Genomic DNA, 55,890 nt, shown 5'->3' with positions numbered 1-55,890 from the left:
CCACTCCCAGGCGGCGCAGGCCGCGCCCAGCGCCAGCAAGGCGACGAACCACCACGGGTTGGCCAGCGCCAGCGTCAGGGCCAGGACGGCAAGCAATACGGCGGCGGTGATGATGCGCTGGCCCAGCATGAATACGTCTCCTTGGGGGTCAGCGCTTGGCGCCGCCGCGCAATTGCGCGCTGGTGCGGCCGAAGCGCCGCTCGCGCGTGCGATACCACTCGAAGGCGGCATCGAGCTCGTCGGCGCCGAAATCGGGCCAGAATTGTTCGGTGAAATAGAATTCAGCGTAGGCCAGTTGCCAGACCAGGAAGTTCGAAATGCGCTGTTCGCCGCCGGTGCGGATGAACAGGTCCGGTTCCGGCGCCCAGGCCATCGAAAGATGTTCGGCCAGCCGCGCCTCGTCGATGCGGTCGGGATCCTGGGCCAGGCCCGGATCGGCGCGCAGCATGGCGCGCGTGGCCTGCAGGATGTCCCAGCGGCCGCCGTAATTGGCCGCCACCGTCAGGTGCAGCCGGTCGTTGTGCTCGGTGCGTTCCTGCGCCTGGGCGATCAGTTCCTGCAGCTTGGGCTCGAACGCGCTCAGGTCTCCCACCACGTGCAGGCGCACGCCCTGGTCCTGCAATTTGTCGACTTCGCGCTCGAGCGCCTGCACGAACAGCCGCATCAACAGCGACACCTCGTCGGCCGGACGGCGCCAGTTCTCGGAACTGAATGCGAACAGAGTCAGGTAGCGCACGCCGCGCCGGCCGCAGGCCTCGACCACGCGGCGCACCGCGTGCACGCCCTTGGCGTGCCCTGCCGTGCGCGGCAGGTGGCGGCGCGTCGCCCAGCGGCCGTTGCCATCCATGATGATGGCTACGTGCCTGGGGATGTCCCCCGTTTCCGGAATCGCCTGAGTCGAACTGAGTGCCATGGCTGGAGCTTGGCGCAAGGCGGCAAGCAAAAAGGTATTGCAAAAGCCTGCGCCGTCGCGCCTGCGCCAAATCCGACAGGACCAGCGCGGCCGGGACGGCGCGTACGGAACAGATTCCGATATCGACACCGGAGCCGTCGATACGGCCCCGATACCTCAACCGGAATTATACGGTCATGATTTCCGCTTCTTTCTGGACGATCATCTTGTCGATGTCGCCGACGGCACGGTCAGTCAGTTTCTGGACATCATCCTGGGCGCGACGCTCGTCATCCTCGGAGATTTCCTTGTCCTTGACCAGCTTCTTGAGCGCCTCGTTGGCTTCGCGGCGCAGGTTGCGCACCGCCACCTTGGCGTCCTCGCCTTCGCTCTTGACCACTTTGGTCAGGTCGCGGCGGCGCTCCTCGGTCAGGGCCGGCATCGGCACGCGGATGGTTTCGCCCATCGAGACCGGATTCAGTCCCAGGTCCGACTCGCGAATCGCCTTTTCGATCGGGCCCGCCATGCTCTTCTCGTACGGCTGCACGCTGATGGTGCGGGCATCGACGAGATTCACGTTGGCGACCTGGCTGATCGGCACCGGCGAGCCGTAGTACTCGACCTGCACGTGATCCAGGATGCCGGTATGGGCGCGGCCCGTGCGGATCTTGGCCAGGCTCGCCTTGAGCGTTTCAAGCGATTTGGCCATCCTGGTTTCAGCGGACTTACGAATATCTGCGACGCTCATGGAATTTCCTTTTCTTAAACGTGTACCAGCGTGCCTTCGTCTTCGCCGCTGACGGCCCGCTTGAGGGCGCCGGACTTGTTGATCGAAAACACTTTGATGGGCAGCTTTTGGTCACGGCACAACGCGAACGCCGTGGCGTCCATGACCTCGAGCCGGCGCACGATGGCTTCGTCGAAGCTGATGCGCGCGTAGCGGGTCGCGGTCGGATCCTTGTTGGGATCGGCGCTGTAGATGCCGTCGACCTTGGTTGCCTTGAGCACGATTTCGGCGCCGATCTCCGCACCGCGCAGCGCGGCCGCGGTATCGGTGGTGAAGAACGGGTTGCCGGTGCCGGCCGCGAAGATCACGACCTTGCCCTCTTCGAGGTAGCGCAGGGCCTTGGGCCGGATGTAGGGCTCGACCACCTGGTCGATGTTCAGCGCCGACTGCACCCGCGTGTCGACGCCCTTGTGCTTGAGCGCGTCCTGCAGCGCCAGCGCGTTCATGATGGTTGCCATCATGCCCATGTAGTCGGCGGTCGCGCGGTCCATGCCCTGCGCGCCCGGGGCGACGCCACGGAAAATATTGCCTCCGCCGATGACGATGGCCAGTTCGACGCCCAGTGCGGCGACTTCGGCGATCTCATCGGTCATGCGGACGATGGTGGAGCGATTGATGCCAAAGGCATCTTCGCCCATCAGCGCCTCGCCGGAAAGTTTGAGAAGAACCCGTTTATATGATCTGCTGCTCATAGGTGATATCCCGAGAAACGATCCGACGAAAGTGTAAGACAAGAAATAGGCCGGCAGTTCGGGAAGCCCCGCCCTGGCCGGCCCCTACGATGACGCGTCAGGCGCGGCCAGCGGCGGCGGCGGCGACCTCGGAAGCGAAATCGGCGGTCTTCTTCTCGATCCCTTCACCAACGACGAACAGAACGAACTTGGTGATCGAAGCGCCCTTTTCCTTGAGCATCTGTTCGATCGTTTGCTTGTCGTTCTTGACGAAGGGTTGCGACAGCAGAGTAACTTCCTTCAGGAATTTCTGCACGGAACCTTCGACCATCTTGGCGACGATTTCGGCGGGCTTGCCCGATTCGGCGGCCTTCTGTTCGGCTACCGAGCGCTCGGCGGCGATGTCTTCGGCGTTGACGCCGTCGGCATTGAGGGCCTTGGGCTTGGTCGCGGCGATGTGCATGGCCAGGTCCTTGCCCACTTCCTCGGCGCCCGAGAACTCGACCAGTACGCCGATCTTGCCGCCGTGCACGTAGCTGGCCAGCGAGTTCGGGGTCTGGATGCGCTCGAAGCGGCGCACCGAGATGTTTTCGCCGATCTTGCCCACCAGCGCGGTGCGGGTGGTCTCGACCGTGCCTTCGCCGAACGGCAGCGCCGACAGCGCGGCCACGTCGGCCGGATTCTGCGTGGCGACCAGCTCGGCCAGCTTGTTGATGAAATCGATGAAATCGGTGTTCTTGGCGACGAAGTCGGTCTCGCAGTTGACTTCGATGACGGCGCCCTGCTTGCCGTCGGCGGCGATGTACAGGCCGATCAGGCCTTCGGCGGTCACGCGGGCGGCGGCCTTGCTGGCCTTGTTGCCCAGCTTGACGCGCAGGATTTCCTCGGCGCGGGCCAGATCACCTTCGGCTTCGGTCAGAGCCTTCTTGCACTCCATCATGGGCGCATCGGTCTTCTCGCGCAGTTCCTTGACCAGGGCGGCGGTAATTTCAGCCATGTTTGCTCCAAATTCGCTAAGACATGGCCCGGCAAGCATGAACCGGGACATATGGTTGATTCGATATGGCACCCGCCTGGGCGGGTCGTGAGGCGGGAGCCCACCTCGGCGCCGGCATCCGGGCGGCAGCCCGGGCGCCCAGCGCCCGAGGCTTGCCGGCCCGGCCGGCGCGGCAACCGGCTATCAGGCCTGGTTGTCCTGCACTTCGACGAACTCTTCCTGGCCTTCGCCGATTTCCTCGACCAGGCCATTGATGTTCTGCTCGCGGCCTTCCAGCACGGCGTCGGCCATGCCCTTGGCGTACAGCGCGATGGCGCGGGCCGAGTCGTCGTTGCCGGGAATGACATGGTCGATGCCGTCGGGCGAGTGGTTGGTATCAACCACGGCCACGACCGGGATGCCCAGCACCTTGGCTTCGGCGACCGCGATCTTGTGGTAGCCGACGTCGATGACGAACAGCGCGTCGGGCAGGCCGTTCATGTCCTTGATGCCGCCGATCGACTTGTTCAGCTTGTCCAGTTCGCGCTGGAACAGCAGGCCTTCCTTCTTGGTCATGCGCTCGAAGCCGCCGTCGGCGACCATGGCTTCCATGTCCTTCAGGCGCTTGATCGAGCTCTTGACCGTCTTGAAGTTGGTCAGCATGCCGCCGAGCCAGCGGGCGTCGACGTAGGGCATGCCGCAGCGGGCGGCTTCGGTTGCCACCAGTTCGCGCGCGGCGCGCTTGGTGCCGACGAACAGGATGTTGCCGCCACGGGCGACCAGTTGCTTGACGAACTTCGAGGCTTCCTGGTACTTGGCGACCGTCTGCTCGAGGTTGATGATGTGAATCTTGTTACGGTGACCGAAGATGTACGGGGCCATCTTGGGGTTCCAGTAACGGGTCTGGTGGCCAAAGTGGACGCCAGCTTCCAGCATTTCACGCATGAGGGACATAACTATCTCCGAGGGTTAAGTCTTGCGCTACACCTGCATCGGATAAAACCGACACCCTGGGTGGCATAACGCGCGATTTCCTGACAAACAGGATGAAATAAAAAAAACAAACCGAGCCGACCGATCGCCGCGCCCCAAACCAGGGACGCAGCTATGAACCCAGACGGTCGCGGGCGCACGCGGCCGGCGCCACCTGTCTCGATCCGCGCTGGCGGCCGACATTGTCGCCCCCAGCTGGCTGCCTTGTTGGCAGCGGAATCGGGCCGCTGGAATCAGGATCCCGGGGCAGTTCTTCAGGCAGCCCGCCAGCGCGAGCCGCCAAGAACTTAAGCCGGGCGCCCACACCGCGCCTGCACCGCTGCTCTAAAGCGTCGATCGAGAAAATGGTGCCACATCAACCCGCGATACCGCGCAACGCGCCAACCGCAGGCCAAAGCCAGTCTACCCTTTCCCAGCCATCCGGCCCATCCGGCCCGCCTCGCCCCGCACAAATCGCCCAAAACACCGGGCAAGACTCCGTGCGAACGCAAGACAAACCGTATAGCCTTACACTTACTGCTTTGCTACTTGCCTGCCTGCCCTGCTCTTTCAACCGGCCTGTCCTCGTGCCCATCGTCGCACAAGCACAAGACAAATCACGTTCGACAATCACGTTCGACAATCACATTCGACATCACATTCCGGGCCAAGACAGGGCGTGCTTTTCCAGGCAAGCCTATAATTCTACTATTTTTCGACCGCGCCACTCAAGCTGATACATGGGCATCGTTACCGATCCGGCCGATCTGGCCAAAATGCGCGCCGCCTGCCAAGACGCCGCCAAAATCCTCGACTTCATTACGCCGTACGTCAAACCAGGCGTCACGACGGGCGAGCTGGACAAGCTGTGCCTGGCCTACCTGACCGACGAACTGAAGGTCAAGTCGGCCACCATAGGCTACGCCCCACCCGGCTACCCGCCCTTCACCGGCGCCATCTGCACCTCGGTCAACCACCAGGTCTGTCATGGCATACCGGGCGACAAGGTGCTCAAGAACGGCGATTCGCTCAACATCGACGTCACCATCATCAAGGATGGCTGGTTCGGCGATACCAGCCGCATGTATCACGTGGGCGAGCCCTCGATCCTGTCGCGCCGCCTGACCGACATCACCTACGACTGCATGTGGAAAGGCATCGAACAGGTGCGCAATGGCGCCACGCTGGGCGATATCGGCCATGCCATCCAGAAGTACGCCGAGGCGCAGGGTTTCTCGGTGGTGCGCGAATTCTGCGGCCACGGCATCGGCCAGCGCTTCCATGAAGACCCGCAGGTGCTGCACTACGGCAAGCCCGGCACCGGCGTCAAGCTGGTGACCGGCATGCTGTTCACGGTCGAGCCCATGATCAACGCCGGCCGGCGCGAAATCCGCCAGCTGGCCGACGGCTGGACGGTGGTGACGCGCGACCACAGCCTGTCGGCCCAGTGGGAGCACACGGTGCTGGTCACCGATACCGGCTACGAAGTGCTGACGGTCTCGCCCGGCATGCCCGCCCCGCCGGCCTTCGTGACACGGCCGGTCGAAATCCCGGCTCTCTGACCCCCGCCGCCGCGCGGCAAGGCTGCCCCATGCCCCACGTCGATCTGAATCCGCTGAAGCAGCGCATGCAGGCCGCCCGGGCGGCAGCCGTCGCGCAGTTTCGCCAGCATCCCCGGCCGGACATGCTGCTGACCGAATTGCGGCGCATCGTCGACCAGGCGCTGCGCGAGCTGGTCAAGCTGTGTCCGCTGCCGGCCGGCGCCACCCTGGCGGCGGTCGGCGGCTATGGCCGCGGCGAACTGTATCCGCATTCCGACGTCGACCTGCTGATCCTGCTGCCGCAGCCCCCGTCGGCGGCCGATGCGCGCGCGGTCGAGGCATTGGTGGCCGCCCTGTGGGACCTGGGCCTGGAACCCGGCCATAGCGTGCGCACGCTGGAAGACTGCGAGCGCGAGGCGCGCGGCGACATCACCGTCGAGACGGCGCTGCTGGAATCGCGCTGGCTGGCCGGCAGCCGCACGCTCATGAAGCGCCTGGACAGCGCCATGCGGGCACGGCTGGACGCGGCGGTGTTCTTCCAGGCCAAGCGGGTGGAGATGCAGCAGCGCCACGCCCGCTACCAGGACACGCCCTACGCGCTGGAACCCAATTGCAAGGAGTCGCCTGGCGGCCTGCGCGACCTGCAGGTCATCCTGTGGATGGCCCGCGCCGCCGGCTTCGGCCACAGCTGGCGCGAGGTGGCCCAGGCCGGCTTGCTCACCTCGTCCGAAGCGCGCGACCTGCGGCGCGCCGAACAGGCCTTCAAGCGCCTGCGCATCGAGCTGCACCTGCTGACGGGCCGGCGCGAAGACCGCGTCCTGTTCGACCTGCAACCGGGCCTGGCCGCGGTCTATGGCATTGCGTCGACGGCGACGCGGCGCGCCAGCGAACTGCTGATGCAGCGTTATTACTGGGCCGCGCGCCTGGTGACCCAGCTCAATGTCATCCTGGTACAGAACATCGAGGAACGGCTGTTCCCGCGCCCGGACAGCGACGCGCGCCTGATCGACGACGATTTCCGCAACCTGCGCGAGCGGCTGGACATCGTGCGCGAGGATGGCTTCGAGCGCAATCCGACGCTGCTGCTGCGCGCCTTCCTGGTGATGCAGCAGCATCCGGAACTGATCGGCATGTCGGCCCGCACGCTGCGCGCCATCTGGCATTCGCGCCACCGCATCGACGCGCAGTTCCGCCGCAATCCGGTCAACCGCAAGCTGTTCCTGCAGATCCTGCAGCAGCCGCGCGGCATCGTCCACGAGTTGCGCCGCATGACCATGCTCAACATCCTGCCGCGCTACCTGCCGGTGTTCCGGCGCATCGTCGGCCAGATGCAGCACGACCTGTTCCATGTCTATACGGTCGACCAGCACACCCTGGCGGTCGTGCGCAACCTGCGCCGCTTCACCATGCCCGAGCACGCCCAGGAATACCCGCTGGCCAGCCAGCTGATCGCCGGCCTGGACCGCCACTGGCTGCTGTATGTCGCGGCGCTGTTCCACGATATCGCCAAGGGCCGCGGCGGCGATCATTCCGAACTGGGCGCGCGCGAGGTGCGCCGCTTCGCGCAGGACCACGGCCTGGATCCGGCCGATGCCGAGCTGGTCGAGTTCCTGGTGCGCCATCACCTGCTGATGTCGGCGGTCGCCCAGAAGCGCGACCTGTCCGACCCGCAGGTGGTGCGCGACTTCGCCGCCCAGGTGGGCGACGAACGCCGCCTGGCCGCCCTCTACCTGCTGACCGTGGCCGACATCCGCGGCACCAGCCCGCGCGTCTGGAACGCCTGGAAGGGCAAGCTGCTGGAAGACCTTTTCCGCCTGACCCTGGCGGCGCTGGGCGGCGCGCACGCCGACGCGCACACCGTGCTGACCGAGCGCAAGGACGAGGCGGCCCGCCTGACCCGCCTGGCGGGCCTGCGCGACGACGCCCGCGAAGCCTTCTGGAACCAGCTGGACATCGCCTACTTCCTGCGCCACGACGCCTCCGAGATCGCCTGGCACACGCGCCACCTCTATTACCAGGTGGCGCCCGACGAGCCGGTGGTGCGGGTCCGCCCCACCGAGCACGGCGAGGGGCTGCAGGTCATGGTCTACACGCGCGACGCGCCGGATCTGTTCGTGACGACCTGCGGCTACTTCGACGCCAAGTCGCTCAGCGTGCAGGATGCGCGCGTGCACACCACCCGCCACGGCTGGGCGCTGGACAGCTTCATCGTGCTGGCGCCCGAGGGCTTCGCCGACCTGCGCGCCCAGGCCACCCTGGTGGAGCACGAGCTGGCCGAACGCCTGCGCGATCCGCACGCCGCCGGGCACGCACATGCGCCACGGCGCCTGCCGCACAGCCACGCCCGGCGCTCGCGGGTGTTTCCGGTCATGCCGCAGGCCGAGCTCTCGCCCGACGAACGCAGCCAGTCCTGGCGCCTGTCGGTCACCGCGACCGACCGGCCCGGCCTGCTGTACGCGCTGGCGCGCGTATTCGCCGAACACGGCGTGGACCTGATCATGGCCAAGATCATGACGCTGGGCGAACGCGTCGAGGACGTGTTCATCGTGTCGGGCTCGGCGCTGGAGCGCCCGCGCAGCCAGATGCAGTTCGAACGCGCCATCCTGGACGCGCTGGCCGGCGACGAGCCGCGCCAGCAGGCCGCCTGAACGGCCGCGGCCTTCACCCCGCCACCGCCCCCGCCGCCATGCCATACAACGAGTACCTGCTGGTTTTCGGACGCAGCTTCTTCTTTGCCCTGGCCACGCTGCTGCCGTTTCTCAACCCGCCGGCCATCACGCCGATCTTCTGGACGCTGACCGAGGGCGCGTCCAAGCAGACCCGCGCCCAGCTGTCCAAGCGCGTGGCCATCAACGTGGCGTTGATGATGATCGGCGCCATGATCGCCGGCAACGTGGTGCTCAGTTTCTTCGGGATTTCGCTGGCCATCGTACGCGTGGGCGGCGGCATGCTGGTCATCTACAGCGCCTGGCGGCTGGTCAACTCGCCCGATGCCGATACGTCGCGGCACGCCCAGATGGCCGAATCGTTCACGCCCGAGATGGCGCAGGCGCGCGCCTTCTACCCGCTCACCTTTCCGATCAGCTGCGGCCCCGGCACCATCGCCGCCTGCATCACGGTAGGCGCGTCGCTGCGCGACGAAAACCACATGCTCAGCCTGGCGCGCCTGGCCGGCTCGCTGCCCGGCGTGGCGCTGGTGGCCTTCACCCTGTTCATCTGCCTGCGCTTTGCCGCGCAGATGCTGCACCGGCTGGGCGACAACGGCACCGCCGTGTTCATGCGGCTGTCGGCGTTCATCATGCTGTGCCTGGGCGTGCAGATCTTCTGGAGCGGCGCGAGCGAACTGCTGCTGGACGTCATGCGGCAGATCATGCAACCTATTGCGGCGCCGCCGGCCTAACCCTGGCGCGGCCATCCGCCCGCCCCTTTCCGTTTCCCGTCCCTGCCCCCATGACCCGATACCGCGAACGCCTGCTTTTCCTGATCGCCATCCTGTGCTTTGGCGCCGTGGGCCTGGCCCTGCTGTCGCAGCATGTCTTCGATATGCCGCCGTGCGCCTGGTGCGTGCTGCAGCGGCTGATCTACCTGTGCATCGGCGTGGTGGCCCTGGCCGGCGCGCTGGCCGGCGCCATCGCGGCGCGCCTGGCCGCCATGCTGGCGGCGCTGCTGGCCATCTGCGGCATCGTCGCCGCCTGGTACCAGTACAGCGTGGCGGCCAAGATGCTGTCGTGCGACCAGACCTTCGCCGATCGTTTCATGAGCGCCACGGGACTGGACGGCGCCCTGCCCTGGCTGTTCGGCATCTATGCCACCTGCATGGACGCCACGGTGGCGGTGCTGGGCATCGAGTATGCGATATGGAGCCTGGCGCTGTTCGTGATCGTGCTGGCGCTGGCCCTGCCGGCGGCGTTGCGGCGCAACGCCTGACGGCCGCGCGGCCGGCTTGCGCAAGCCGGCCGCGCCGCGCCGGTCAGGCGTCGTTGGCCGCGTAGCCCATGTTGAACTGCAGGCCGCCGGCCTCTTCGTCGCCGGCGCTGCTGTCGCGCGACTGGCCCAGGCGGGCCAGGTATTCGGCGGTGATGTCGCCGGTCACGTACTCGCCGTCGAAACACGATGCCTCGAAGCGGCTCAGGCGCGGATTGATGTCGCGCACCGCCTGCTGCATGTCCTGCAGGTCCTGGTAGATCAGCGCGTCGGCGCCGATGGTGCGGGCGATTTCGTCATCGGTGCGGCCGGTGGCGATCAGTTCCTTCTGGGTCGGCATGTCGATGCCGTACACGTTGGGGAATCGCACCGGAGGCGCCGCGGAGGCGAAATACACCTTGTTGGCGCCGGCCGCGCGCGCCATGTCGACGATCTCGCGGCTGGTGGTGCCGCGCACGATGGAATCGTCGACCAGCAGCACGTTCTTGCCCTTGAATTCCATGCCGATGGCGTTCAGTTTCTGGCGCACCGATTTGCGGCGCACCGCCTGGCCCGGCATGATGAACGTACGGCCCACGTAGCGGTTCTTGATCAGGCCTTCGCGATAGTCCAGCCCCAGCCGGTGCGCCAGCTGCATGGCGGCCGGGCGCGACGAGTCGGGAATCGGCATCACCACGTCGATATCGCCCAGGCGCATGCTGCGCGCGACCTTGTCGGCCAGGTATTCGCCCATGCGCAGGCGCGCGTCGTACACCGAGACGCCGTCGATCAGCGAATCGGGGCGGGCAAAGTACACGTACTCGAAGATACACGGCACCAGTTGCGCATTGTCGGCGCACTGGCGGCTGGTCATGCGGCCGTCGAGGTCGACGAATATCGCCTCGCCGGGCTCGACGTCGCGCACGAAGGCAAAACCGCTGCCTTCCAGCGCCACGGATTCCGAGGCGGCCATCCATTCCACGCCTTCCTCGGTCTCCTGGCGGCCGATGCACAGCGGCCGGATGCCGTGGGGATCGCGAAACGCCAGCATGCCGTAGCCCGAGATCTGCGCCACCACGGCGTAGGCGCCCTTGACGCGCTGGTGCACCGCGGAGACGGCGCGAAAGATCGTGTCATCGTCGAGCGACACGCCGCTGGCGGCCGATTGCAGCTCGTGCGCCAGCACATTGAGCAGCACTTCGGAATCGGAATTGGTATTGATGTGGCGGCGGTCGACGCGGTAGAGCGACTCGCGCAGCTCGCGCCAGTTGGTCAGGTTGCCGTTGTGGGCGAACATGATGCCGAACGGCGCATTGACGTAGAACGGCTGCGCCTCTTCCTCGCTGGCGCTGGATCCGGCGGTGGGATAGCGCACCTGGCCCACGCCGCTGGTGCCCGGCAGCGCGCGCATGTTGCGGGTACGGAACACATCGCGCACCAGGCCGTGCGCCTTGTACATGTTGAAGTGGTTGCCCTGCAGCGTGGCGATGCCCGCCGCGTCCTGCCCCCGGTGTTGCAGCAGCAGCAAGCTGTCATAGAGCAGCTGGTTGACCGGCCCGCGCCCAATGACCCCGACGATTCCACACATGGTGAGTTCCTAGTAGATAAAGCGTAAAGCGAAAAGCGAATTCAGTAAGGCAGCCACGTCGCCAGCGAGGGCGGCAGCCAGGACTTGACCTGCCGGACGGCCTCGGTGGCCGAGTGCGAGAACATGGCGTCGCGCCACCAGTCTTCCTGCGGCAAGGGCGTGAAACCCGCCAGCGCCACCAGCACCAGCACCAGCACCAGGCCGCGCGCCAGGCCGAACATCGCGCCCAGGCCATGGTCGGCCGGCGTCAGGCCGGTGGTGCGGATCAGGGCGGCGAGCGTCATGTTGACCAGGCCGACGGCCAGCAGCACGATGATGAACACCACGGCATAGGCGATGCCCATGCGCAGCAGCGCGGTTTCGATATACGGTTCAAGCCAGACATAGACCGTGGGCCCCCACCAGATCGCCGCGACGAACGCCAGCAGATAGGCAAGCAGCGACAGAATTTCCTTGAGCAGTCCACGCACCAGCCCCAGCACGGCCGACACGGCCAGGATCGTCAGGACGACGAAATCGAAGCCGGTCACTGTGCGGCGATGAAACCGTTGTCATAGCCCAGCGTGCGCAGGCGCGCCTGCGCCGCCTGGGCCGCCTCGCGCGAGGGGAACGGCCCCACGCGCAGTCGATACTGTTGCTTGCCGTTGATCGAGGCCTGCTCGACGAATGCATTGGTGACGCCGGCCTGGTGCAGCTTGCCGCGGCGCGCCTGCGCATCGGCCTGCGTGGTATAGGAAGCCACCTGCAGCACGAAATTGCCGTTGGCGGCCGGCTTGGGCTGCGCCGGCGGCGGCGAACGCCCCTCCAGCAGCGCTATCGCGCGCGCGCCGTCGTCCGAGCGCGCCGGCGCCGCCGGCTTGGCGGGCTTGGGTTCCGGCTTGGCCTCGGGCTTGGGCGCGGCCGGCGGCGTGGCGGCCTGCTGCGGCGGCGTGGCCGGCGGCTGGGCCGCGGGCGGCGTCTGGGGCTGGGCCGGCGTCTGGCCCGGAGGCGGCGTCTGCGGCGGCGCGGACGCCAGCGCGGGCGGCTGCGGCGCGCCCGCCTCGGGCGTGCCGGCCGGCGCCTGCGGCGCGGGCTGTTCCGGCTGCGGCGCGGCGGCCTGCGGATCGTTGACCGTGGGCTGGAAGGCCGAATTGCGGTCCGGGACGCGGATGGGGATGTCGCTGTCGACCGGCACGGGCTCGGAGTCGAGGATCATGGGCAGGACGATGACCGCGGCGAGCACCAATGCGACGGCGCCTGCCAGGCGGCGCCTGGCCCGGGCCCGCAGCTCGGCGGCCTGCGCCTCGCTGGATACGGATGGACGCGGTCGCGAGGACTGCGTCTCGGAGGCCGAATCTTTGCTAGTGAACAATCCCATGGAGCAGAATTCCTTGCGGGCGGGGCCGGTGCGCGCCGCCCTTGCGCTGGCGCGATCCGCTTAGATTTTGCGGCCCAGCGCCTGCAGGACGGAGGCCACCGTGAGAAATGACCCGAACACGATGATTCTATCACCCTCGCCCGCCTTTTCCCGCGCCGCCGCATAGGCCGCGGCGGGGTCGGCGCAGGCCTGCACGGTAGGCGTTTCGGCGGCGCCTTCCGCCTCGGGCAGCACCTGGCGCACATGACCGGCCAGGGCCTGCCCATCCAGCCCGCGCGGGCCCGGCAGGCCGGCGCAGTACCAGTGGTCGACCCGGCTGCCCAGCCTGGCGATGACGCCATCGACGTTCTTGTCGGCCAGCATGCCGAATACGGCGTGCGTATAGGGATGGAACCCCATGTTGTCGAGGTTCTGGGCCAGGACCGCGGCGGCATGGGGATTGTGCGCCACGTCCAGGATGACGGTCGGCTGCCCGGGCAGGATCTGGAAGCGGCCCGGCAGCGACGCCTGCAGCAGCCCCACCCGCACCGCCTGCTGCGGCACCGGCAGGCGGTCGCGCACGGCTTCGAGCGCGGCCAGCGCGGCGGCCGCGTTGAGCAGCTGGTTGGCGCCGCGCAATGCGGGATAGGCGAGCGCGTTGCGCCGCTGCGCCCGCCCGCCGTAGGCCCATTGCTGGCGGTCCCCGGAATAGTTGTAGTCGCGGCCGAGCAGCCACAGGTCGGCGCCGATCGCCTGCACGTGGTCCAGCAGCGATTGCGGCGGCACCGGATCGGCGCATATGGCGGGACGCCCCGCGCGGTAGATGTGCGCCTTCTCGAAGCCGATCTTCTCGCGGGTATCGCCCAGCCAGTCGGTATGGTCCAGGTCGATGCTGGTGATGATGGAACAGTCGGCGTCGACGATATTGACGGCGTCCAGCCGGCCGCCCAGGCCGACTTCCAGCACCACGGCGTCCAGGCGCGATTGCGCGAACAGGCGCAGGATGGCCAGCGTGGTGAACTCGAAATAGGTCAGCGAGATATCGCCGCGGGCGGCCTCGACCGCCTCGAACTGCTGCACCAGCGCCGCGTCGCTGGCGATTTCGCCGTTGATGCGGGCGCGTTCGTTGAAATCGATGAGATGGGGCGAGGTGTACAGGCCCACCCGGTAGCCCGCGGCCAGCAGGATGGATTCGAGCATGGCGCAGGTGGACCCCTTGCCGTTGGTGCCGCCCACCATGAACTTGACCCCGTCCAGGCTCAGGTCGAGCCGGCCGGCCACCTGCCGCACCCGGTCCAGCCCCAGGTCTATGGCCTTGGCGTGGATGGATTCCAGGTACTGCAGCCAGGCAGGCAGGTCTGCGCTGGCGTCGGGGCGGGAGGTGGACATGGCGATGAAGGCAAATCGAAACAGGGCGCAGTTTAGCAGCGTGGCCTTGGTGTTTTCCCCAAGCGCCCTCGGCGCGCGGGGTCTTTCGGACGGAAACGCGGAGCCGGACTCGAAATCCCGACCCGCCCGGCGCCGCGGCGGCCCGGCAGGGACCGATACCTTCTTGGCCCTCAAGCGTCGATGGCGTGCGGCAGGGTGTGCCTGTCCCCGCCGGGACAGGCACACTGGTCTACGCCATGAGCGCTTGACCACCAAGACGGTACCTGTCTGCGCCGGGACAGGCGCACCGCACGGGCAGGCACCTGGGAAGCCAGCGGGTGCCGGTCCCCGTTCGGGGACACCCGCGCAGCGGGATGGAAAAGGATCCGGCCCCAAAAAAAGCGCCCCGGGTCTAAAGTTCGGCGCAAGCGTGTCGTTATGGTAGCTGAAGGTTCCCTCGAAAACCCATCGCGTCCCTTTCGACGCCCGTTATCGCTTGTTGGAGTGATCATGGCCGTAAGCCCTATCAACGCCGCGGCGCCCGCGCTGGTTTCCGCCGCGCCCGCCCCTGTCCCCGCACAGCCGGCGGCCGCCGTGGCGCCTGCCGCCGCGGCCGCCAACGGCGGCGGCGCCCAATCCGCCACGCAGGACCAGTACGGCGCGCCCAAGCTGCCGATGGACCGGGCGCTGGAGGAAATCAATGCGCAGTTGAAGGCCTGGTCCACGCAGCTGCAGTTCGAGATCGACCCGGACGTGCACCAAGTGGTGGTCTCGATCGTGGACGCCGAAACGGGGGATGTGCTGCGCACCATTCCGTCCGAGGCGGTGATACGCATCGCCAAGATGATCGTCAAGATGCAGGGCAATGCCGTCGAGACCACGGCCTGAGGCAGCATATCGCGCTGCGCGCGTGCACCAGAATGGGGCAAAAGCGGCGTAAGCAAGGAAATAGCCCGACCTTATGCCTTTACCCGGCCAATAGGCGGCGCCAATTTTTGACAGAATCGCATAGCTAGAAGGAGCACCACATGGCCACCATTTCCTCTCTCGGGTCCTCCGGCCTGGAGCTTGAGGGCATCCTGGAAAAGCTGCAGGCAGCCGAAGAGAAGAAACTGACGCTGATCACCGCGCGCCAGGCGAGCTACGAGACGCGCATTTCGGCCTACAGCAAGATCCAGGCCGCGGTCGAGGCCGTCCAGAAGGCCGCCGCCACGCTCGGCAGCATCGACACGCTCAGCGCCGTGAAGGCCGTGGTCTCCGGCGACGGGCTGTCGGTGAAGACCGCGGCCGGCGCCGTGCCGGGTCAATACACCGTCAACATCGACAAGCTGGCCACCGCGCAGAACCTGCAGTCGGGCGAGCTGGACAGCCGCACGGACAAGCACGGCACGGGCGGCTCGATCGAGATCGTCCAGAAGGACGGCACGACCACGACCGTCACGCTGGGCGAGGACACGTCGCTGAACGGCATCGTCAAGGCCATCAACGGCACCGACGGCCTGGACGTGCGCGCCACCGTCATCAGCGACGGCAATGGCAAGCACTACCTGATGCTGAACAACAAGACCGAAGGCACCGAAGCCGCGGTCACCCGGATCACAGTGAGCGGCAACCAGGAAGTCGCGGACATTCTCGACTTCGACGCGGCCAACGCCGGCGCCTCCAATCTGACGGTGCAGCTGGCCGCCCAGAAGGCCGAGCTGACCATCAACGGCATCCCCGTGGTCAGCGACACCAATACGGTCGAGACCGCCATCGACGGGCTGACGCTGACCCTGACCAAGCAGACCGCGGCGCCGCTGACCGTGACCGTCTCCAGCGACCCGAGCGTGGCCGCCACGGCCGTCAACGATTTCGTCAAGGCCTACAACGGCCTGCAGACCACCATCGCGGACCTGACGGCATTCGACGTCAAGGCGGAGAAACAGAGCGCCCTGACCGGCGACGGCACCACCCGCAACATCCAGTCGGCCATCGCCGCGGCGCTGCGCGTGGCCACCGGCGAGGGCACCCTGCGCACGCTGAGCCAGCTTGGCATCACCACCGATCCCAAGACCGGCTCGCTCAAGACCGATACCGAAAAGCTGGAAGCCGCCCTGCGCGACAACCCGGCCGACGTGGCGCGCATTTTCTCGGGTCCGTTCGGCCTGGGCGAAAAGGTGAAGCTGGCGACCGAGCAGATCCTCGGCGACGAGGGCTCGATCAAGATCCGCCAGGAAGGCCTGGAGGAAACGCTCGAGTCGCTGCAGAACCAGTACGACCGCCAGAAACTGAGCATCGCCGCGACCATCGAGGCCTACCGCAAGCAGTTCGTGCAGCTCGATGTCTTCGTCACGCAGATGAACAACACCAGCAACTACCTGTCCCAACAGTTCGCCGCCCTGTCCGGCACCAAGAAGTAAGCCAGCCATGACGTACGCCGCGCGCCGCCCCACCGGCTCCTACTCTGTCAAGTCATACAGCGATATCGGCCTGGAAACCCAGGTCATGAGCGCCACCCCCGAGCGCCTGATCACCTTGCTGTATGCCGGGGCGCGCGCCGCCATCGCCCAGGCCCGCCTGCATCTCGAGGCCGGCCGCATCGTCGAGCGCGGACAGGCCATCGGCAAGGCCATCCGCATCGTCGACGAGGGATTGAAGCTGGGGCTGAACCAGGATGCCGGCGGCGAGGTGGCGGCCAACCTGGCGCGCCTGTATGACTACATTACCCGTACGCTGCTGACCGCCAACCTGAAGGCCGACAAGGAACAGCTCGACATCGCGGACCGCTTGCTGGCGGATCTGTCCGAAGCATGGCAGGCCTCGGTCGACCACCCAGCGCCTGCCGTTCCGGCCTGAAACCAGGAAGGCACTTTTTGTCCAGCCGCCCCCAGCGCGAGAAATCTATGACGGCGTTAACGCAGCATGCCCCGGTCCTGGAGATTTACCAGGACATTGCCAACCTGACCAGCAGGATGCTGGCGGCGGCCAATGCCAGCAATTGGGACCTGGTCCTGAACCACGGCCAGGAGTATGTCTGCCTGGTGGAGCGGCTGCGCGAGCTGGAACCGGGCGAGCCGCTGGACGAAGCCGCCCGCGGCATGAAGTTCGACCTGCTGGTGCGCATCCTCGAAAACGACGCGGCGGTGCGCGACCTCGCCCTGCCGCAGCTGGCCCGCCTGAGCGACCTGCTGGGACGCATGAAACGCCAGCAGTCGCTGCTGGCCACCTATAGCGGCAAGGCCAACGGCACATGAGTGTCGGCCCGCCCGCCCTGGGCAGCATTCTGGTGCAGCGGCTCGACGCCGTACTGGGCACCACGATGTCGGCGCAATCCAACCTGGTATCCGGCGCACGCCCCGACGCGGTCGCCCAACCCGGCGAGGCCGCCCGCCCCGGCGCATCCCAGACAGCCACGCGCGATCCGCGCCAGGCGGTACAGGCCGGCGGCGAGCGCGGCGCGCGCCAGGGCGCCGCGGGGGTGGACGCCAAGACCGCGGCCGCGCTGGCGCTGGCCGCCCGCGGCCTGCAGACCAGCACCGGCACGACGGCCTCCGCACCGACCACGCTGGGCCAGACCGCGCGCACCATTCTCGCCCTGCTGGCGCAGTATCCCGGCCAGGCGCCGGCGGTAAGCGCCCGCGCGCCGCTGTGGACGCCGCCGGCCCAGGATGGCGCCAGCCCGCCCGCCGGCGGCCAGCCTGCCGCGGCCGCCCCCAACGCGCCTGCCCAGGCCAGCGCCGCGGCCGGCGGCGCCGCGAGTACGCCCTCCCGCCCGGAAGCGGCGCAGGCCGGCGCGGCGAGCGCCAGGACGCCCGCGCAGACGCCGCCCGCCACGCTCGCCGCCCTGGCGGGCCGGGCCGTGCTGCCGGCCGCGCCGGCACTGGCCCAGGCATTGCGCCAGACGCTGCAGGCCAGCGGCCTGTTCTATGAATCCCACCTGAGCGACCTGGCCTTCGGCAAGCGCAGCGTGCAGCAGTTGCAGGCCGAACCGCAGGCGCGGCTGCCCGCCGCCGGCGCCGAGCCGGCCGCCACGCCACGCGCGCCCGAAAACGCGACGCCGGCGCGCGCCCTGCCCGCGGCCGAAGCCGCGCCGCCAGGCCAGCCCGCCACGCATACGCCCGGCGCGCCGGTGCCCGGCATTCACCAGGACGCCACGCTGCTGGTGCGCCAACAGCTGGATGTGCTGGCCAATCAGATGCTCGCATGGCAGGGGCAGGCCTGGCCCGGCACACCCATGGAATGGGAGGTCGCGCGCGAGCATGGCGATGACGCGGCCGGCCAGCCCGGCACCCACTGGGCCACCCGCCTGAAACTCAACCTGCCGCGCCTGGGCACGGTCGAGGCGCGCCTGAACCTGGCGGCCAACCAGCTGGTGCTGCACGTCGTGGCCCCGGACAGCGCCGCCGAGATCGGCGCCGCCGCCGACGCGCTGCGCCAGCAACTGTCGGCCGCCGGCCTGACGCTTACCAATCTGTCGGTCGACGCGATTGGCGCGCCCGGCTTTGATCTGCCCGAAGCATGAATACGCCCGCCCCGCCCGCCGCCGACGACGCCAGCCGCCCGGTCGCCGTGGCGCTGTCCTATGACGGCGGCGAAGCGGCCCCGCGTGTGGTCGCCAAGGGCTACGGCCAGCTGGCCGACACCATCGTGCGCACCGCCCGCGAACACGGCCTGCATGTACATGAATCGCGCGAACTGGTCGGCCTGCTGATGCAGGTGGACCTGGACGCCCATATACCGCCGCAACTCTACACGGCGGTGGCCGAGCTGCTGGCCTGGCTATATCGGCTCGAAGCGCGCGAGCTGCCCGAAGTGCTGGCGCCGCAGGCCTGAGGACGGCGCATGACGGCCCAGGACCAGATCGTCGTTCTGACCCAGTCCGATCAGATACGCAGCACGCTGCAGGAACTGCGCCACCCCGATTGCCAGATCGTGATTTCCGGCATCGACCAGCGCCCCTGGCCGGTGCGCATCCTGGGGCCGGATGCCAAGGACGGGTATTTTTTCTGGCGCCCGCTCGACCTGGCCTGCCCCGACCCCGTCATGCTGGCGCGTATGGCCGACGAGGACGAACCGCCGCTGGCCTTTCACGCCCAGACGGCCGACGGGGCGCGCATCCATTTCTGCGTGGACAGTCCGGTCACGCTGCGCTTTGGCGACGGCAGCATCGCCGTGCTTTCGCTGTTTCCCAGCGCGGTGCGCCACACCTGCGCCCGCCCGCCCCAGGCGCCGGCCTGAGGCGGCGCCGGCGTCACACCGCCATCGAGGAGATTTCCTTGTAGGCGGCGACCAGGCGGTTGCGCACCTGCACCGAAGTCTGGAAGCCCAGGCTGGCCTTTTGCAGGTCGATCATCACGTCATTGAGCGAAATGCCGGGCGCGCCCAGCTCGAACGCCTTGGCCTGGTCGCTGGCGGCATTCTGCGCCTGCGACACGCGCCGGATGGAGCGTTGCAGCTCGGCGGCGAAGCCGGACGGCCCAGGCGCCAGTTCGGCCTCGGTGGCGCCGCCGCTTTGCGCGGCGCGCACCACGGCGCGCATTTGCGACAGCATGCTCTCGATGCCGGACAGTCCTGATACAGCCATTGCGATACCTCTGCGGAATAAGCGGATCCTGGGTTGCAAGACTATCGCGCGCAGGGCTTGCGCATAGGGCGCAAAAGGCGCCAAAAAAGCCGCCACTTCCCGGCTTGGATGGCGCCCGGCGGCCGCGTGCCGCGCACGCAGGAACGATACGGATCAAATAGCGCCGAAAAGACGGTTGTTTTCGGGCATTGGGATTGCGCGCGGCCCATCCATAATCCACGCTCCCACACCCAAAGCACGTTGCATGCGTAACCTGCCCCGAGCATCCATGTCGTACGTTTATCCCCACCGCGAAGCCAGCGGGAGCCGCCGATGAACCAGCAGGCAACCCTGAGCGCGTCGCTGCTGGCGAGGTTTCCCGTGCTGGAGAAACTGCGCGCCCTGCCCAAACCTGTCCTGCTTGGGGCGGCGGCGGCGCTGATCGCCGTGGTGGCGGCGGTGGCGATGTGGAGCCGCGAGCCCGATTACAAGGTGCTGTTCTCCAATCTGGACGACCGCGATGGCGGCGCCATCGTCTCGGCGCTGGGCCAGATGAACGTGCCCTATCGCTTCAGCGACAACGGCAGCGCGCTGCTGGTGCCCGCCGAGCGGGTCTACGACACGCGCATGCAGCTGGCCAGCCAGGGCCTGCCGCGCGGCGGTTCGGTGGGTTTCGAACTGCTGGACAACACCCGCTTCGGCGCCAGCCAGTTCGCCGAGCAGATCAACTACCAGCGCGGCCTGGAAGGCGAGCTGGCGCGCTCGATCGAGGCCATGCATACCGTGCAGCACGCCCGCGTGCACCTGGCCATGCCGCGCCAGTCGCTGTTCGTGCGCGACCGCCAGGCCCCGACCGCCTCGGTGCTGCTCAACCTGTATCCGGGCCGCAGCCTGAGCGACGCCCAGGTGTCGGCGGTGGCCTGGCTGGTGGCCTCCAGCGTGCCCGAGCTGACCGCCGAGAATGTCTCCATCGTCGACCAGAACGGCCGGCTCCTGTCGGCGCCGCTGGGCGAAGGCCGCGGCATGGACGCCGACCAGTTGCGCTTCGTGCGTGAAATGGAGCAGCGCACGGTCGAGCGCATCCTGACCATCCTCAACCCGCTGGTCGGCCCCGGCAACGTGCATGCCCAGGCCAGCGCCGAGATCGACTTCGCCCGCCGCGAAGAGACTTCCGAGGTCTATCGGCCCAACCAGGAACCCGGCCAGGCCGCCGTGCGCAGCCAGCAGACCAGCGATTCGCGCCAGACCGGGCCGAACGCGGCGCAGGGCGTGCCCGGCGCGCTGAGCAACCAGCCGCCGGCCAACGCGCAGGCGCCCATCGTCAATCCGCCCGCCGTCGCCGGCACCCCGCAGCAGCAACAGCAGCAGCGCGCCCAGCAACAGGCCGCCGGCGCCACCACCCCCCAGACGCAGCCAGGCGCCGCGGCGCCGAGCAACGACCGCCACGACGCCACCATCAATTACGAAGTCGACCGCACCATCAGCCACGTCAAGCAGCCGGTGGGCATGCTCAAGCGGCTGTCGGTGGCGGTGGTGGTGAACTACCTGCCCAACAAGGAAGGCGAATCCGAGGCGCTGCCGCCCGAGGAGCTGAACAAGCTGACCAACCTGGTGCGCGAGGCCATGGGCTATTCGGAAGCGCGCGGCGACTCGCTGAACCTGGTCAACAGCCAGTTCAACGATACGCCTGTCGCCGTGCCGCTGTGGCGCGACCCGGAACTGATCGCCATGATCAAGACGGCGCTGGGCTGGATGTTCGGCCTGATCCTGGCCTTCTGGCTGTACCGCAAGATCCGCCCGGTGGTCACCGACTACTTCTACCCGCAGGTCGATCCCGAAGTGGCCGCCGCGCAGCGCCAGGAAGCCGAGCGCGAAGCGCAGGCCGCCGCGCGCACCCGCGAAGTCAACCGCTACGAAGACAACCTGCAGCTCGCCCGCGACATGGCGGGCAAGGATCCGCGCGCTGTCGCCATGGTCCTGCGTTCGTGGATGAGCAAAGATGAAAAATGACGGAAAGCCGCTGGACGGCATGACACGCAGCGCGGTCCTGATGATGTCGCTGGGCGAGGACGCCGCCGCCGAGGTCTTCAAGTACCTGAGCGCGCGCGAAGTCCAGCAGGTGGGCGCGGCGATGGCCAGCCTCAAGCAGGTCACGCGCGGCGACGTGGCGGTGGTGCTGGAGGAATTCCGCCAGGAGGCCGACCAGTTCATGGCCGTGACGCTGGGCTCGGACGACTACATCCGCACGGTGCTGACCAAGGCGCTGGGCAGCGACCGGGCCGCCGGCCTGATCGAGGACATCCTGGAGGCCGGCGAAGGCGGCAGCGGCATCGACGCGCTGAACTGGCTGGACCCGCATACGGTGGCCGAGCTGATCGGCGACGAGCATCCGCAGATCATCGCCACCATCCTGGTGCACCTGGAGCGCGACCGCGCCGCCAGCGTGCTGGCCATGCTCAGCGAGCGCATGCGCAACGACGTGATGCTGCGCATCGCCACCTTCGGCGGCGTGCAGCCGGCCGCCCTCTCGGAGCTGACCGACGTGCTGAACTCGGTGCTGGCCGGCCAGGGCGCCAAGCGCAGCAAGATGGGCGGCGTGCGCACCGCCGCCGAGATCCTGAACATGATGAACTCGTCGCAGGAAGAGGCCGTGGTCGAAAGCCTGCGCGAGCGCGACTCCGACCTGGCCCAGAAGATCATCGACGAGATGTTCGTCTTCGACAACCTGCTCGACGTCGAGGACCGCGCCGTCCAGCTCATCCTCAAGGAAATCGACAACGATACCCTCATGGTCGCCCTCAAGGGCGCCGGCGACGAACTGCGCAACAAGTTCCTGCGCAACATGTCCAGCCGCGCGGCCGAGATGCTGCGCGAAGACCTGGAGGCGCAAGGGCCGATCCGCATGTCCAAGGTGGAAGGCGAGCAGAAGAAGATCCTGCAGATTGCCCGCCGCCTGGCCGAAAGCGGCCAGATCGTGCTGGGCACGCAAGGGGACGACGCCTATGTCTGAGGCCCTCGCGCGCGAGCCGGCCGCCCTGCCCCGCAGCGCCGCCTGGCGCCGCTGGCAGATGCTGTCGTTCGACGAGCCGGCCGAGGCCGAGACGCCCGAACCCGCGGCGCTCGAACCCGAGCCCGAGCCCGCGCCGGACCCCGAGGAGCTGCTGCGCGAATGGCGCGCCACCGCCGAGCGGGCCGGCCATGCCGCCGGCCACCAGGCCGGCCAGGAGCAAGGCCAGCGCGAGGGTTACGCGGCCGGCCATGCGCAAGGACTGGCGGCAGGCCGCGCCGAAGGCCATGCCGAGGGGCTGGCGCAGGGCCGCGAAGAGGCCCGCCAGCAGGCCGAACGCCTGCACGCGCTGGCGCAGGCCTGCGCCGCCTCGGTCGCGCGCCTGGAAGACAACATGGGCCAGAGCCTGCTGACGCTGGCCCTGGATATCGCCGGGCAGGTGCTGCGCACCACCCTGGCGGAGCACCCCGAGACGATGGTGGCGGCGGTGCGCGAAGTCCTGCACATCAATCCGGCCACCGGCGCGGCCATGCGCCTGTGGGTCCATCCCGACGACCTGGAACTGGTGCGCACGCATCTGGCCGACGAACTGAACGAAGCCAACTGGCGGCTGCAGGCCGACGAATCGATCACGCGCGGCGGTTGCCGCACCGAGACTGCCTACGGCGATGTGGACGCCACCCTGCAGACGCGCTGGCGCCGCGTGGCGGCCTCGCTGGGCCGCAGCGCCGCCTGGGAGGAAACCGCGTGAACCCGCCCGCCCTGCCGCTGCCGGCCGATACGGCCGCCGTGCCGGTGGCCGACCGCTGGCAGACACAACTGCAGATCGGTTCGATCCGCGCCGCCTCGACCGAGCCCTGGCTGGTCAGCGGCCGCATCACGCGCGCTGCCGGACTGGTGCTGCACGCCACCGGCCTGCGCCTGCCGGTGGGCGCCGCCTGCCGCATCGAGCTGGCGCGCGGCCATGACCACTGGGCCGACGCCGAGGTGGTGGGGTTCGACGGCCACACGCTTTACCTGATGCCGCAAAGCGACATCTCGGGCCTGCCACCCGGCGCCCGCGTGGTGCCGGCCGAGCCCGCCGTGCAGCGGCCCGTGCCGCTGCCGCGCAAGGCCGAACTCAACGGCAACGCCAAGCCGCAGGTGGGCCGCCACCTGCCGGTGGGCAACGCCATGCTGGGCCGCGTCGTCGACGGCGCGGGCCGGCCGCTCGACGGCCTGGGCCCGCTGGCCGGCGCCGAACAGGCGCCCCTGACCGCCCTGCCCATCAACCCCTTGTCGCGCGCGCCCATCGACAGCGTGCTCGACGTGGGCGTGCGCGCCATCAACGGCCTGCTGACCGTCGGCCGGGGCCAGCGCATGGGCCTGTTCGCCGGGTCGGGGGTGGGCAAGAGCGTGCTGCTGGGCATGATGGCGCGCTACACCCGCGCCGACATCATCGTGGTGGGCCTGATCGGCGAACGGGGCCGCGAAGTCAAGGAATTCATCGAGCACAACCTCGGCCCCGAAGGCCTGGCCCGCTCGGTGGTGGTCGCCGCGCCGGCCGACGTCTCGCCACTGCTGCGCCTGCAAGGCGCGTCCTATGCCACGCGCCTGGCCGAACATTTCCGCGACCAGGGCCTGGACGTGCTGCTCATCATGGACTCGCTCACGCGCTTTGCCATGGCGCAACGCGAAATCGCCCTGGCGATTGGCGAACCGCCGGCCACCAAGGGCTACCCGCCCTCGGTGTTCGCCAAGCTGCCGGCGCTGGTCGAACGCACCGGCATGGGCGCGCCGGGCCCCAACGGCAAGGCCGGGTCGATCACCGCCTTCTATACGGTGCTGGCCGAAGGCGACGACCAGCAGGATCCGATCGCCGATTCGGCGCGCGCCATCCTGGACGGACACGTTGTGCTGTCGCGCCACCTGGCCGAGGCCGGCCACTACCCGGCCATCGATATCGAAGCCTCGATCTCGCGCGCCATGACCTCGCTGATCACGACCGAGCAATTCCAGCAGGTGCGCCGCTTCAAGCAGATCCTGTCGCGCTACCAGCGCAACCGCGACCTGATCTCGGTCGGCGCATACGTGGCCGGCGCCGATCCGCAGCTCGACGACGCGATTGCGCGCTATCCGCGCCTGGAAGCGTACCTGCAGCAGAACATCGGCGACAGCGTGGACTATGGCACGGCCATCGATCAACTGCAGCGCAGCCTGGAAACGAGGGAGGCCTATGCCTAGCCAATTGCCACTGGACATGCTGATCGGCCTGGCCAAGGACAGCACCGACGAGGCCGCCCGCGAACTGGGCCGCCTGAGCGCCGAGCGCAACAACGCCGAGCAGCAGCTCAACATGCTGCAGGACTATCGCCAGGACTACCTGCAACGCATGCAGACCGCCATGCAGTCGGGCATGTCGGCCGCCGACTGCCATAACTACCAGCGCTTCATCGCCACGCTGGACGATGCCATCGGCCAGCAACGCCATGTCCTGCACCGGGCCGAGGCGCACCTGAACGACGGGCGCCTCAACTGGCAGCAGCAAAAGCGCAAGCTGAATTCGTTCGACACCCTGGCGCAGCGCGAATCGCGCACCCAGGCTCTGCTCGAGGCGCGGCGCGAGCAACGCGTCAACGATGAATACTCCGCCCGACTGGTACGCCGCCAGGCGGGTTTCTGATATCCATGAGCCGTAACAGGACAGCCGCTATGACGACCGCTACCCTGCCCATTCCCGCCCTGACGCCTGCGCCGGGTCCGGCCGCGCAAGGCGGCCCGGCCGCCGCCGGCAAGGGTCCCAGCTTCTCGCAAGTGCTGGCCCGCCAGCAAGGCGGCAAACCCGGCGAAGCCGGCACGCCTGCCGCGCCCGGCGCCCAGGCCGGCGCGCCGGCCCAAGGCCCCGCGACCCAGAACCCGGCCGGCGCCGGCAAACCCGGCAAGCCCGGCGACACCGCGGCCTTGCCGGTGGACGGCCAGCAGGAGCCCGCTGCCGAGACGGCCGCCGACGCCGCCACGCTGGCCGCGCTGGCGGCGCAAACCGCGCCGGCTCCCGCGCTGCCGCTGCAGGCCCTGGAGATCGCCGCCGAAGCCGCCGCCGTCAACGCCCAGGTTGCGGCCGCCACCCAGGCGGCAGGCGCCGCCGCCCGGCAACCCGCCCACGCGGCGCTGCTGGCCGGCCAGCCTGCCACGCCCGCCGCGCCGGCCGCCGCCGGCGCCCCGCCCGCCGATACCGCGCCGGCCATGCCGCCAGCCCTGCCGCAAGCCGCGCAACCGGCCGTTGCGGCCCAGGCCGCCGTGGCCGCCAGCGCGCCCAACGCGCCGGCCGCCGAAACCGCCGCAACGCCGCCCGCCGCGCCCAGCCTGCCGCACCCGCTGCCGTCGACCGGCGGCACGCCGCAAGACGGCGGCGAGGCGGCCGAGCCCCCTGCCACCGCGCCGGCCCAGCCGCAACCGCTGGCCGCGGCCGAACACGGCGCGGCCCTGCACGCGGCGGCCCAGGCGCACATTGCGGCGCGCCAGGCCGTCGGCAACCCGGCCCCCGCAAGCCTGCCCGCCGCCGCGCAGCCGCTGGGGCTGGAGGTCGCCTCGCCGGTGGGATCCAGCCAATGGGGCCAGGAGCTGGGCCGCCAGCTCGTCACCATCAGCCACGATGCTCGCCAGGGCCACCATACGGCCGAACTGCGCCTGGATCCGCCCGACCTGGGCCCCTTGCGGGTCAGCATCAACCTGCACGAAGGCGTGGCCAGCGCCGCGTTCGTCTCCGTCCACGCGGCGGTGCGCCAGGCGGTCGAGGCCGCCTTGCCGCAACTGCAGCAGGCGCTGGCCCAGGCCGGCATCTCGCTGGGCCAGACCAGTGTCGGCGACCAGTCCGCGCAGCAGGGCTTTGCCGAGCAGCAAGGCCGCGGCGCTGGCGCGTCGGGCGGCAGCGCAGCGGGCGCAGACAGCGAGACCGTCGTCGTGGCCGCCACGCCGGCGCGCAACGCCGATGCCTTGGTCGACACCTTCGCATGAGGGCCGCGCGCAGCGCAGCAATAGCTTGAGATACCCGGCTTTCGCCCTGTTTTTCGCCTGCCAGCGCGGGCGTGAATTGCGGCAGAATGCCTTAATTCCATCAAAGTCCGTTTCATAGCGGCACTACGCATCGACATCGAGATGGCAACGACCAAAACTTCCACCATGCCGCCGCGCACGACCCTTCCCCTGCGCCCGGGCGGCGCCGGCCGGCTGCTTCGCCCGCTGCTCATGCTGCTGGTCCTGGCCCTGGTGGTCGCCGCCAGCGTGGCCGGCACGTGGTACTTCATGAAGCGCATGCAGCCGGCGGTGGCCGTACCCGTGCAACTGGGCGTGGGCCAGCCGCAGGCAACGCCCATGCAGTTCGTCGCGCCGCCGGCGACGCCGCCGGTGGTGCCGGCGCCGATCTTCATACCGCTGGAAGCGTTCACCGTCACGCTGCAGAACGCCGACAGCGAGCGCATCCTGCACGTCGGGATCACGCTGCGCGTCAGCGACGAGCAGACGCGCCAGCGCATCGAGAAGTACATGCCCGAGGTGCGCAGCCGCATCCTGATGGTGCTGTCCTCGCAATCGCCGCAGGCGGTCCAGACGCTGCAGGGCAAGACCGAGATGGCGCACGCCATCACCGAGGCGGTGAAACGCCCGTTCTCGCCGCTGCCTGACGGCCAGTACGTGACCGACGCGCTGTTCACGGCATTCGTGGTGCAATAAGCATGGCCTACGAGGCTTTTCTTTCGCAGGACGAAGTTGACGCGCTGCTGGCCGGAGTCACCGGCGAAAGCGACGAGAAGCAGCCGGCCGGCGACGAGGCCGGCGCCCCGCGCGCCTACGACCTCAGCTCGCCCGAACGCGTGGTGCGCCGGCGCATGCAGACGCTGGAGCTCATCAACGAGCGTTTCGCGCGCCACATGCGCAACGTGCTGCTGAACTTCATGCGCCGCAACGCCGACATCACCGTCGGCGCCATCAAGATCCTGAAGTACGCCGATTTCGAGCGCAACCTGCCGGTGCCCAGCAATCTGAACATGATTCAGATGAAGCCGCTGCGCGGCACCGCCCTGTTCACCTACGACCCGAACCTGGTGTTCCTGGTGATCGACAGCCTGTTCGGCGGCGACGGCCGCTATCACACCCGCGTGGAAGGCCGCGACTTCACCACGACCGAGCAGCGCATCATCCGCCGCCTGCTCAACCTGACGCTGGAGAGCTACGGCAAATCCTGGGACCCGGTCTACCCGATCGAGTTCGAGTACGTGCGCTCGGAAATGCACACCAAGTTCGCCAGCATCACCGGCAATAACGAAGTGGTGGTGGTGTCGCCCTTTCACATCGAATTCGGCGCGACCGGCGGCGACCTGAATATCTGCCTGCCCTACTCGATGATCGAACCGGTGCGCGACCTGCTGACGCGCCCGCTGCAGGACACCGCGCTCGAGGAAGTCGACCAGCGCTGGGCGCAGCAGCTGCAGCGCCAGGTGCGCAGCGCCGACATCGACCTGGTGGCGGAATTCGGCCACATCCCTTCGAGCATCGGCGAGCTGATGCGCATGAAGACCGGCGATGTGCTGCCGATCGCCGTGCCCGAGACCGTTACCGCCCACGTCGACGGCGTACCGCTCATGGAGTGCGGCTATGGCGTTTTCAACGGCCGATACGCGCTGCGCGTGCAAAACCTGATCAATTACGACGATACCGATTCCAACGAGGCCCCCGACCATGACTGATACGAACGAGCGGCCCGACCAGACCGGCGCCGGCGCGCCCGCCCCGGCGGCGGACGACTGGGCCGATGCGCTCGCCGAACAGAACCGCGCCGCCGCGCCCACCCAGGCCGACGGCCTCAAGCCGCAGGACGACTGGGCCGACGCCCTGGCCGAGCAGAACGCCGCGCCCGCCGCCGCGCCGGCCGTCCAGCCGGCCGCGCAGTCCGTCTTCAAGCCGCTGGCCACCAAGGAGACCGGCCAGGGCACCGACATCGACCTGATCATGGACGTGCCGGTGCAGATGACGGTGGAGCTGGGCCGCACACGCCTGACCATCAAGAACCTGCTGCAACTGGGCCAGGGCTCGGTCGTGGAACTGGACGGCCTGGCCGGCGAACCGATGGACATCTTCGTCAACGGCTACCTGATCGCCCAGGGCGAAGTGGTCGTGGTGGACGACAAGTACGGAATCCGCCTGACGGACATCATCACGCCGTCCGAGCGCATCAACCGCTTGAACAGCCGCCGCTGAAAGCCGCCTTATGACCGAATCCGCCGTCCTGCGCGTTGTCATCGGCCTGGCGCTGGTGATCGCGGCCATCCTGGTTTCGGCCTGGCTGGCGCGGCGCTCGGGCCTGATCCAGCGCCACGGCGGCGCCTTGCTGCGCCAGGTCGGCGGCATGAGCCTGGGCCCGCGCCAACGCGTGGTGGTGCTCGAAATCGAAGGCACCTGGCTGGTGCTGGGCGTCACGCCCAACCAGTTGACCACCCTGCACACCCTGCCGGCCGGCCAGCTGCCCGATCCTTCGCCGGCCGCGGCCGGCACCTTTGCCGCCAAACTGGGCCAGGCGCTGCAGCGCGGCCATCGAGTAGACAGGCCCTAGGCTTGCCCGTCATGAGCATCAGCTTCCGTTTTTCCGATACGCGCCCGCGCGCGCCCTGGTGGCCCGCCATGGCCGCCGTCGCCGTGGCCGCCGCCGCGCTGTGGCCCAGCGGCGCGCTGGCGCAGGCCACCCTGCCGGCCCTGACCGCCACGCCCGGGCCCAATGGCTCGGAGACCTACTCGCTCAGCATGCAGACCCTGCTGCTGATGACCTCGCTGTCGTTCCTGCCCGCGGCGCTGCTGATGATGACCGGCTTCACGCGCATCATCATCGTGCTGGGGCTGCTGCGCAGCGCCATGGGCACCGCGATGTCGCCGCCCAACCACGTGCTGATCGGGCTGGCGCTGTTCCTGACTTTCTACACCATGTCGCCGGTGTTCGACAAAATCTACACCGACGCCTACCAGCCGCTGGCCGCGGGCAGCATTCCGTTCGAAACCGCGGTCGAGCGCGCCGGCTCGCCCCTGCACAACTTCATGCTGCACCAGACCCGCGAGAACGACCTCACCCTGTTCGCCAACCTGGCCAACCTGCCGGCCATGGAAGATCCGTCCCAGGTGCCGATGCGCATCCTGATCCCGGCTTTCATCACCAGCGAACTGAAGACGGCGTTCCAGATCGGCTTTACCATCTTCATTCCCTTTCTCATCATCGACCTGGTGGTCGCCAGCGTCCTGATGGCGCTGGGCATGATGATGGTGCCGCCGGTCACCGTGGCGCTGCCGTTCAAGCTGATGCTGTTCGTGCTGGCCGACGGCTGGCACCTGCTGCTCGGCTCGCTGGCCCAGAGCTTCTACCAATAGCGCGAGGGAGGCCGCCATGACCGCCGAAACCGTGATGTCGATGACCTACCAGGCGCTCAAGGTCGCCCTGGCGCTGGCCGGACCGCTGCTGCTGGTCACGCTCATCGTCGGCCTGGTCATCAGCATCTTCCAGGCCGCCACGCAGATCAACGAGATGACGCTGTCGTTCATCCCCAAGCTGCTGGCCATGTGCGGCACCCTGGTGCTGCTGGGCCCTTGGCTGCTGGGCCTGCTGACCGACTACATCCGCCAGCTGATCGGCCAGATTCCGATGCTGGTGTCCTGAACGCGCCTGGCCGCGCCGCGCCATGATTGCGTTCACCATGGAACAGCTCAACGGCTGGCTGGCCCAGTTCCTGTGGCCGTTCGTGCGCATCCTGGCCCTGGTCGGCGCCGCGCCGCTGTTTTCCGAGTCCACCATTCCCACGCGCGTGAAGATCGGCCTGGCCTTCATGCTCACGATCGCCGTGGCGCCGGCGATCGGCCCCATGCCTGCCGTCCCGCCCAGTTCCTACGCCGGGCTGTTCCTGCTGGGCCAGCAGGTACTCATCGGCATCGCGCTGGGACTGTCCATGCGGGTGGTGTTCGCCGCGGTGCAGACCGCGGGCGAATTCGTCGGCCTGCAGATGGGCCTGTCGTTCGCGTCGTTCTTCGACCCCGCCACCGGCGCCAACACCGCGGTGCTCTCGCGGTTGTTCAATATCGTCGCGATGCTGGTCTTCCTGGCGCTGGACGGCCACCTGCTGGTGCTCGGCGCGCTGGTGCGCAGCTTCGACACGCTGCCGGTCGCGGTCGGCGTGCTGGACCGCAACGGCTGGGGGATCCTGGCCGAATGGGGCACGACCATCTTCGTCTCCGGCCTGCTGCTGGCGCTGCCGCTGATCTGCGCCCTGCTGACCATCAACCTGGCCATGGGCATCCTCAACCGCGCCGCGCCGCAGCTGTCGGTGTTCGCCATCGGCTTTCCCGTCAGCCTCATCGTCGGCCTGGTGCTGCTGGCCATCGTGCTGCCGCATTCCGGCCCCTTCCTCGAGCGCCTGTTCGAACAGGGCCTGAACACCATGAACAACGTCGCCAACGGCCTGGCGGGCAAGTAACCCCCTCGGGTGCCTGTCCCCGCAGGGGGACTGGCACCCGCTGACTCCTTGCGGTGCCTGTCCCCGCAGGGGGACTGGCACCCGCCGACTCCTTGCGGTGCCTGTCCCCGCAGGGACTGGCACCCAGCGGCGTCCGGCGGCACCGCCCTCACCCCTGTTCGCGCGCCATCCGGAACACGCGTATCGTTTCGCGCAGCGCGGCCGACTGCTGGCCGAGTTGCGCCACGGTGTTGCCCAGTTGCTGCACCAGGCCGGAGTTCTGCACGGTCATGCCATCCATCTGCGAGACGGCCTCGTCGACCTGTTCGATGCCGCTGGCCTGCTGCTGCGAGGCCACCGAGATTTCGCCGATGATGTCGGTGACGCCGCGCACCGCGTCGACGATCTCCTGCATGGTGGCGCCGGCCTGCTCGGCCTGCAGGGAACCTTCGGTGACGCGGCTGACCGAGTCCTCGATCAGGTCCTTGATCTCGCGCGCGGCCTGGGCGCTCTTCTGGGCCAGGCTGCGCACTTCGCCGGCGACCACGGCGAAGCCCTTGCCGGACTCGCCGGCGCGCGCCGCTTCCACCGCCGCGTTCAGCGCCAGGATGTTGGTCTGGAAGGCGATGCCCTCGATGATATTGACGATGTCGGCGATCTTGCGCGAGCTGTCCGAGATGCCGTGCATGGTATCGACCACCCGTCCGACGGCGTCGCCGCCGCGGCGCGCCACGTCCATGCTGCGCGCGGCCAGGTCATTGGCCTGGCGGGCGTTGTCGGCGTTCTGGCGCACGGTGGAGGTCAGCTCTTCCATGCTGGCCGCCGTGTTCTGCAGCGAGGCGCTCTGGTCGTCGGTGCGGGCCGACAGCTCCTGGTTGCCGCGCGCGATGCCCAGGGCAGCCTGGGTGGTGCCCTCGATGCCGCCGTACACGTCGCGCGCGATGCCGACCAGGCTCTTGCGCATCACGTCCAGCGAGAACGCCAGCTTGCCGACCTCGTCGTTGGCGTCGCTGCCGATCTGCGTCGTGAGGTTGCCGGCGGCCACCTGGCGCGCCATGTCCGCCGCGCCTTCCATGGTGCGCAGCACCGCGCCGCGCAGCCGCCACTGCATCGCGAGCACGCCCAGCGCCGCCAGCGCCACGGCCGCGCTCGCGGCGCCGGCCTGCGCGCCGCTCCATTGCGGCCACCAGGGCGCCAGCGCGGCGGCGCCCGCGCCGGCCACGGCCAGCGCCGCCAGCAGCGACTGGCGCAGCATGCGCGCGCTCAGACCGCCGCGCAACGGAAACGCGGCGGCGGCCAGCACCCGCCGCCAGCCGGTGGGCACCACCTGGCCGCGCCACAGGCGCCGGCCACGCAGCGTGCCGGCGCGCAACTGCGCATAGGCGGCTTCGGCGGCCTCGATCTGCTCGTCGCTGGCCTTGACGCGCACCGACGAATAGGCGACCACCTCGCCATCCTCATAGATAGGCGTGGCATTGGCCAGCACCCAATAGAAACCGCCGTCCTTGCGGCGGTTCTTCACCACTCCCAGCCAGGACTGCCCAGCCTGCAGGGTGCGCCACAGGTCCTCGTACGCCTGGGGCGGCATGTCGGGATGCCGTACCAGGTTGTGCGCCTTGCCGATCAATTCGTCGCGCTCGAAGCCGCTGACCTCGACGAAGGCGGGGTTCGCATAGACGATCCGCCCCTTGGTGTCGGTGCGCGAGATCAGGTATTGGTCCTCGCGCAGCTTGGTCTCTACGTCATATATCGGGAGGTTAACGCGCACTGCCAGTCTCCTGTGGAACTGCTGAACTACACATCTCGGACATGCGGGCCGCCCGCGCGGCCGCTGCCTGTAAAAAGACGATCCGGCGCGGCGCTGGCCGCGGCGGATCGCCGCTTTCCCGCCCTGGCGGACGGATGGCCCGGACCGCGGCCAGCCGGCCGCGGCGTCGGGGTGCCGGTCAGGACTGCGCGACCAGGGGCGCCGCGTAGCCGGACAATTGGTGCGCCGGCACTTCGATCACTTCGCCGGTATTGATCTTGAACACCGCGACCGCCTCGGCCAGGCGCTGCGCCTGCTCCTGCAGCGAACCGGCCGCCGCGGCCGCCTCTTCCACCAGCGCCGCGTTCTGCTGCGTCACCTCGTCCATCTGCGACACCGCGCGGTTGACCTGCTCGATCCCGCTGGACTGCTCTTCCGAGGCCGCCGAAATCTCGCCCATGATGTCCGTCACCCGCTTGACCGAGGCCACGATCTCCTGCATCGTCGCACCGGCGCGCTCGACCTGCTGCGAACCCGTGCCCACCTTGTCGACCGAGTCCTCGATCAGCACCTTGATCTCCTTGGCCGCCTGGGCGCTGCGCTGCGCCAGCGAGCGCACTTCGCCCGCCACCACCGCGAAACCCTTGCCCTGCTCGCCCGCGCGCGCCGCTTCCACCGCCGCGTTCAGCGCCAGGATGTTGGTCTGGAACGCGATCCCGTCGATCACCGACACGATCTCGGAGATCTTGCGCGAACTGGCCGAAATCCCGTCCATCGTGCTGACGACTTCGGACACCGCCGAACCGCCGCGCTCGGCCACGTCCGAGGCGCTGGCCGCCAGCTGATTGGCCTGGCGCGCGTTGTCGGCGTTCTGCTTGACGGTCGAGGCCAACTCCTCCATCGAGGCCGCGGTCTCTTCCAGCGAGGCCGCCTGCTCTTCGGTGCGGCTGGACAGGTCCGTGTTGCCGGCCGAGATCTCGCGCGAACCCACGTTGATCTCGTCCACGCCACGGCGCACCGTCGCCACGGTGCGCGTCAGGCTCTCCTGCATGCGCTTCAACGCGGCGAACAGCTGGCCGATCTCGTTGCTGTTGCGTACCTCCACCCGCGCGGTCAGGTCGCCGGCGGCGATCCTGTCGAAGTGCTGGCCGGCCTCCTTGAGCGGACGCACCACCAGGCGGCCGAACACCGTGCGCGCCACCAGCATCAGGACCAAGGCCAGCACCACGGCCGCCGTCACCGCCATCAGGGCGCGGTCGAAGTTGGTGCGCGCCGCTTCCATGGTGGCTTGCTGCTGTTCGTTGATGTACTTGCTGAAGTCGCCGATGGCGGCAATGAAGGCGGCGCTGCGCGGCGTGCCGTATTCATTGTTGACCATGTAGAAGGTCGAGTAGTCCTCGCTGCGCAGGGCTTCGACCATGGTGTCCACGCCATCGTCGATATACGAGCGGTAGCGCCGCACCAGGTTCATCGACAGCTGGCGGCCGGTATCGTCTTCCAGCATGTTCTTCTGGAAATCGGCAAAGCGGGTGCGAACACCCGCCAGCAGATCGGTGGCGTCCTTCAGCGAAGCGGCGGCGGCCTGGGCGGCGTTTGCGCCACTGCCCCAGCCCGATTCCTGCAGCTGGCGCGCCGACACCATCAGCGAAACGCGCGCACGCAGCATATCGCTATTGATGATTTCCACCTGGGCGACCCGATCGGTCAGGGCGTTGATCTCCCCCACCGACTGGTAATTCTGTTGCAGGAAATACGCGGCCATCGCGCCGACGCCGGCAATCATGAGCGCGAACACGCCCAGCACCCACATCAGCAGCGAACCGACATGGGCGTCACGCAGGCGGAGGCTGCGCTTTTGCTTGGGCGCTCGCGCGCGCTTGTTGGCCTTGACCTTCTTGGCACCAGTTTCGAAACCAGCTTCCATGTTTCCCCCCGTCCTTCAGGAATTTCAAAAAAATGACGCTTTCCCTGGCGCGCGGGGCGTCCCAGGGAAAGCGGCCACGCCGGCGGCAATCCGGCGTCGGTAGCGTCCGCGACTATTGCGCTGGAGCCGCCGGCACCGGTATGGCAACCGGCGCCGCCTGGGGAGCCACTTGCGGCACCGCCGGTTCGGCGGGCCACGGCGGCTCGGGGCCCAGCAACTTGCGGCGTTCCCAAGGCTCCAGCAGGATGTTGGTACTGTCGACCAGACGCATCAGCCGTCCGTCGGGGCCGAACTGCAGCAAGGCTTCCTTGCGGCTGTAGAACCCGTCGGTGACGAACGTGATCTTGAACTGCCACAGGGCCAGCACACCGCCGTCCCGTTGGCCATAGATCGTGTCCGGCGGCGCGCCCAGTTCGCGCGCCGCCTCTTCCAGCGTTGTCTGCCCCGGCGTCAGCCGCGACAGGCGGCCGGGATCGAAGTTGTGTCCGGTGGCCGCGCAGCCTGCCAGCCACAGCACCGCCAGCATGGCGCCCAATCCCGCTATCCATCTCGGCATGGCGTGCTCCCTGTGGCCCGCGGCGTTCAAAAGGATTCCCAATCGTCGTCGGCCGGCGGACGGCGGCGCGACGGCGCGGCCGTCGTCCGGGCCGCCGGCTCGGTCGCGGCCGGCCGGCGGGCGGGCCGGCGCGCGCTGGCCGCCTCGGTCGCCACGTCCGCGCGCGCGGCCGGGCGCGCCAGCCGCGGCGCCGATGCCGGCGCCGGTTCGGGCGGCGCCTCGGGCGCCACGGCGCTGGCCGGTGCGGCCCCCACGCGCGGCGCCTGGCGCTGCTGCGCCAGCTGGCGCGCCGAAACGTCGATCACCTCGCCGGCGTTGATCCTGAACACCGCGACCGCCTCGGCCAGGCGCTGCGCCTGCTCCTGCAACGAACCGGCCGCCGCGGCCGCCTCTTCCACCAGCGCCGCGTTCTGCTGCGTCACCTCGTCCATCTGCGACACCGCGCGGTTGACCTGCTCGATCCCGCTGGACTGCTCGTCCGAGGCCGCCGAGATCTCGCCCATGATGTCCGTCACCCGCTTGACCGAGGCCACGATCTCCTGCATCGTCGCCCCGGCGCGCTCGACCTGCTGCGAGCCCGTGCCCACCTTGCCGACCGAGTCCTCGATCAGCACCTTGATCTCCTTGGCCGCCTGGGCGCTGCGCTGCGCCAGCGAGCGCACCTCGCCCGCCACCACCGCGAAACCCTTGCCCTGCTCGCCCGCGCGCGCCGCTTCCACCGCCGCGTTCAGCGCCAGGATGTTGGTCTGGAACGCGATCCCGTCGATCACCGACACAATCTCGGAAATCTTGCGCGAGCTGGCCGAGATGTCCTGCATCGTCGCCACCACCTCCGACACCGCCGAACCGCCGCGCTCGGCCACGTCCGAGGCGCTGGCCGCCAGCTGATTGGCCTGGCGCGCGTTGTCGGCATTCTGCTTGACCGTCGAGGCCAGCTGCTCCATCGAGGCCGCGGTCTCTTCCAGCGAGGCCGCCTGCTCCTCGGTGCGGCTGGACAGGTCCGTGTTGCCGGCCGAGATCTCGCGCGAACCCACGTTGATCTCGTCCACCCCGCGACGCACCGTCGCCACGGTGCGCGTCAGGCTCTCCTGCATATGGCGCAGCGCCGTCAGCAAGGCCCCGATCTCATTGCGGGAGTTGCCTTCGATGCGCGCGCTCAAGTCGCCGGCGGCCATGCGCTCGAATTGCTGGCTGGCGCGCTGCAGCGGACGCACCACCGCGCGCGTCATGTACAGATAGCTGCCCGCGATCACGCCCACGATCAACAGCAGCAAGGCCGCGTACACATAAAGCATGATGGTTTCGCGCGTCTCGTGCGCGGCCAGCGTCTCGCTGCTCAGCTTGTCCAGGTTGGCCGAGAATTCGCCCAGCCGGGCGGCGAAGGCGGCGCTGGCCTGCCCTGCCTTCACATTCTTCAGCTGCAGGTAGGCCGCGTCGTCGTTGCGCTCCAGCGCCGCCATCATTTCGTCCAGGGAGGCGGCGAAGCTGCCGAAGCTGCTGGTCAGGCCGGTTTCCATGGAACGGCCCAGCTCGGACAGCTTGGGAACTTTGCGAAACGCTTCGATCCTGGCCTTGGCTTCGCCCATCAATTGCTTGACGGTGCGCTCGTTCTCCAGCGCGCCGGCGGCATCGCCGCCGCGCCGCTGCACCGCCGCGATGTCCGCGCGAATCGTGGCCCGCAGCATCTGCGCATAGGCGTCCTTGAGCAGGCTGCCCTGCTGCACGCTCACGCTATCGAGCGCATGCAGGGAGCGCGAGCCCTCCCGGACGCTTTCCCACCCCAACGCGATGGAAACCAATGCCGCCAATGCCAGCGCCACTAGCGCCAACAACAGCCCGGTACGCACTTTCAGATTCGCGAACATTGCCTGTATCGTCTCTTACGTAGGTCATCATGCGAAGCGCCGCCTGGCGCTCCGGCTCTGTGCTGCCACTGCAAAAACCGCCAAACAGAACTACCCGGCCGCCATTTCGCCCCACGGGGCTCAGAACGACTCCCAATCATCATCGGCCGGCGGACGGCGGCGCGACGGCGCGGCCATCGTCCGGGCCGCCGGCTCGGTCGCGGCCGGCCGGCGGGCGGGCCGGCGCGCGCTGGCCGCCTCGGCCGCCACGTCCGCGCGCGCGGCCGGGCGCGCCAGCCGCGGCGCCGACGCCGGCGCCGGTTCGGGCGGCGCCTCGGGCGCCGCAGCGCTGGCCGGCGCGGCCCCCATGCGCGGCGCCTGGCGCTGCTGCGCCAGCTGGCGCGCCGAGACGTCGATCACCTCGCCGGCGTTGATCCTGAACACCGCGACCGCCTCGGCCAGGCGCTGCGCCTGCTCCTGCAGCGAACCGGCCGCCGCGGCCGCCTCTTCCACCAGCGCCGCGTTCTGCTGCGTCACCTCGTCCATCTGCGACACCGCGCGGTTGACCTGCTCGATCCCGCTGGACTGCTCTTCCGAGGCCGCCGAAATCTCGCCCATGATGTCCGTCACCCGCTTGACCGAGGCCACGATCTCCTGCATCGTCGCACCGGCGCGCTCGACCTGTTGCGAGCCCGTGCCCACCTTGCCGACCGAGTCCTCGATCAGCACCTTGATCTCCTTGGCCGCCTGGGCGCTGCGCTGCGCCAGCGAGCGCACTTCGCCCGCCACCACCGCGAAACCCTTGCCCTGCTCGCCCGCGCGCGCCGCTTCCACCGCCGCGTTCAGCGCCAGGATGTTGGTCTGGAACGCGATCCCGTCGATCACCGACACAATCTCGGAAATCTTGCGCGAGCTGGCCGAGATGTCCTGCATCGTCGTCACCACCTCGGACACCGCCGAACCGCCACGCTCGGCCACGTCCGAGGCGACTCCCGCCAGCTGGTTGGCCTGGCGCGCGTTGTCGGCATTCTGCTTGACCGTCGAGGCCAGCTGCTCCATCGAGGCCGCGGTCTCCTCCAGCGAAGCCGCCTGCTCCTCGGTGCGGCTGGACAGGTCCGTGTTGCCGGCCGAGATCTCGCGCGAACCCACGTTGATCTCGTCCACCCCGCGGCGCACCGCCGCGACGGTACGCGTCAGGCTCTCCTGCATGCGCTTCAGCGCGGCGAACAGCTGGCCGATCTCATTGGTGCTGCGCACATCCACCCGCGCGGTCAGGTCGCCCGCGGCGATCCTGTCGAAGTGCTGGCCGGCTTCCTTGAGCGGGCGCAGCACGGCGCGGCCGATGAACACCCCGCAGCCGGCGCACAGCGCCAGCGCCAGGACAATCAACACCAGGGTTACCGTATTGGCGCGCAGGTGTTCGGCGCGCGCATCGTCCACCAGCGCGTCGGTGTCCGTGTCGATCTGGTCCAGGTACGCCGACGCCGCCGTATCGAAAGCAGTGTTCAGGCGCTGCGCGGACGGGTTGAGCTGCACGAACTCGCCCAGCTTCTGGTTCTGCATGGCCTCCATCTGGCGCGCCGCCACCTCCAGGTAGGCATGGAATGCCGTCTCCACCGCGCCGACCCGGTCGGCGCCCGACGAAGCCTTGGCCACCGCCAGGAAGGCCTCGAAGCGCTCGCGCGCTTCGCCGGCCTGGCGCTGCGCGTGCGCCAGCGTATCGGCCGACTCCTTCAACCGCCCTTCCTGCAGGTCCATCATCGACGAGACCATGTTCAGCCGCGCCCGCAGCAGCATGACGTAGGCCTCGTAGGCCGGCACGGCCTGGTTCGAATACGCGTTATTGACGCGCTCCAGCTTGTCGTTGCTCGAGCTCATGCCCAGCCAGGCCATTGCGTTGGACACCAGCATTGCCACCAAAAACAGGCCCAGCACCAGGGTGATGCAGGTGCGTACCTTCAAATTCGACCACATGTTTATCCGCTTTCCATCGAACACGCGCTCCTCGAGGGGAGCGCGCGCCATTTCCCGACTACGAGACCTGCCGTGGATCTATCGACCCATCGAGAACAGGCTGTTTCCCTGTATGCGCTGCAGGGCCAGCGAGGCCGCCTGTAATGCAACCTGCCGCAACAGCAAGTCGCTGGTCGCCTGGTAGATGTTCACGTCCTCCAGGTCCGACAGCTGCTTGACGTACGACAAGCCCTTCTGCGCGCCGGTATTGCCCAGCGCTTCCAGTTCATTGAGGCGCGCGCCCACCGAAGCCTGCACCGTCAGCACGTTGTCCAGCGACAGGTTCAGCTTCTTGTTGGCCGTGGCCAGCGTGTTGGCCAGCGCCGCGGCGGCCTGCGGATCGCCGCTGATGGGCGTATCGAGCGCGCCGATCAGGTCGTTGAGCGTGTCGAACACGTCCACGTTGGCCGACTTCGGCGTGGTCACGGCGTATGTGTCGCCGGCGGCCGGCTGGCCGTCCACCTTGACCTTCAGGCCGCCGATGTCGATGACATCGCCCGGCTTGACCGGCACGTTGGCAGGCAGGCTGGGGTCCGGCGGCGTGCTGGTCACGCTGTAGAGCAGGCCGCCGGCGCCGTCGTCCAGGAACGCCACGCTCAGGTTCTTGCCGGTCAGCCCGTCCGGCAGGGACACCGGCGTCAGCGTGGCCGATCCGGTGTTGGCCGCGTCGCCCTGCACGCCCATCTTCCAGGACTTGGGCGTCTCCACGGTGAACACGTCGCCCGCCTCGGGCTGGCCGCTCAACTTGATCGACACGCCGTTCATGTCGATCACGGAGCCCTCCGAGTAAGGCATATTGGCCGGCAGCGGCTGTTCGGGCGGCACCACCGGCGGGTCGCTGAGCACCGAGTACTGCAGCTCGTCGGTCACCGCATCGCGCGTGAACTCGATACGGAAATCGCGGCCCACGTAGTTGCCGGCGCGCGGACCGTCGAACGACACCGCGCTGTATTGTCCGGTGCCGGCATTGCCCGCGCCGGCATCGGCGATATAGGCCAGCGTGCCGCTGGTGACGCTGTTGAAAATGTCGCTGCCGACGTCGCCGCCGCTCATCAGGCGGCTCTGGTCGACCTGGATGCCGCGCTGGCCCAGGTCGCCGTTATAGGTCACCTTGCCGGTCGCGGCGTCGAAGCTGTAGGGCTGGGTAAAGCCCTTGTAGCCGGAGAACAGGTACTGTCCGTTGCCATCCGTGGCGTTGGCCAGCCCCACCAGTTCCTCGCGCGCGCCCTTGAGCGCGATGACCAGCGCCTGGCGGTCGGCATCGCTCATGGTGCCGTTGCCGGCCTCGACCACCCGCTTGAGCATTTCCTGCATGTTCTTGACGACCGACTGCAGCGTATTGGTCTGGGCGCCCAGCGCCTGCTCGGCCTGCTTGCGGTTGGCGTCGTAGTTGCTGTTCATGCTGGACGTCTGCGAGACGTTGACCGCCAGCGCGGCGGCCAGCGGATCGTCGGCCGGCGTCAACACCCGGCGGCCGCTGGAGAGCTGCTCCTGCAGGCGCGCCATGGCGGCTTCCTGGTTCAGCACGCCGTTCAGGCCATTCTGGTAAATCAGTGCGGTGCTCAAACGCATCGTCGAACTCCAATCTCTTGTTTAGCGTCGCGCTCAGCGCAGGCCCAGCAAGGTGTCGAACACCGTGCTGGCCACATCCAGGATCTTGGCGCTGGCCTGGTACTGCTCCTGGAAGATCGTCAGGTTGACGTACTCTTCGTTCAGGTTCACGCCCGACACCGACAGGTGGGCGGTGGCCTGCTGCTTGACCAGGTTGGCCTGCGCCGTGTTGGCCGTGCTGACCTGCTGCGTCTGCACGCCCACGTTATTGACGAGCTGCGAGAACATCTCGTTCAGGCTCATGCTGCCGTTGCCCAGCACCTTGGCGGTCTGCAGCTCGGCCAGCTTCAGGCCGTTGTTGCCGTTGGTCGTGCCGAGCGCCGAATCGGCCAGCGCCAGCTTGCTGGGATCGCTGATCAATTGCTTGAGGTCGCGCGCCGCGTCGCGGGCCGGCTGCAGCGTCCAGGCGTCGCCGGCGGCCGGCGTGCCGCTGCCGGTCAGGGTCAGGCCGTCGAACGACAGCGTGGGCGGCGTGCCGCTGGGCGTCACGTCGAAGCTGCTGCCATCGGACAGGCGCGTCACCGTGTAGTTGGCGCCGTCGTACTGGATGCGATAGGCGCTGGCGCGGATGGCGTCGGCGTCGGTATAGGCCGACTGCCACTCGCCCGTGCTGGTATTGCCGGAATTGCGGATCGCCGCCGGCGCCTGCAGGCCGAACATGTCGCCGCCCGGCTGGCCGTCCAGGTCATAGCCCTCGCGGTGTTGCGCGTTGAACGCCATGGCTAGCCCGATGGCCAGCTGGCCCAGCTGGTCCTGCACCGCGTCCAGCGACTGGCTGCGGAAACTCAGCAGGCCGCCCAGCTGGCCGCCGGTGACCTCGCTGTCGTTCATTTCCACCTGGATGGTGGTGCCCGGCCCGGACGGCAGCGTATAGGCCACCGCCAGGCGCTTGGGATCGCTGGCCGAGGGCACCGCCTGCAGCGGATAGACGGTCGTGCCCGACAACAGGGTCTGGCCGCTTTGCAGCGTGATGTTGAACGTATCGCCCTGCTCGTAGAAGCGGATGCCGGTCAGCTGGTTCAGTTCCGAGACGGCCTGGTCGCGCTGGTCCAGCAGGTCGTTGGGCGCGTGCCCGTCCTTGCCGCGCGCGATCACGATCTGCTTGTTCAGGTCGTTGATGCGCTCCAGGTAGCTGTTGACCTGCTCGACCGTGGTCGAGATCTGCGTATTGAGGCCGTTGCGCTGGTTTTCCAGCTCCTGATAGGCGGTATTGATCTGGGTGACCAGGCTGTTGGCCTTGCCGATCATGTCGGCGCGCACGGCCGGATCGGCCGGCTTGGTGGCCGCCGCGTTGGTGCTGGTGAACAGGCCCGCGAGCGCCGGCGTGATGCCGACGGTGCGATCGCCGAACAGATTGTTCACCTGCGACACTTGCGCGAGGTGGGTGCTCAGCTGGGCGCTGCTGCCTTGCGCGCCGACCAGCTGGCGGTACAGGAAGCTGTCGTACTGGCGCGTCACGGTATCCACCTGCACACCGCGGCCGAAAAAGCCCTGCCCGGTCTCGCCGGCGCCGGCGGTCGAGGTGATGACACGCTGGCGGCTGTAGCCGACCGTCGTGGCATTGTTGATGTTGTGGCTGGTCGTCTCCAGGCCGGCTTGCGAAGCGTTCAGGCCGGTCAGCGCCAAGTTGTACAGATTCATGCTAGCAATGCCCCGTAATTCACCGCACGCGGTTCAGATGCCTGGTTAACGGCAGCCCGCCGCCAATATTTAGAGGCCGCCGGAAAAATCGGCGCGCGCCACGCTGGTGCGCAACTGGCCCATGATGCTGATCAGCTTTTCGGCATAGCGCGGATCGGTGGCGTAGCCGGCCTCCTGGATGCGCCGCGCCGCCTCGATCTCGTTGCCGGCCTGGGTAACCGCCTCGTAGCGCGGGCTGTTGCCGATCAGGCGGGCGTAGTCGCTGAACGACTCTTCGTAGGACGAATAGGCCCTGAACGGCTGCACCAACTTCTGCGCGACGCCGTCGACGTACTCGGTCGTCATCACATTGACGACCTTGCCCTTCCAGCTGGCGCCCGCCTTGATGCCGAACAGGTTGTAACTGGTGCTGCCGTCCTCGTGGCGCAGCTCGCGCCGGCCCCAGCCCGATTCCAGCGCCGCCTGGCCCAGGATCAGGCGCGCCGGCACGCCGCTTTGCTGCGCCGCGACATTGGCCGCGCGCGACATGCGCGACACGAAGTCGACCACGTGCGAGGGCGCGCCCTCGGCCGCCGCCATGGCGCGGTCGCGCGCCCGGTTGCTGCGCAACACATCCAGCAGCGCGTTGACCTCGCGCCTGGGCGCAGGGTCCGGTTGTACATAGTTGCCGCGAAGGTCGCGCACCAGCGGCGCGGGCGCGGCGGTGCCGGCCAGTGCGCGGGCCGCCGCGGCGTCGCCGCCGGCTGCCGCGGCGGCCGGGACCGGCGGCTGGCCCTGCTGCATCTGCCCCAGCAGCGCCTGCGCCAGGCCGATGCCCGGCGAAGCCAGCTGCAGGGCCAGCTGCTCGTCGGCCATGCCCTGCAGCATCTCGGTCTGCTGCGAATCGAACAGGCCCTCCTTGGGCGTCGCCTCGCGCATGCGCTTGAGCATCATCTGCAGGAACAGCGCCTCGAACTGCCGGGCCACTTCCGTTTGCTGGCGCTGGCCGTCCGGCGCCTTGACCGCGTCGCGCTTGAGGTCGGCCAGGCGGCCCAGGTCGAAGACCGATTCCTGGACGCCCGGGCGGGGGGTATAGCTGACGAATGACATGGCTGGGTCGACGGGCCTTAGATGATTTCCAGGTCGGCGCGCAGGGCGCCGGCGGTTTTCATGGCCTGCAGGATGGCCAGCAGGTCCTGCGGCGTGGCGCCCAGCGCGTTGAGCGCCTTGACCACGTCGGCCAGGTTGGCGCTGGTGGTCACGCGCTGCAGCGCGCCGCCGTCCTGGCGCACCTCGATCTGCGTGTTGGGCACGACCACGGTCTGGCCCTCGGTAAACGGCGTGTCGGGCTGGAACACCTGGTTCTGGCGATTGATGATCACCGACAGGTTGCCGTGCGCCACCGCGGCCTCCTCGATCATGACCGTGCGGTTCATCACCACCGAGCCGGTACGCGCGTTGATGATGACCTTGGCCGTGGCCGGCGCGCGCGCGACCTGCAGGTTCTCCACCTGCGACATGAACGCCGGCATCATGGACGGGTCCAGCGGGCCGCGCACCTGGATCACGCGGCCGTCCAGCGCCATGGCGGTGCCGGCGCCGAACTGGCGGTTGATGGCCGCGGCGGCGTTCTGGGTGGTGCCGAAATCGGTGTTGTTCATCTCCAGGTACACCGTGCCGTCCTGCGCGTACATGGTGGGCACGGCGCGCTCGACGATGGCGCCATTGCTGATGCGCCCGCCGTTGAGCTGGTTGATCTGCACGCTGGAGCCGCCGGCCGAGGCCCCGGCCCCGCCCACCAGGAGATTGCCCTGGGCGATGGCATAGACCTGATTGTCGGCGCCCTTGAGCGGCGTCATCAGCAGCGTGCCGCCGCGCAGGCTCTTGGCGTTGCCCATCGACGAAACCACCACGTCCACGGTCTGGCCGGGCCGCGCGAACGACGGCAGGGTCGCGGTCACCATGACGGCGGCCACGTTCTTCAACTGCATGTTGCTGCCCTGCGGCACCGTGATGCCCAGCTGCGACAGCATGTTGGTCAGGCTTTGCTGCGTGAACGGCGTCTGCCGCACCTGGTCGCCGCTGCCGTCCAGCCCCACGACCAGGCCGTACCCGATCAGCTGGTTGCCGCGCACGCCCTGGATCGAGGCCAGGTCCTTGAGGCGCTCGGCATGCGCGGCGCCCGCGCCCAGCAGCGCCAGGGCCAGGACGGCGCGCGCCAGCGGAATCAGCAAAACGGATAGCGAGGTCGGAAATATCATGATCAGAACGGCGAAGCGATCAGGAAAAAGCGTTGCAGCCAGCCCATGGTCTGGACTTCGTCCATGACGCCCTTGCTGCGGTATTCGATGCGCGCGTCGGCCACCCGGGTCGACGACACCGTATTGCTGCCGGTGATCGATCGCGGGTCGACCACGCCCGAGAAGCGCACGTACTCGCTGCCGCGGTTGATGGCGATCTGCTTCTCGCCGGCGATCTGCAGATTGCCGTTGGGCAGCACCCCGATCACGGTGGTCGTGATGGTGCCGGTGAAGGTGTTGTTGGCGCTGCTCTTGCCGGTGCCGTTGGCGGTATTGCCGCCCGAGATATCGGTATCCAGCTTGTCGTTGATGATGCCGTCCATGAAGCGCGGCGCGGCCGCCACGCCCAGCGTGGCCGAGCCGTCGCGGCTGGTGTTGGTGGCCACGCCCTTGGCGGCGTTGGTCTTTTCCTCCAGCACGATGGTGACGATGTCGCCCACGTTGCGCGGCCGGCGGTCCTCGAACAGCGGATAGTTGCCGTAGGCCGAAGGCTGGTAGATCGAGCCGTTGGGCCGCGCCGAGGGTTGCGGCGGCGGCGGAGGCGGCGCGGTCAGCGGACCGGTCACCACCGGTTCGGGCGGAATCATCGCGCAGCCCGCGGCCAGCGCCAGCAGCGCGGCGCAGACCGGCAGGCGCAATACGGTCTTCAGCATCACAGTTGGGTCAGGCGGGCCAGCATTTCGTCGGAGGTCTTGACCGCCTTGCTGTTCATTTCGTAGGCGCGCTGGGTGGTGATCATGTTGACCAGCTCTTCGGCCACGTTGACGTTGGAGGTTTCCACGTACTGCTGCAGGATCTGGCCTGCGCCATCGATGCCCGGCTGCAGCAGGTTGGCCGGTCCCGACGAGTCGGTTTCCAGGTACAGGTTCTCGCCCACGCTCTGCAGGCCGGTGGGGTTGATGAAGGTGGCGACCTGCAGCTGGCCGATCTGCACGTTGGTGCCGGCCGCGCCGGGCTGGGTGACCGACACCGTGCCGTCCTTGCCGATGGTCAGCGACAGCGCGTTGTCGGGCACGTTGATGGGCGGCTGGATCACATAGCCGCCGGCAGTGGTCAGCTGGCCGTTCTGGTCGACCTGCAGCGAGCCGTCGCGGGTGTAGGCCTGCGTGCCGTCGGGCAGCTCTACCTGCAGGAAGCCGCGCCCCTGGATCGCGATGTCCATCTCGCCGCCGGTGTTGTTCATGTTGCCCTGCGAGAACACCCGCTGGGTGGCGGCGACCTGCACGCCCGTGCCCAGCTGCAGCCCGGAGGGCAGCTGGTTGGCGTCGCCGACCTGCGCGCCGGGCTGGCGCAGCGTCTGGTACATCAGGTCCTGGAACACCGCGCGGCCCCGCTTGAAGCCATTGGTCTGGACGTTGGCCAGGTTGTTGGAAATGACGTCCATCGACGTCTGCTGGCCTTCCAGGCCCGTCTTGGCAACCCACAACGAACGCATCATGATGAAAACTCCTGGCGCGGCGCTTCGGCGCGCGCGTTGATAATCAGCTGGCCGCGGCCAGAATCCCGTTGGCGCGCTCGGCGTTCTTGTCCGCCTCGCGTATCACCTGCATCTGCATCTCGAACCGCCGCGCGTTCTGGATCATGCCCACCATGGCGCCCATGGGGCTGGCGTTGCTGCCCTCCAGCACGCCGCTCAACAGGCGCTGCGACGGATCGGCCGGCAGCGGCGCGGCGGGCTGGCCGCCGGGCTGCTGCGGCATGCGGAACACCCCGTCGTCGCCATGCACCAGCTGCTGCGGTGGCGGGTTGACCATCTTCAGCCGGCCCAGGTTGAGAATGTTGTTGGGCGGATCGCCCGCGCCGATGGCGGTGACCGTGCCGTCCGACGCGATCGTCAGGCTGGCCTGGTCCGGCACCTCGATGACCGCGTTCTGGTCCGACAGAACAGGCTTCCCGGTGGCGGTCTGCAGCAGGCCGTTGACGCCCACCTGCAACGCGCCGGCGCGGGTATAGGCCTCGCCCTGCGGCGTCTGCAGCGCGAACCAGCCCGGCCCGGCCAGCGCCACGTCCAGCTCGCGCCCCGTGGTCATCATGTTGCCCATCTCGAAGTTGTTGCCGGGCGTGGACGCCACGGTCGAGACCCGCGTGGGCAGCGAGGTGCCGTCGGCCATGGGCACCGAGCGGTACAGCGCGATCTGCTCGCGGAACCCCGGCGTGTTGACGTTGGCCATGTTGTTGCCCAGCACCGTCTGGTGCTCGGCAATGCGGGCCGCGCCGTTCATGGCGGTATAGATGATCCGGTCCATCCTGGCCTTCTATTTTCGATTCTGGTGGGTGCCGGCGCTTAGCGCATGTTCATCAAGACCTGCATGACTTCGTTCTGCGTCTGGATGGTCTGCGCGTTGGCCTGGTAAGTGCGCTGGGCCACGATCATGTTGACCAGCTCGCTGCTCAGGTCCACGTTGGAGCCTTCCAGCGCCTGGCCGACAATGGTCGCCAGGCCGTTGGTGCCCGGCTGGCCCAGGGTGGCCTGCCCCGATTCGGACGTCTCGGCCCAGGCGTTGTTGCCCACCGGCTTCAGGCCCTGCACGTTGTTGAAGTTGGCCAGCACGACGGTGCCGATGGTCTGCGTCTCGCCGTTGGTGTACTTGGCCACCAGGCTGCCGTCCTCGCCCACCGACAGTCCCATGTACTCGCCGCTGGAATAGCCGTTCTGCACCACCTTGGGCGCGAAATCGCTGCCGTACTGGGTGACGCCGTTGTAGCTGACGGTGATGGCCAGCGGGTCGGCCGGCGCGGCGTTGCCGCCCGGATTGGCGAACGTGACCTGCGCGGTGGGCGGCTGGTTGAGCAGATTGCCGGCGGTGTCGAAGTTCAGCGTCTGCGAGGCGCCGCCATTGACCTGCATGGGCTGGCCGTCCAGCACGTAATAGACCTCGTACACGCTCTCGGTGCCCACCGCGGGGCGCTTGGCGAAGTACTGGACCATCTGGTGCGAGTTGCCCAGCGAGTCGTAGACCGTGGTCGGCACCTGGTCGGTATACGACAGCGGGTTGGTCGGGTCGAACGGGATGCCGGCCACCAGCGGCTGATAGGGCTGGTAGCCCGGCTGGCTGGCCAGGTCGCCGGTCACCGCGCCGCCGGCGATCACGATGTCGCCGCCGTTGTAGGTGCCATCGACCGGCCCGGGCGCGACCCAGGCGAACACGCCGCCCGCGTTGGTGAAACTGTAGGACGTGCCGTCCAGCTCCACCGTGCCATCCACGGCCGGCGTATCGTTGGGGTTGATAAGTTTGGCGTTGGCGTTCAGGTTGCCCTGCAGGCCGGCGGTGCTGGCCGGTCGCGGCGCGATGTTGCCTGGCGGCAGTTGCAGGTCCACCGGCTGGGCGCCCACCGCGCCGGCCGGATAGCCGGTCAGGCGAAAGCCCTGGGCATTGACGACATAGAAATTCTTGTCGACCATGAACTCGCCGTTGCGCGAATAGAACACCCCGCCGCTCTGGTCGGTCAGGCGGAAAAAGCCCTTGCCGCCGTCGATCGCCATGTCGTACTCGCCATTGGTCATCGATATATTGCCCACCGTGAAGCGCTGGTTGATGGCGCTGACCTTCACGCCCAGGCCGACGCGCGAGCTGGCGTAGACGTCGGCGAACGAGGCCGCGCCCGACTTGAAGCCGACCGTGCCCGAGTTGGCGATGTTATTGCCGATTACATCCAGGTTCTGCGAGGCGGCGTTCAGGCCGCTCAATGCTTGTCCGAATCCCATGTCTTTGTCCCGTTAGCTCTCAGAAGTTGAGGTGAGTCGCCGGCGCGCGGCCGGCCCGGTTTGGGGTCATGCCGACCCGGAAGCCCCGATGACCTTGCGCACATCCAGCATGCTGATCTGGCCGGCCAGGCCCAGGTCCAGGCGCAGGCCGTTGGTGGAATACGCCACGCTCTTGACCTGTCCGTAGGTCAGCGCCTCGGCCTTGACCGGTACGGCTTCGGCATCGCTGGCGCTCACCGTGATCGAATACTTGCCGTCGGCCAGCGGCTGGCCGCCGTCGTTCTTGCCGTCCCATTGCAGCGTGTGCACGCCGGTCTTGAGGTCGCCCAGCTCCATGGTGCGCACCACGGCGCCCGAGGGATCCAGCACCTTGACCGTCACCTTGGTCGCGTCGCCCTGCAGATCGATGCCGAACGGCGTGGCGCCGCGCTGGGCGGGGTCGTTGGGGTCGGTGCCCAGCGACACCTTGTCGCCCGGCATCAGCACGCCCTTGCCTATCATCGACACCGCGTCCATCGACTGCGACACGTCGATCTGCCCGCTGATGGCGAGCATGGTGTTCTTGAGGTTGTTGATGCCTTCCACCGTGGAGATCTGCGCCAGCTGAGAAGTCAGCTCGGCGTTCTCCATCGGGTTGAGCGGGTCCTGGTTGCGCAGCTGCGTCACCAGCAGCGTCAGGAATTGATCCTGGATGCCCTGGGCGGCGCTGTTGGAGCCGGCCTGCGCCAGGGCCAGGCCGGCCTGGGAAGTGGTTTCGTTGACGGTGGTCATGGATGAATGCTCCGGTATGCGTGCCGCAGGCGATGTCCGCGCGCCGATCAGGACTGGCCGATGGTCAGCGTCTTGAGCATCAGCTGCTTGGCGGTGTTGAGCACTTCGACGTTGGCCTGGTACGAGCGCGAGGCGGCGATCATGTTGACCGTCTCGGCCACCGGATCGACGTTGGGCATGTTCACGTAGCCCTGTGCGTCGGCCATCGGATGCTTGGGGTCGTAGATTTTCTTGAAGGGCGACTGGTCCTCGACCACGCCGGCCACGCGCACGCCGCCGATCTCCTGGCCGAAGGCCTGGCCGGGCGGCGGATTGACCTGGAACACCACCTGGCGCGCCCGGTATGGCTGGCCGTCGGGGCCGGCCACGCTGTCGGCGTTGGCCATGTTGCTGGCCGACACGTTCATGCGCTGGGACTGCGCGCTCAGCGCCGAACCGGCGATCTCGAAAATGCTCAACAGGGACATGGCTGGACTCCGTTATTCCTGGATCGCCGACATCAGCGAACGGATGCGGCCGGACAACACCTGCAGGCTGCTCTGGTAATGCAGCGTGTTGTCGGCGAAGCGCACGCGCTCGCTGTCCATGTCGACGGTATTGCCGTCCAGGCTGGGCTGGTAAGGCAGGCGGTACATCAGTTCGGCCGGCGACGGCGTGGTCGCCTGGCCGGGAATGTGGCGCGCCGAGGTCAGCGCGAGATTCGTGTCGGGCAGGCGCATGCGCTGCTCCAGCGCGCCCTGCATGGCGGCCTTGAAATCGAAGTCGCGCGCCTTGTAGTTGGGCGTGTCGGCGTTGGCGATATTGGAGGACAGCACTTCCTGCCGTTGCGCGCGCAGCGCGATCGATTGCTGGAAAAAGCGGAAATCCTCGTTTAGCCGGTCTAGCATCTGGCGCGTCCCGATAGTGTGCGAACTGATTGGCCCAAGAAAACCGGCCGCACGGCCTGGCTCGCTTTTTGGCATGACGGCATCTTAGGTTGCGGGCGGCCGCCACAAAAAGCCAAACAACCCGCCATTTCCGAGCCAATTCGGCTATTGCGCGGCACGGCGCCCTTCTACAATTTGCCTATCATGAAATCGCCCCGTTCCCGTTCCATTGCGCGCCTGGCGGCGCTGGCCATCCTGGCGGGCGCCATGCCGCGCGCCGCGGCCGAGCCCCCCGCCCAGGATCCCGCCGAGCTGGCCGCGGCGGCCGAAAGCTATCTGCGCCAGCAATTGGCCGCCCTACCCGGCGAGCCATCCATCACGCTGGACCCTCTACGCACCGACCGGCTGGACGCCTGCGAGGCCCTGACGCCCTTCATGCCCTCGGGGATGCGGGTACGCGCCCGCATGACGGTCGGCCTGCGCTGCGTCGCGCCGCGCACCTGGACGGTCTACGCCCAGGCCACCGTCAGCGTGCCGGGCCAGTACTACGTGGCGGCGCGCCAGATCGCGCCGGGCAAGACCATCGAGGCGGCCGACCTGACCACCCGCGACGGCGACCTGGTGGCCCTGCCCCCGGGCGTCATCACCGACGCGGCCGCCATCCTCGGCATGCGCCCCGCTCACCGCATCGCCGCGGGCCAGCCCATCAAGGGCGCCGGGCTGCGCAGCGCCGAGTCGGTATCGCGCGGCCAGAGCGTGCGCATCACCGCGCGCGGCAACGGCTTCGTGGTCAGCAGCGAAGGCCAGGCGCTGGACAACGCCCCGCCCGGCGCGACGGTCCAGGTACGCACCGCCTCCGGCCAGGTGGTCAGCGGCATCGTGCAGGCGGCCGGACTGGTCGAAATCCAGCTGTAAAATCTGTTACACATGACCGGACCCCTACCATCCCCGTGCCCTAAAGTTTGCGCCCATGGTGTCGTTACACAGGCATAACCAGGCGGATCGCCCCCATCGGGCCGGTCCCGCGCAGCGGAGAATATTTTGAAGATCCAATCCTCGACCAGCCATCCGGTGGGCCCCAACGCGGTCGGCGCACGCGCCGAGCACGCCGTGGCCCAAGCCTATGGCGGCGGCGCCCAGGCCGGTTCGGGCAGCGCGCAAGTGGCGCTCAGCCCGGCCTCGCGCCAATTGCTGGCTCAGGAAGGCGGCAGCGACATCGACGTCGAGCGTGTGGCGGCCATCCGGGCGGCCATCGCGTCCGGCCAGTTGCGGATCGACCCCACCCGCATCGCCGACAGCCTGATCGCCAGCGCCCGCGATTTGCTCAAGTAAACCGCTGCTGCCCGCCATGAATTCTGCCGCCCTGAAGTCCTGCCTCGAACGCGAAAACGCCCTGGTGGTGGAGTTCCTCCACGCCCTGGAGGCGGAAACCGAGGCCCTGATGGACCGCCGCGCGCACGAGTCGCTGCAGGCCGCGGTGCAGCGCAAGGAAACCCTGGCCGACGACCTGGCGCGGCTGGGCGCCGAGCGCGACGCCCTGCTGAGCGGCGCCGGCCTGGCCAGCGGTCCGGCCGGCACCGACGCGGCTGCCGCCGCCCACCCTGAACTGGGCCCGCTGTGGCAGGCCCTGCAGGCCAACGCCGCCCAGGCGCGCGAGCACAACCAGCGCAACGGCACCCTGATCGCGGTGAACCTGCGCCATACGCAAGAGTCGCTCGACGCCCTGCGCCAGGCCGCCGGCACCGGCGCGGCCGCCACCTATGACGCCCAGGGCCGCGGCAAGCGCGGCTACTCCAGCGCGGCATCGGGCCGCGCCATCGTCGCCACCTGATCCGGCCCGGCCGGCCTTCAGCCGGCCATCTCCAGCAAGGCAAACAACTTCATCAAGGCCGCGGGCGCCAGCCGCGCGGGCGTCTTGCGCGCGCCCGGCCCCAGCAGGCCGGGCAAGGCCTGGCGCATCGCGGCGGCCTGCGCCTGGTGTTCCAGCTGCCAGCACGCCGCGCCCAGCTGTCCCGCCGCCAGCGCGCGCGCGGCCAGCGCCGCGGCATCGCCCGCATCCGGCGGCAGCGCCGCCCAGGCATGCGCCATATAGCGGAAAGCGCCGCGCGCCTGTTCGTACTGCACCAGCCAGCGCGCCAGCGTGGCCGCATCGGCCTGCGTGGCGGCCAGGTTGGTCAGGCCGAACCACTGCGCCACCTGGCGCCCGCTGGAGGGATCGAGCAGGCGCGCGCTGACCATGCGCACCGCAAGCGGCGCCTGGCCACGCGCCGCCAGCGAGACATCCGCGCTGCCGGCCCACAGCGCCAGGGGCGCGCTGCCCTTGCCCGGGACCGCCACATTACCCACCGGCAGGTATCCCAGCCCGCGGGCCACGGCCCTGAGCAAAGTGGGACACAGGTCCTGCTGCACCCGCGTGGCGCCGGCGCAGCGCGCCAGCCACCCGGCGTCCTGCCCCGCCAGCGCCTGCCATGGCGGGGCCGAGCCGGCGTCGAACACATGCACGTGCGGCAATTGGGCCAGCGCGCCCGACAGGTAGTCGGTGCGCGCCAGCAGGGCCTGAATCGGATTGGCGCCGGCCGGTTCGCCCGGCGCGTACGCCGCCAGCAGGCCATGCTGCAGCATCAATTGCTGGGCGGGCGCGGCCAGCGCCGCGCCGCGGTCGCTCATCAGCAAGGCCGACAGCAAGGTGGCCTGCGGCAGGCCGGCGGCGCGCAGCGCCGCCTTGCCGTGCATGGCCAGCAGATAACGGCTGCTGGCGGCTGGATAGGCCTGGCGCGCCAGGGCCAGCCCCGCGTCGCCCAGCGCCCGGGCCGTGGCCGGGCCGGCCATGGCCGCGCGCCAGTCGCTGCGCGCCTGCGCGCAGGCCGGATCGTCGCGCAGCCAGTCCAGCGCGCCGTCGAGGTCGCGCGCGGCGGCGCCGCCCTGGCCCAGCAGCGTGGCGGCCAGCATCTGGCGGCGCTGCGCCGGCTCGTCGCGCGCCTGCTCGCGAGAGGCGCTGCACAAGGCGGCCAGGTCGGCCTCGCTGGGCGCATATAGCGGCTTGACCCGCTGCAGGGTGGCCAGGGTGCGGTCGATCAGTTCGTCGGCGCGCGCCAGGGCCATGTGCTCGGGCACTTTCTGCCCGTAGGAGACATAGTGGATGGGCAGCCGGTGGCGGATCGCCGTATCCAGCGCCGGCGCCAGCCGCGAGGCCTCGTCCAGCTTGGTGATGATGCAGCCGACCACATCCTCGCCCACGCCGTTGCGATAGGCGTGCGCCACTTCGTCCAGCGTGTCGCCCTGGCTGGCCGCGTTGAGCACCAGCAGGCGGCGCACCGGCTTGCCGGCGTTGCACAGCATGGCCGCCTGCCCCGCCACCTGGCGGTCGCGCTGGCTGATGCCCGTGGTGTCGATCAGGATGATCCTGCGGTTGCCCAGGCTGCCCAGCGCGTCGCGCAACTCATCGGCGTCGCGCACCGAATGGGCCGGAATGCCCATCAGGCGTCCATAGATCTGCAATTGTTCCAGCGCGCCGATCCGGAAATTGTCGGTGGTCAGCATGGCCACCTGCTCGCGCCCTTCGCGCGCCACGCAGCGCGCCGCCAGCTTGGCCAGCGTGGTGGTCTTGCCCACCCCGGTGGGGCCGACCAGCGCGAACACGCCGCCGCCGGCCAGCAGGTCGTCCTCGCGGCGCAGCACCGGCAGGTGCGTCACCAATTCGTTGCGCGCCCAGGCCAGCGCCTGCGTGGCGTCGAGCGCCTGCGGCAGGCGCTCGAGCAGGATGCGCGCCAGCGGCATGCTGAAACCCGCTTCGAGCAAGGCGCGGAACAGCCCGGCGCCCACCGGCTCGCGGCCCGGCCCCTCGCGCGTGCTCCACAGCAGCCCGTCCATGCGGCTTTCCAGCGAACCGCGCAGCGCGTCGATAGCGGCCTGCACGCCCGCCTCCAGCCCCGGCGCGACGCGGCCGGCCGGCATGGCCGCGGGCATCGGCGCATCGGGCAGGCGCGCCATGGACAGCGGCGCGGCCGCGTCCGCAGCGGGCATGTCGGCGGGCGGCGCGGCCGGCGCATCGGGCAACGGCGTCGCCGGCGCCGCGGCGGGCGTCTCGTCCAGCGTGGCCACCACTTCGATGCCCTCGGCCACGCTGCGGTTGGACACGATCAGCGCGTCCGGGCCCAGCGCCTCGCGCACCAGGCGCATGACTTCGCGGCTGCTGGCCGCGACGAAACGACTCAGCTTCATTCGCCATTGCCTCCAATGAGCGCCGTCACGCGTACCACGCGCTCATCGGGGATCTCGGCATTGGAAAGCACGCCCAGCTGCGGCAGATGGTGCCTGAGAAAGCGCGACAGCGGCGCGCGCAACGGCGGCGAGGTCAGCAGCACCGGAGCGTTGCCCTGCGCCTCCTGGCGCGCCAGCGCCGCTTCGGTCTCGCGCAGCAGCGTCTCGGCCAGCCCGGGCTCGAGGCCGCCGCTGGTGGCCATGGCCTGCGTCAGCACGCGCTCCAGGCGCACGTCCAGCCCGATCACGCGCAGCTCGCCTTCGCCCGGGAACCATTGCTGGGTGATGGCGCGTCCCAGCGAACGGCGCGTCAGCGCGACCAGTTCGTGCACATCGGGCTGCCCGCCCGCGTTGGCGGCCAGGGCCGCCAGGCGCGGCGCGTGCTCGGACAGGGTATCGACGATGGTGCGCATGTCGCGGATCGGCACCTCCTCGGCCAGCAGGCCCTGCAGCACTTTCTGCAAGGTGGTGAGCGACAGCGTCTTGGGCACGAGGTCCTCGACCAGCTTGGGCGATTCGCGTCCGATGCGTTCGATCAGCGCCTGCACTTCCTGGCGGCCCAGCAGGTTGTCGCCGTGGCGGTGCATCAGGTGGTTCAGGTGGGTAGCCACCACGGTGCTTGCGTCGACCACCGTGTAGCCGGCCACCTGGGCCTGGTCGCGCTGGCCGCTGTCGATCCACAGCGCCGGCAGGCCGAAGGCCGGGTCGGTGGTGGGCGTGCCCTTGACCTGCATGGCCACGCCGCCCGGGTCGATGGCCAGCCATTGGCCAGGCATGGCCACGCCGCGACCGATTTCCACGCCCGAAAGCAGGATGCGGTAGTCGTTCGGCTTGAGTTCCAGGTTGTCGCGGATGTGCACCACCGGCGGCAGGAACCCCACGTCCTGGGCGAATTTCTTGCGCAGGCTGCGGATGCGGTGCAGCAGCTCGCCGTTCTGGGCATGGTCGACCAGCGGGATCAGGCGGTAGCCCACTTCCAGCCCGAGCTGGTCCACCATCGAAACGTCTTCCCAGGTCGCCTCGGAGGCCGCCGCCTGCGCCTGGGCGGCGGCGGTCTCGGCGGGTTGCTGCGCCTGGCTGGCGGCGGCCAGGTTGCGCTTGTAGACCATCCAGCCGCAACCGGCCAGCAGCGCGGCCAGCGTCAGGAACGCCAGGTGCGGCATATTGGGGATCAGGCCCATGATGCCGACGATGGCGGCCGTCAGGAACATCACGTTGGGATTGGAGAACAGCTGCGAGAGGATCTGCTGGCCCACGTCCTGGTCGGTCGCCACGCGCGAGACCACCACGCCGGCGGCGGTGGAGATCACCAGCGCCGGGATCTGCGCCACCAGGCCGTCGCCGATCGTCAGCAGCGTGTACACGCGGGCCGATTCGCCTACCGACAGGTCGTGCTGGGCCACGCCCACGATCAGGCCGCCGATCACGTTGATGACCATGATCAGCAGGCCGGCGATGGCGTCGCCGCGCACGAACTTGCTGGCGCCGTCCATCGAACCGAAGAAATCCGACTCCTGCGCCACCTCGGCGCGGCGCTTGCGCGCCTCGTCCTCGCCGATCAGCCCGGCGTTCAGGTCGGCGTCGATGGCCATCTGCTTGCCCGGCATGGCATCCAGGGTGAAGC

56 protein-coding genes (2 of these 56 running past the window's edge) are annotated in these 55,890 nt (G+C 68.7%); 27 read left to right on the top strand and 29 right to left on the bottom strand.

What is annotated here, in order from left to right; all coding sequences use genetic code 11:
* From EL288_RS11130 to rpsB, 6 genes are all read right to left on the bottom strand, one after another.
* Positions 1–129, bottom strand: the start of a protein-coding gene (locus EL288_RS11130; protein ID WP_003811790.1) for a phosphatidate cytidylyltransferase. 729 nt of this gene lie to the left of the window's left edge; only the first 129 of its 858 coding nucleotides appear in the window; the start codon lies at positions 127–129; its stop codon lies beyond the left edge, outside the window.
* 19 nt (positions 130–148) lie between these two features.
* Positions 149–913 (bottom strand): polyprenyl diphosphate synthase, encoded by a 765-nt coding sequence (gene uppS, locus EL288_RS11125; protein ID WP_010930350.1) that lies wholly within the window; start codon positions 911–913, stop codon positions 149–151.
* 166 nt (positions 914–1,079) lie between these two features.
* Positions 1,080–1,640: a ribosome recycling factor gene (frr, locus tag EL288_RS11120; protein WP_003811796.1), complete on the bottom strand. Its 561-nt coding sequence runs from the start codon at positions 1,638–1,640 to the stop codon at positions 1,080–1,082.
* 14 nt (positions 1,641–1,654) lie between these two features.
* Entirely contained in the window at positions 1,655–2,371 is a 717-nt protein-coding gene (pyrH, locus tag EL288_RS11115; protein WP_010926571.1) for a UMP kinase, read from the bottom strand.
* 97 nt (positions 2,372–2,468) lie between these two features.
* Positions 2,469–3,347, bottom strand: coding sequence for a translation elongation factor Ts (tsf, locus tag EL288_RS11110; protein ID WP_010926570.1), 879 nt, complete (start codon positions 3,345–3,347; stop codon positions 2,469–2,471).
* Between the two features lie 183 nt (positions 3,348–3,530).
* The gene (rpsB, locus tag EL288_RS11105) at positions 3,531–4,280 is read right to left on the bottom strand and encodes a 30S ribosomal protein S2 (RefSeq protein ID WP_003811803.1); all 750 of its coding nucleotides are present in this window, start codon (positions 4,278–4,280) and stop codon (positions 3,531–3,533) included.
* A gap of 758 nt (positions 4,281–5,038) precedes the next feature.
* Here rpsB and map point away from each other — a divergent pair.
* The 4 genes from map to EL288_RS11085 are packed head-to-tail and all read left to right on the top strand — an operon-like array spanning position 5,039 to position 9,766.
* A complete protein-coding gene (gene map, locus EL288_RS11100) occupies positions 5,039–5,860 on the top strand; it encodes a type I methionyl aminopeptidase (RefSeq protein WP_003811806.1) in 822 nt (273 codons plus the stop codon).
* 29 nt (positions 5,861–5,889) lie between these two features.
* The gene (locus EL288_RS11095) at positions 5,890–8,487 is read left to right on the top strand and encodes a [protein-PII] uridylyltransferase (protein ID WP_126621928.1); all 2,598 of its coding nucleotides are present in this window, start codon (positions 5,890–5,892) and stop codon (positions 8,485–8,487) included.
* Positions 8,488–8,525: 38 nt separating this feature from the next.
* Positions 8,526–9,239 (top strand): MarC family protein, encoded by a 714-nt coding sequence (locus EL288_RS11090; RefSeq protein WP_003811810.1) that lies wholly within the window; start codon positions 8,526–8,528, stop codon positions 9,237–9,239.
* A 50-nt stretch (positions 9,240–9,289) separates the two neighbouring features.
* Positions 9,290–9,766, top strand: coding sequence for a disulfide bond formation protein B (locus tag EL288_RS11085; protein WP_003811812.1), 477 nt, complete (start codon positions 9,290–9,292; stop codon positions 9,764–9,766).
* A gap of 43 nt (positions 9,767–9,809) precedes the next feature.
* Here the strand turns inward: EL288_RS11085 and purF are convergent, their stop codons facing one another.
* The 4 genes from purF to folC are packed head-to-tail and all read right to left on the bottom strand — an operon-like array spanning position 9,810 to position 14,055.
* On the bottom strand, positions 9,810–11,330 hold the full coding sequence (gene purF / locus EL288_RS11080; protein ID WP_003811814.1) for an amidophosphoribosyltransferase: 1,521 nt from the start codon (positions 11,328–11,330) through the stop codon (positions 9,810–9,812).
* Between the two features lie 41 nt (positions 11,331–11,371).
* Positions 11,372–11,860 (bottom strand): CvpA family protein, encoded by a 489-nt coding sequence (locus EL288_RS11075; RefSeq protein WP_003811815.1) that lies wholly within the window; start codon positions 11,858–11,860, stop codon positions 11,372–11,374.
* Positions 11,857–12,687 (bottom strand): SPOR domain-containing protein, encoded by an 831-nt coding sequence (locus tag EL288_RS11070; protein WP_003811818.1) that lies wholly within the window; start codon positions 12,685–12,687, stop codon positions 11,857–11,859. Before EL288_RS11070 ends, EL288_RS11075 begins: the two co-directional genes overlap by 4 nt.
* Positions 12,688–12,747: 60 nt before the next feature.
* Entirely contained in the window at positions 12,748–14,055 is a 1,308-nt protein-coding gene (gene folC / locus EL288_RS11065) for a bifunctional tetrahydrofolate synthase/dihydrofolate synthase (protein ID WP_010926568.1), read from the bottom strand.
* A gap of 489 nt (positions 14,056–14,544) precedes the next feature.
* Between folC and EL288_RS11060 the strand changes: the two genes are divergently transcribed.
* From EL288_RS11060 to EL288_RS11030, 7 genes are all read left to right on the top strand, one after another.
* Positions 14,545–14,922 carry a flagellar protein FlaG gene (locus tag EL288_RS11060; protein ID WP_003811821.1) on the top strand — a complete coding sequence of 126 codons (378 nt, stop codon included), beginning with the start codon at positions 14,545–14,547 and terminating at the stop codon, positions 14,920–14,922.
* A 140-nt stretch (positions 14,923–15,062) separates the two neighbouring features.
* Complete coding sequence (gene fliD, locus EL288_RS11055; RefSeq protein ID WP_003811822.1) at positions 15,063–16,436, top strand: flagellar filament capping protein FliD; 1,374 nt, start codon at positions 15,063–15,065, stop codon at positions 16,434–16,436.
* A 7-nt stretch (positions 16,437–16,443) separates the two neighbouring features.
* Positions 16,444–16,872, top strand: a complete 429-nt coding sequence (fliS, locus tag EL288_RS11050; RefSeq protein WP_003811824.1) for a flagellar export chaperone FliS — start codon at positions 16,444–16,446, stop codon at positions 16,870–16,872.
* 47 nt (positions 16,873–16,919) lie between these two features.
* Positions 16,920–17,270 (top strand): flagellar protein FliT, encoded by a 351-nt coding sequence (locus EL288_RS11045; protein ID WP_010930343.1) that lies wholly within the window; start codon positions 16,920–16,922, stop codon positions 17,268–17,270.
* On the top strand, positions 17,267–18,538 hold the full coding sequence (fliK, locus tag EL288_RS11040; RefSeq protein ID WP_126621927.1) for a flagellar hook-length control protein FliK: 1,272 nt from the start codon (positions 17,267–17,269) through the stop codon (positions 18,536–18,538). The genes EL288_RS11045 and fliK overlap by 4 nt, the downstream gene beginning before the upstream one ends.
* Positions 18,535–18,849 (top strand): EscU/YscU/HrcU family type III secretion system export apparatus switch protein, encoded by a 315-nt coding sequence (locus EL288_RS11035; RefSeq protein ID WP_003811829.1) that lies wholly within the window; start codon positions 18,535–18,537, stop codon positions 18,847–18,849. Before fliK ends, EL288_RS11035 begins: the two co-directional genes overlap by 4 nt.
* Positions 18,850–18,858: 9 nt before the next feature.
* Complete coding sequence (locus EL288_RS11030) at positions 18,859–19,254, top strand: hypothetical protein (protein ID WP_003811832.1); 396 nt, start codon at positions 18,859–18,861, stop codon at positions 19,252–19,254.
* 13 nt (positions 19,255–19,267) lie between these two features.
* Here the strand turns inward: EL288_RS11030 and fliE are convergent, their stop codons facing one another.
* Positions 19,268–19,600 (bottom strand): flagellar hook-basal body complex protein FliE, encoded by a 333-nt coding sequence (fliE, locus tag EL288_RS11025; protein ID WP_003811835.1) that lies wholly within the window; start codon positions 19,598–19,600, stop codon positions 19,268–19,270.
* A gap of 312 nt (positions 19,601–19,912) precedes the next feature.
* On the opposite strand from fliE, the gene fliF reads away from it, so the two are divergent.
* From fliF to fliR, 13 genes are all read left to right on the top strand, one after another.
* Positions 19,913–21,589: a flagellar basal-body MS-ring/collar protein FliF gene (gene fliF, locus EL288_RS11020; protein ID WP_015063741.1), complete on the top strand. Its 1,677-nt coding sequence runs from the start codon at positions 19,913–19,915 to the stop codon at positions 21,587–21,589.
* Positions 21,579–22,589, top strand: a complete 1,011-nt coding sequence (fliG, locus tag EL288_RS11015) for a flagellar motor switch protein FliG (RefSeq protein WP_003811838.1) — start codon at positions 21,579–21,581, stop codon at positions 22,587–22,589. Before fliF ends, fliG begins: the two co-directional genes overlap by 11 nt.
* A complete protein-coding gene (fliH, locus tag EL288_RS11010) occupies positions 22,582–23,337 on the top strand; it encodes a flagellar assembly protein FliH (protein WP_003811840.1) in 756 nt (251 codons plus the stop codon). Before fliG ends, fliH begins: the two co-directional genes overlap by 8 nt.
* Positions 23,334–24,809, top strand: a complete 1,476-nt coding sequence (fliI, locus tag EL288_RS11005; protein ID WP_003811843.1) for a flagellar protein export ATPase FliI — start codon at positions 23,334–23,336, stop codon at positions 24,807–24,809. Before fliH ends, fliI begins: the two co-directional genes overlap by 4 nt.
* The gene (gene fliJ / locus EL288_RS11000; protein WP_003811846.1) at positions 24,802–25,248 is read left to right on the top strand and encodes a flagellar export protein FliJ; all 447 of its coding nucleotides are present in this window, start codon (positions 24,802–24,804) and stop codon (positions 25,246–25,248) included. Before fliI ends, fliJ begins: the two co-directional genes overlap by 8 nt.
* Positions 25,249–25,253: 5 nt before the next feature.
* Positions 25,254–26,579, top strand: coding sequence for a flagellar hook-length control protein FliK (locus tag EL288_RS10995; RefSeq protein ID WP_003811848.1), 1,326 nt, complete (start codon positions 25,254–25,256; stop codon positions 26,577–26,579).
* A gap of 141 nt (positions 26,580–26,720) precedes the next feature.
* The gene (fliL, locus tag EL288_RS10990; RefSeq protein ID WP_126621926.1) at positions 26,721–27,293 is read left to right on the top strand and encodes a flagellar basal body-associated protein FliL; all 573 of its coding nucleotides are present in this window, start codon (positions 26,721–26,723) and stop codon (positions 27,291–27,293) included.
* 2 nt (positions 27,294–27,295) lie between these two features.
* Entirely contained in the window at positions 27,296–28,306 is a 1,011-nt protein-coding gene (gene fliM, locus EL288_RS10985) for a flagellar motor switch protein FliM (RefSeq protein WP_003811852.1), read from the top strand.
* A complete protein-coding gene (gene fliN, locus EL288_RS10980) occupies positions 28,299–28,817 on the top strand; it encodes a flagellar motor switch protein FliN (RefSeq protein WP_003811853.1) in 519 nt (172 codons plus the stop codon). Before fliM ends, fliN begins: the two co-directional genes overlap by 8 nt.
* Before the next feature lie 10 nt (positions 28,818–28,827).
* On the top strand, positions 28,828–29,169 hold the full coding sequence (fliO, locus tag EL288_RS10975) for a flagellar biosynthetic protein FliO (RefSeq protein ID WP_003811855.1): 342 nt from the start codon (positions 28,828–28,830) through the stop codon (positions 29,167–29,169).
* An 11-nt stretch (positions 29,170–29,180) separates the two neighbouring features.
* Positions 29,181–29,972 carry a flagellar type III secretion system pore protein FliP gene (fliP, locus tag EL288_RS10970; protein WP_003811856.1) on the top strand — a complete coding sequence of 264 codons (792 nt, stop codon included), beginning with the start codon at positions 29,181–29,183 and terminating at the stop codon, positions 29,970–29,972.
* 16 nt (positions 29,973–29,988) lie between these two features.
* Entirely contained in the window at positions 29,989–30,258 is a 270-nt protein-coding gene (fliQ, locus tag EL288_RS10965; RefSeq protein WP_003811859.1) for a flagellar biosynthesis protein FliQ, read from the top strand.
* A 22-nt stretch (positions 30,259–30,280) separates the two neighbouring features.
* Positions 30,281–31,069 (top strand): flagellar biosynthetic protein FliR, encoded by a 789-nt coding sequence (gene fliR / locus EL288_RS10960; protein WP_003811861.1) that lies wholly within the window; start codon positions 30,281–30,283, stop codon positions 31,067–31,069.
* Positions 31,070–31,217: 148 nt separating this feature from the next.
* Here fliR and EL288_RS10955 read toward each other — a convergent pair whose 3' ends face one another.
* From EL288_RS10955 to flgB, 16 genes are all read right to left on the bottom strand, one after another.
* Positions 31,218–32,816 carry a methyl-accepting chemotaxis protein gene (locus EL288_RS10955; protein ID WP_003811863.1) on the bottom strand — a complete coding sequence of 533 codons (1,599 nt, stop codon included), beginning with the start codon at positions 32,814–32,816 and terminating at the stop codon, positions 31,218–31,220.
* Positions 32,817–32,994: 178 nt separating this feature from the next.
* Positions 32,995–34,719 (bottom strand): methyl-accepting chemotaxis protein, encoded by a 1,725-nt coding sequence (locus tag EL288_RS10950; RefSeq protein WP_033452234.1) that lies wholly within the window; start codon positions 34,717–34,719, stop codon positions 32,995–32,997.
* Positions 34,720–34,831: 112 nt separating this feature from the next.
* The gene (locus EL288_RS10945; protein ID WP_003811868.1) at positions 34,832–35,275 is read right to left on the bottom strand and encodes a hypothetical protein; all 444 of its coding nucleotides are present in this window, start codon (positions 35,273–35,275) and stop codon (positions 34,832–34,834) included.
* Between the two features lie 26 nt (positions 35,276–35,301).
* Positions 35,302–37,140 carry a methyl-accepting chemotaxis protein gene (locus EL288_RS10940; protein WP_003811870.1) on the bottom strand — a complete coding sequence of 613 codons (1,839 nt, stop codon included), beginning with the start codon at positions 37,138–37,140 and terminating at the stop codon, positions 35,302–35,304.
* A 120-nt stretch (positions 37,141–37,260) separates the two neighbouring features.
* On the bottom strand, positions 37,261–39,093 hold the full coding sequence (locus tag EL288_RS10935; RefSeq protein WP_126621925.1) for a methyl-accepting chemotaxis protein: 1,833 nt from the start codon (positions 39,091–39,093) through the stop codon (positions 37,261–37,263).
* A gap of 78 nt (positions 39,094–39,171) precedes the next feature.
* Positions 39,172–40,704: a flagellar hook-associated protein FlgL gene (flgL, locus tag EL288_RS10930; protein WP_010926562.1), complete on the bottom strand. Its 1,533-nt coding sequence runs from the start codon at positions 40,702–40,704 to the stop codon at positions 39,172–39,174.
* Positions 40,705–40,737: 33 nt separating this feature from the next.
* The gene (gene flgK / locus EL288_RS10925) at positions 40,738–42,384 is read right to left on the bottom strand and encodes a flagellar hook-associated protein FlgK (protein ID WP_003811875.1); all 1,647 of its coding nucleotides are present in this window, start codon (positions 42,382–42,384) and stop codon (positions 40,738–40,740) included.
* Positions 42,385–42,453: 69 nt separating this feature from the next.
* Positions 42,454–43,473, bottom strand: coding sequence for a flagellar assembly peptidoglycan hydrolase FlgJ (flgJ, locus tag EL288_RS10920; RefSeq protein WP_003811877.1), 1,020 nt, complete (start codon positions 43,471–43,473; stop codon positions 42,454–42,456).
* 17 nt (positions 43,474–43,490) lie between these two features.
* The gene (locus EL288_RS10915; protein WP_003811879.1) at positions 43,491–44,624 is read right to left on the bottom strand and encodes a flagellar basal body P-ring protein FlgI; all 1,134 of its coding nucleotides are present in this window, start codon (positions 44,622–44,624) and stop codon (positions 43,491–43,493) included.
* A gap of 2 nt (positions 44,625–44,626) precedes the next feature.
* The gene (locus tag EL288_RS10910) at positions 44,627–45,316 is read right to left on the bottom strand and encodes a flagellar basal body L-ring protein FlgH (RefSeq protein WP_033447174.1); all 690 of its coding nucleotides are present in this window, start codon (positions 45,314–45,316) and stop codon (positions 44,627–44,629) included.
* Positions 45,316–46,101, bottom strand: coding sequence for a flagellar basal-body rod protein FlgG (gene flgG / locus EL288_RS10905; protein ID WP_003811883.1), 786 nt, complete (start codon positions 46,099–46,101; stop codon positions 45,316–45,318). Before flgG ends, EL288_RS10910 begins: the two co-directional genes overlap by 1 nt.
* A gap of 43 nt (positions 46,102–46,144) precedes the next feature.
* Entirely contained in the window at positions 46,145–46,909 is a 765-nt protein-coding gene (locus tag EL288_RS10900) for a flagellar basal body rod protein FlgF (protein ID WP_033460282.1), read from the bottom strand.
* A 38-nt stretch (positions 46,910–46,947) separates the two neighbouring features.
* Positions 46,948–48,369 carry a flagellar hook-basal body complex protein gene (locus EL288_RS10895; protein ID WP_003811887.1) on the bottom strand — a complete coding sequence of 474 codons (1,422 nt, stop codon included), beginning with the start codon at positions 48,367–48,369 and terminating at the stop codon, positions 46,948–46,950.
* A gap of 66 nt (positions 48,370–48,435) precedes the next feature.
* On the bottom strand, positions 48,436–49,140 hold the full coding sequence (locus EL288_RS10890) for a flagellar hook assembly protein FlgD (protein ID WP_003811889.1): 705 nt from the start codon (positions 49,138–49,140) through the stop codon (positions 48,436–48,438).
* Between the two features lie 47 nt (positions 49,141–49,187).
* Complete coding sequence (gene flgC / locus EL288_RS10885; protein WP_003811891.1) at positions 49,188–49,607, bottom strand: flagellar basal body rod protein FlgC; 420 nt, start codon at positions 49,605–49,607, stop codon at positions 49,188–49,190.
* 12 nt (positions 49,608–49,619) lie between these two features.
* Positions 49,620–50,027: a flagellar basal body rod protein FlgB gene (flgB, locus tag EL288_RS10880; protein WP_003811894.1), complete on the bottom strand. Its 408-nt coding sequence runs from the start codon at positions 50,025–50,027 to the stop codon at positions 49,620–49,622.
* A 183-nt stretch (positions 50,028–50,210) separates the two neighbouring features.
* Here flgB and flgA point away from each other — a divergent pair, with 183 nt between their 5' ends.
* The 3 genes from flgA (at position 50,211) to EL288_RS10865 (ending at position 51,837) form a co-directional block, all read left to right on the top strand.
* Positions 50,211–50,921: a flagellar basal body P-ring formation chaperone FlgA gene (gene flgA, locus EL288_RS10875; RefSeq protein ID WP_003811896.1), complete on the top strand. Its 711-nt coding sequence runs from the start codon at positions 50,211–50,213 to the stop codon at positions 50,919–50,921.
* A gap of 126 nt (positions 50,922–51,047) precedes the next feature.
* Positions 51,048–51,338 carry a flagellar biosynthesis anti-sigma factor FlgM gene (flgM, locus tag EL288_RS10870; protein WP_003811898.1) on the top strand — a complete coding sequence of 97 codons (291 nt, stop codon included), beginning with the start codon at positions 51,048–51,050 and terminating at the stop codon, positions 51,336–51,338.
* A 16-nt stretch (positions 51,339–51,354) separates the two neighbouring features.
* Positions 51,355–51,837 carry a flagella synthesis protein FlgN gene (locus EL288_RS10865; protein WP_003811901.1) on the top strand — a complete coding sequence of 161 codons (483 nt, stop codon included), beginning with the start codon at positions 51,355–51,357 and terminating at the stop codon, positions 51,835–51,837.
* A 17-nt stretch (positions 51,838–51,854) separates the two neighbouring features.
* On the opposite strand, the gene flhF is transcribed toward EL288_RS10865, so the two are convergent.
* Together flhF and flhA are read right to left on the bottom strand one after the other, a co-directional pair.
* Entirely contained in the window at positions 51,855–54,227 is a 2,373-nt protein-coding gene (gene flhF / locus EL288_RS10860; RefSeq protein ID WP_003811903.1) for a flagellar biosynthesis protein FlhF, read from the bottom strand.
* Positions 54,224–55,890, bottom strand: partial view of a flagellar biosynthesis protein FlhA gene (flhA, locus tag EL288_RS10855; RefSeq protein ID WP_003811905.1) — the 3' portion only. The gene runs 451 nt beyond the window's last position; 1,667 of the gene's 2,118 nt are visible here — the last part of the coding sequence; its start codon lies beyond the right edge, outside the window; its stop codon occupies positions 54,224–54,226. The genes flhF and flhA overlap by 4 nt, the downstream gene beginning before the upstream one ends.

The sequence above is a fragment of the Bordetella bronchiseptica genome (assembly GCF_900636925.1).
Taxonomy (GTDB): domain Bacteria; phylum Pseudomonadota; class Gammaproteobacteria; order Burkholderiales; family Burkholderiaceae_B; genus Bordetella; species Bordetella pertussis.
The sequence above is the reverse complement of the archived record's forward strand: the minus strand, read 5'-3'. Positions and strand labels throughout refer to the sequence as shown.

Coding starts and splice junctions, on each gene's coding strand:
- EL288_RS11090 (WP_003811810.1), top strand. CDS start 8,526: ATGCCATACAACGAGTACCTGCTGGTTTTCGGACGCAGCTTCTTCTTT.
- fliK (WP_126621927.1), top strand. CDS start 17,267: ATGAGTGTCGGCCCGCCCGCCCTGGGCAGCATTCTGGTGCAGCGGCTC.
- fliE (WP_003811835.1), bottom strand. CDS start 19,600: ATGGCTGTATCAGGACTGTCCGGCATCGAGAGCATGCTGTCGCAAATG.
- EL288_RS11045 (WP_010930343.1), top strand. CDS start 16,920: ATGACGGCGTTAACGCAGCATGCCCCGGTCCTGGAGATTTACCAGGAC.
- EL288_RS10935 (WP_126621925.1), bottom strand. CDS start 39,093: ATGTGGTCGAATTTGAAGGTACGCACCTGCATCACCCTGGTGCTGGGC.
- fliL (WP_126621926.1), top strand. CDS start 26,721: ATGGCAACGACCAAAACTTCCACCATGCCGCCGCGCACGACCCTTCCC.
- EL288_RS10995 (WP_003811848.1), top strand. CDS start 25,254: ATGAGCCGTAACAGGACAGCCGCTATGACGACCGCTACCCTGCCCATT.
- fliH (WP_003811840.1), top strand. CDS start 22,582: ATGTCTGAGGCCCTCGCGCGCGAGCCGGCCGCCCTGCCCCGCAGCGCC.
- EL288_RS10890 (WP_003811889.1), bottom strand. CDS start 49,140: ATGACCACCGTCAACGAAACCACTTCCCAGGCCGGCCTGGCCCTGGCG.
- EL288_RS10950 (WP_033452234.1), bottom strand. CDS start 34,719: ATGGAAGCTGGTTTCGAAACTGGTGCCAAGAAGGTCAAGGCCAACAAG.
- flgB (WP_003811894.1), bottom strand. CDS start 50,027: ATGCTAGACCGGCTAAACGAGGATTTCCGCTTTTTCCAGCAATCGATC.
- fliG (WP_003811838.1), top strand. CDS start 21,579: ATGAAAAATGACGGAAAGCCGCTGGACGGCATGACACGCAGCGCGGTC.
- fliN (WP_003811853.1), top strand. CDS start 28,299: ATGACTGATACGAACGAGCGGCCCGACCAGACCGGCGCCGGCGCGCCC.
- flhF (WP_003811903.1), bottom strand. CDS start 54,227: ATGAAGCTGAGTCGTTTCGTCGCGGCCAGCAGCCGCGAAGTCATGCGC.
- uppS (WP_010930350.1), bottom strand. CDS start 913: ATGGCACTCAGTTCGACTCAGGCGATTCCGGAAACGGGGGACATCCCC.
- EL288_RS10910 (WP_033447174.1), bottom strand. CDS start 45,316: ATGCTGAAGACCGTATTGCGCCTGCCGGTCTGCGCCGCGCTGCTGGCG.
- EL288_RS11085 (WP_003811812.1), top strand. CDS start 9,290: ATGACCCGATACCGCGAACGCCTGCTTTTCCTGATCGCCATCCTGTGC.
- EL288_RS11030 (WP_003811832.1), top strand. CDS start 18,859: ATGACGGCCCAGGACCAGATCGTCGTTCTGACCCAGTCCGATCAGATA.
- flgJ (WP_003811877.1), bottom strand. CDS start 43,473: ATGTCATTCGTCAGCTATACCCCCCGCCCGGGCGTCCAGGAATCGGTC.
- folC (WP_010926568.1), bottom strand. CDS start 14,055: ATGTCCACCTCCCGCCCCGACGCCAGCGCAGACCTGCCTGCCTGGCTG.
- pyrH (WP_010926571.1), bottom strand. CDS start 2,371: ATGAGCAGCAGATCATATAAACGGGTTCTTCTCAAACTTTCCGGCGAG.
- rpsB (WP_003811803.1), bottom strand. CDS start 4,280: ATGTCCCTCATGCGTGAAATGCTGGAAGCTGGCGTCCACTTTGGCCAC.
- EL288_RS10900 (WP_033460282.1), bottom strand. CDS start 46,909: ATGGACCGGATCATCTATACCGCCATGAACGGCGCGGCCCGCATTGCC.
- fliF (WP_015063741.1), top strand. CDS start 19,913: ATGAACCAGCAGGCAACCCTGAGCGCGTCGCTGCTGGCGAGGTTTCCC.
- EL288_RS11035 (WP_003811829.1), top strand. CDS start 18,535: ATGAATACGCCCGCCCCGCCCGCCGCCGACGACGCCAGCCGCCCGGTC.
- EL288_RS11060 (WP_003811821.1), top strand. CDS start 14,545: ATGGCCGTAAGCCCTATCAACGCCGCGGCGCCCGCGCTGGTTTCCGCC.
- EL288_RS11070 (WP_003811818.1), bottom strand. CDS start 12,687: ATGGGATTGTTCACTAGCAAAGATTCGGCCTCCGAGACGCAGTCCTCG.
- fliD (WP_003811822.1), top strand. CDS start 15,063: ATGGCCACCATTTCCTCTCTCGGGTCCTCCGGCCTGGAGCTTGAGGGC.
- EL288_RS11095 (WP_126621928.1), top strand. CDS start 5,890: ATGCCCCACGTCGATCTGAATCCGCTGAAGCAGCGCATGCAGGCCGCC.
- EL288_RS10940 (WP_003811870.1), bottom strand. CDS start 37,140: ATGTTCGCGAATCTGAAAGTGCGTACCGGGCTGTTGTTGGCGCTAGTG.
- flgL (WP_010926562.1), bottom strand. CDS start 40,704: ATGCGTTTGAGCACCGCACTGATTTACCAGAATGGCCTGAACGGCGTG.
- tsf (WP_010926570.1), bottom strand. CDS start 3,347: ATGGCTGAAATTACCGCCGCCCTGGTCAAGGAACTGCGCGAGAAGACC.
- fliJ (WP_003811846.1), top strand. CDS start 24,802: ATGCCTAGCCAATTGCCACTGGACATGCTGATCGGCCTGGCCAAGGAC.
- EL288_RS10865 (WP_003811901.1), top strand. CDS start 51,355: ATGAATTCTGCCGCCCTGAAGTCCTGCCTCGAACGCGAAAACGCCCTG.
- EL288_RS10895 (WP_003811887.1), bottom strand. CDS start 48,369: ATGGGATTCGGACAAGCATTGAGCGGCCTGAACGCCGCCTCGCAGAAC.
- map (WP_003811806.1), top strand. CDS start 5,039: ATGGGCATCGTTACCGATCCGGCCGATCTGGCCAAAATGCGCGCCGCC.
- flgA (WP_003811896.1), top strand. CDS start 50,211: ATGAAATCGCCCCGTTCCCGTTCCATTGCGCGCCTGGCGGCGCTGGCC.
- purF (WP_003811814.1), bottom strand. CDS start 11,330: ATGTGTGGAATCGTCGGGGTCATTGGGCGCGGGCCGGTCAACCAGCTG.
- EL288_RS10915 (WP_003811879.1), bottom strand. CDS start 44,624: ATGATATTTCCGACCTCGCTATCCGTTTTGCTGATTCCGCTGGCGCGC.
- fliM (WP_003811852.1), top strand. CDS start 27,296: ATGGCCTACGAGGCTTTTCTTTCGCAGGACGAAGTTGACGCGCTGCTG.
- flgK (WP_003811875.1), bottom strand. CDS start 42,384: ATGAATCTGTACAACTTGGCGCTGACCGGCCTGAACGCTTCGCAAGCC.
- fliR (WP_003811861.1), top strand. CDS start 30,281: ATGATTGCGTTCACCATGGAACAGCTCAACGGCTGGCTGGCCCAGTTC.
- fliO (WP_003811855.1), top strand. CDS start 28,828: ATGACCGAATCCGCCGTCCTGCGCGTTGTCATCGGCCTGGCGCTGGTG.
- EL288_RS10945 (WP_003811868.1), bottom strand. CDS start 35,275: ATGCCGAGATGGATAGCGGGATTGGGCGCCATGCTGGCGGTGCTGTGG.
- fliP (WP_003811856.1), top strand. CDS start 29,181: ATGAGCATCAGCTTCCGTTTTTCCGATACGCGCCCGCGCGCGCCCTGG.
- frr (WP_003811796.1), bottom strand. CDS start 1,640: ATGAGCGTCGCAGATATTCGTAAGTCCGCTGAAACCAGGATGGCCAAA.
- flgG (WP_003811883.1), bottom strand. CDS start 46,101: ATGATGCGTTCGTTGTGGGTTGCCAAGACGGGCCTGGAAGGCCAGCAG.
- fliS (WP_003811824.1), top strand. CDS start 16,444: ATGACGTACGCCGCGCGCCGCCCCACCGGCTCCTACTCTGTCAAGTCA.
- fliQ (WP_003811859.1), top strand. CDS start 29,989: ATGACCGCCGAAACCGTGATGTCGATGACCTACCAGGCGCTCAAGGTC.
- flgC (WP_003811891.1), bottom strand. CDS start 49,607: ATGTCCCTGTTGAGCATTTTCGAGATCGCCGGTTCGGCGCTGAGCGCG.